This window comes from Priestia sp. YIM B13491, assembly GCF_042787605.1.
In the GTDB taxonomy this organism is placed as follows: domain Bacteria; phylum Bacillota; class Bacilli; order Bacillales; family Bacillaceae_H; genus Priestia; species Priestia megaterium_E.
Genome location: NZ_JBHZOR010000017.1, coordinates 1 through 49,222, shown reverse-complemented (window position 1 = coordinate 49,222; position 49,222 = coordinate 1). Strand labels below are relative to the sequence as shown.

Genomic DNA, 49,222 nt, shown 5'->3' with positions numbered 1-49,222 from the left:
AAAAATAAAAATTAACGTTGACGTTTGTCGCTTTGTTCAGTTTTCAAAGTTCAACCGCCGCTCTTAAGCGACTTTACTATCTTATCAAGTTATTAACGTAATGTCAACAACTTTTTTTATTTCTTTTTGTTGTTTTCGCTTGTCCGCGTTAGCAACAGATATAAATATACCAAATCAATTTCATAAAAACAAGAGGTAAATTAAAAGTTTAAATTTTCTAATATTATCAACTAAAAAAAGATGGCCGTAGCCATCTCTTTTTTAGCGTTGACGCATATGTGGGAATAATAGTACATCACGGATTGACGGTGCATTTGTTAGTAACATAACAAGGCGGTCAATACCGATTCCTAGACCACCTGTAGGTGGCATACCATATTCTAATGCCTCAATGAAGTCATCATCCATCTCATGTGCTTCATCGTTTCCTTGTTCTTTCTCTTTCAACTGAGCTTCAAAGCGCTCACGTTGGTCAATTGGATCATTTAGCTCTGTAAATGCGTTCGCGTGTTCACGCGCAACGATAAACAGCTCAAAACGGTCAGTAAAACGCGGATCTTCCGCATTTTTCTTAGCCAATGGAGAGATTTCTACAGGATGTCCGTAAATGAACGTTGGTTGAATTAACTGCTCTTCTACTTTTTGTTCAAAGAATTCATTTACAATATGTCCATATTGCATATGTTCAGTGATTTCTACCCCGTGTTCTTTCGCTAAAGCACGAGCTTCTTCAACAGATGTTTCTCCCCAGAAGTCTACGCCCGTATATTGTTTAATAGCATCGACCATATGAAGTCTTGTCCACTCTGGAGTTAAATCTACCTCTTGATCGCCATACTGAATCTTTGTTGTGCCAAGTACTTCTTGCGCGATGTGTGCAATTAAGTTCTCTGTTAAAGCCATGATATCTTTGTAGTCTGCATACGCTTCGTACAATTCGATCATTGTAAATTCAGGATTGTGACGTGTAGATACACCTTCATTACGGAATACACGGCCAATTTCATATACTTTTTCTAATCCACCTACGATTAAACGTTTTAAATGAAGTTCAATCGCAATACGCATATAAAGTTCCATATCAAGCGCATTGTGGTGTGTCACAAACGGACGAGCTGCTGCTCCACCTGCGATTGAATGCATCATCGGTGTTTCAACTTCTAAATATCCATGATTATCTAAGTAACGGCGCATCGATTGAATAATACGGCTTCTTGAGATAAATGTTTGTTTACTTTCTGGGTTTGTAATTAAATCTAAGTAACGTTGACGGTAGCGCTGTTCAATATCTTTTAAACCATGATATTTATCTGGAAGTGGACGAAGCGCTTTTGTTAGTAACGTAAAATCTTTTACTTTAATAGAAAGTTCGCCAACTTTTGTTTTGAATAAAACACCTTCAACCCCTACCAAGTCACCGATATCTACGCTGCTGAAGATTTCGTACTGTTCTTCGCCAATTGCATCTTTACGTACATAAAGCTGAATTTGTCCTGTTAAATCTTGAACGTGAGCGAAACCTGCTTTTCCTTTTCCACGCTTTGTCATAATACGACCAGCTAATGACACAGGCACTTCATTTTCTTCTAACTGTTCTTTTGTTAACTCGTCATACTCACTAATTAATTGCTGTGATGTATGTGTACGTTCAAAACGTTGACCAAACGGATCAATACCTTGATCTCGTAGGTTGCTCATTTTTTCGCGACGAACGAGAAATTGATCATTTAATTCTTCATGACTCATCGTTTACTCATCTCCATCGTATAATTAAGTTTTCCGAAACAGAAAAAAGGCCAGCATGTTTACTGGCAACTACTACGTTTCTTTAAAATTATTATAGGTTCAGTCGTTTCTCTATGTCAAATCGCTTTATTCTTGCTGTGCTTCTCTTTTTCTTCGATTTCTCTAACAAGCTACCGAATAAACCAAAAACCTGCGAACCCAAATCTCAAAGTTTTCACTATGAACTCTACTTTACGCCAATATAAAAATGAATCAACTAATAAGATTCATTTTCACTTATGTAAATCATTACTATTATTTTCGAACATATCTAGTATACCAGTTGTTTGCTCTCGAAATAATTTTACATCTTTTAAATCCGATAAACGTGTTGTGATGATTTCAACTTTTTCTTCTGCTACAGGGAGAATAAGAGATGGAGCTAGTTCGTTTAGAGGAACCATCACAAACGCTCGTTCAAACATTCGGGGATGAGGGACGCTCAGTCTATCCGTATGAATGATTTCATTACTATAAAGTAAGATATCTAAATCAAGGGTTCTAGGTCCCCATACAATCTCTCTTTTTCGACCTGCCGCTTGTTCAAGGGCTTGCAAACAATCTAAAAGGTGCTCTGACGAATACGTTGTTTGTATTTTTACTACCATGTTTAAAAAGCTTGCTTGATTCGTATACCCGACCGGGGCCGTTTCATAAACAGATGAAACAGCCACTACCTTAATCTCAGAGTGTTCCATCAAGCCAGTAACTCCTGACTTCAAATGTTCCATTCGATTTTCAATATTTGATCCTAATGCAATATATGCTTCTGTTGTCATTCAACGGCTCCTTTTAATTTCAATAGCTACCGATTGATAATAACCGGGAATTGGCGGATCGGGCTTATATACCTTTACTGTACACGCCTGCACGAGTTCATAATTAGCAAGCAATTCAGATGCAATCGTTTCAGCCACCGTTTCAACTAACTTGAACGTGCGCTTCTCTACAACTTCCTGGCATGTTTGGTATAAATCTGCATAGCTCACCGAGTATTCTAAATTGTCCGTAGTACCCGCTTGCTTTAAATTCAGTTCCACAGCTAAATCCACGTGAAAACGCTGCCCTAATTTATTTTCTTCTGGAAATACGCCATGATAGCCATAGAAACGCATATCATTCACATAAATTTTATCCATCTTTAGTCTCTCCTTTCGCTTTTATACATGTAGCTCGTGTCGACTCATTAGCGACATCGTGTAAGAGCGATACTCTTTTTGCAACTGAGCTGTCAGCGTATGGTCTCCTACTGAAAACTGCTTATCCTTTATACTTCGAAGAGGTACGATTTCTTGAATGGAATTTGTAACGAAAGCTTCATCACCCTCCAAGAGCTGCTCCACCGTAAATAAGCCTTCTACAACCTCTATGTTTTTCTTTTGTAAAAGCGTAAAGATAAACTGTCTCGTAATTCCATTTAAGATACCTGTTTCAAGAGACGGCGTATATACACAATCATCTTTTACAAAAAATAAATTGGACACAATACCTTCGGCTAAGAACCCTTCTTTTGTTAAAAAGATACCCTCTTTATTTAAGTCTGAACCAACTTCTCGCTTAGCTAGTACATTATTTAAATAATGATGAGACTTTAACCTCATGGTTCCTTCAGGCGTATTTCGTTTCGTCTCAAGAATAAGCCCCTCTTTTACAAGGGGGCTCGATGGATGAGGCATTGATTTCATATATACGATTGTAGATGGCTTGTCGTATTCTTCCACCTGCAAGCCAATTCCGCCATTTCCCGCTGAGATATTTAATCGAACATACGCATTCCTCTCATTGTTTTTCATTAACAGACTATTAATGATTTCCAACACGTCCTGTGTAGAGTAGTCCCATACAATGTTTAATTCACGTAAGCTGCTACGCAGTCGATCCAGATGGTCTTCCACTAAAAATGGATGACCTTCGTAAACTCGTAGCGTTTCAAACAGCCCTAGGCCATACATATATCCGTGATCAAACGGAGAAATAGTGGCTTCAGATGCAGGCTTTACTTCGCCATTTACGTATATATACATATCATTACACTCGCTTTTTTTCGTAAGTTTCAATAAAATTTTTCAGCATTTCTTTACCGTAAGAAGTCATGATAGATTCAGGATGGAACTGTACTCCTTCAATAGGTAATGATTTATGGCGAATCGCCATAATTTCATCTTCTGCTGTCCACGCTGAAATCTCAAAGCAATCCGGCAGTGAACTTTTTTCTACAATCAAAGAATGATATCGCGTTGCCGTGAACGGATTATCAAGACCTTTAAAGATAGTACGGCCATCATGATGCATTTCAGATGTTTTACCGTGCATTAATTTATCCGCACGAATCACATTCCCTCCAAAAGCTTGCCCAATCGACTGATGCCCTAAGCATACGCCGAATATTGGAATCTTACCTGCAAAATACTCGATGGCTTCTAGACTGATTCCCGCTTCGTTAGGACTACAAGGTCCCGGGGAGATCATCAAGAAATCTGGATTTAGCACTTCAATTTCAGAAAGTGTAATTTCATCATTTCTTTTTACAAGAAGCTCATGCCCTAGCTCACCTAAATACTGTACTAAATTAAACGTAAAAGAATCATAATTATCAATCATTAATATCATCTTTACTCACCCTCACTCAGCTCATTTTCGCTCTGCTCTTTTGCTTTCCATAGTGCAATTGCTTTTTTCAGTGATTCTTTGTATTCGTGTTTCGGATTTGAATCAATCACAACACCCGCACCAGCCTGCACATAAGCTTGGCCGTCTTGAATAATCATAGTGCGAATCGCAATATTTAATTCCATATCTCCATTAAACCCAATCCAACCAATCGATCCTGTATAAATTCCTCGTCGAACTGGTTCAAGTTCTTCAATGATTTCCATTGTACGAACTTTAGGTGCTCCAGTAATCGTTCCTCCAGGAAAAACCGCATCTACGATATCTACAAAATCTTTGTTGCGCGCGAGCTTGCCTTTTACATTAGACACAATATGCATGACATGTGAATATTTTTCAATAACCATAAACTCGTCAACATGCACGGTACCATATTCGCTTACTCTACCAAGATCATTACGCTCCAAGTCAACAAGCATCACGTGCTCCGCACGCTCTTTTTCGTTATGAATAAGCTCATCCGCTAACTGTTGGTCTTCTTGATCATCCTTACCTCGAGAGCGCGTTCCCGCAATCGGTCTCGTACTGATTTCATCACCGGCTTTTTTCACTAATAGTTCTGGTGAACAGCTCACAATGTGAAATTCTTCTGTCTGCATATAAGACATGTAAGGAGACGGGTTGATTTTTCGTACCTGTTCGTAGATATGCATAGGATGAGTTTGAAGCTGTTGAGACTGTCGAACAGATAAGTTCACTTGAAACACATCGCCTTGCCCGATGTACTCATGTACGCGAGTTGTAGCATCTGAAAAAGCAGCTTCAGACATCGAAACCTCACTCTTTTCGGCAACACGATGAATCCACTCATATGAGAGTCCTTCAGTACTTGCCTCCATCCAGTCCTTTTTGTATTGATCAATACGCTTATGTGCCTTCTCTTTACAATCTGCTTCGTCATTAACGATAATCCAGAGCTTTTCCTTTTCTTGATCGTATACAAATACGTCATCGAAAATAAGGAAATGAACGTCCGGCGTTTTCAATGAATCTTCAGCAAGATCAGGTATGGTTTCTACATAGCGGATATAATCATAGCTAATAAAGCCAATTGCTCCACCTTGAAAAGGAGGAAGATCTGGATTCACCTCTGCTTCAAACTTCTTCACCCAGTCTCGCATAAGATGAAGCGGATTACCTTTTTGAACAGTAGCTTGGCCATCCGTTTTGATATGAAGCTCGTTTTGTTCGCCTCGCAAAATGGCTACAGGTTTTAATCCCATCATTTGAAACTTTCCGCCTCGACCGCTTTCAAGCAGGATATGATTCGGTTCCTCTTTTGACAACTCTTGATATTTTTTGAACCATTGGTTTTTAGAGATAGAAATAGATTCGCCCCAAGTCATTCTTTGCTGCATTTGTTCACTCTCCTAAAAATAAATCACCTGCTTTCATTTTACATGATTCTCAGATGAAAAAAAACAGCTTCATATAGAAGCTGTTTTTTTATCGTTTTTATGCTTGTGTTTGTTCCTCGAATTGGAACAACGGAGTACTTAAGTAACGCTCACCGTTACTTGGAATAATCGCTAACACTTTTTTACCTTTTCCAAGCTGTTTTGCAGCCTTTAACGCAGCATAAATCGCAGCCCCAGAAGAGATACCTACTAGTACACCTTCTGTTTTTGCTACTTTACGGGCATATTCAAAAGCTTGGTCGTTTTGGACAGCGACAACTTCGTCATATACTTCCGTGTTAAGCGTATCCGGAACAAAGTTTGCACCAATTCCTTGAATTTTATGAGGTCCTGGTTGACCACCGCTTAAAATCGGAGAATCAGCTGGCTCTACCGCATAAATTTTGATATTTGGGTACTTTTCTTTTAACACTTCACCAGCACCTGTAATAGTACCGCCAGTACCGATACCTGCTACAAATCCATCTAGCTGATCGCCAAACTGCTCGATAATTTCTTTAGCCGTTGTTTGACGGTGCACTTCTGGGTTCGCCTCGTTTTGGAACTGCTGAGGAATAAAGTAGCCGTGCTCTTTTGCAAGCTCAGTTGCTTTATTAACCGCCCCTTTCATTCCTTCTGGACCTGGTGTTAACACTAACTCTGCACCGTACGCACGAAGCAGATTACGACGCTCAATACTCATCGTTTCAGGCATTGTTAAAATAGCACGGTATCCTTTTGCTGCAGCTACCATTGCTAAGCCAATTCCTGTGTTACCACTTGTTGGTTCAATGATTGTGTCGCCAGGTTTTAACACACCTTTTGCTTCCGCATCTTCAATCATTGCTAATGCGATACGATCTTTTACGCTGCTTCCTGGGTTCATAAATTCTAATTTTAAATATACATCCGCCATATCTTCTTCAACTAGACGGTTTAGTTTTACGATTGGTGTTTGACCAATTAACTCTGTAATTGAATTTGCAATACGTGCCATATGACCACTCCTAATACCAACTAATTTTATTGATTTTGTATACAATTTATCAGATGTTTTCTAAATTGTCAATCATTTTGTCTTTCCATTTACCTAATTTTGTTATATTTTTAGATCAATATATACAGGAATAGAACTTAATATCTATAAAAAAAGGCGCTCATTTATAAAATGACGCCTTTTAAGAATCTTTTATTTCATTTAGATTGCTTGTTCTTTCATTTCTTCAAGCTGCTTTTTATCAAAACGATAGGTCTCATTACAGAAATGACACTGGGCTTCAGCTTGGCCGTCTTCCTCAATCATCGATTGAATCTCTTCTTGTCCTAAGCTGATAATAGCATTGGCAATTCTTTCTTCTGAGCACTGACATTTGAACTCTACAGGCATTGTCTCCAGAAACTTCACATTTTCTTTTCCAAGAACTTCTTCTAAGATTTCCTCAGGAGAAAGACCTTTTTGAATCAGTTTTGAAATTGGCTCAATCGTCTGTAAGCGTTGTTCAATAGCTGTAATCGTTTTATCATCTGTTCCTGGCAGAAGTTGAATGATAAATCCGCCCGCAGCTAAGATCGTGTTATCAGGGTTAACAAGTACACCTACACCTACTGAAGATGGGACTTGTTCAGATGTCACAAAATAATACGTGAAATCCTCTCCTAATTCTCCCGATACAATAGGTACTTGTCCGTTAAATTGATCACGCATTCCGATATCTTTTACGACACTTAGCGTGCCATCTGTACCTACAGCACGTGCTACATCTAATTTCCCATGCTGATTTAAATCGAAGTGCGTTTGTGGATTCGTTACATATCCACGCACTTCCCCTTTAGCATTGCTGTCTACTAAAATAACGCCAATTGGGCCGCGGCCTTCAATTTTAATTGTTAGCTTTTGCTCACCCTTTAGCATAGCCCCCATCATGACTCCCGCAGTCATTGAACGTCCCAATGCTGCAGAGGCTGTAGGCCATGTATAGTGACGGCGCTGCGCTTCTCCAACTGTATCCGTTGTTTTTACTGCATAAGCGCGAACTTGACTATTGTAAGCTAGTGCTTTTACTAAATAGTCACCCATAATATACACCTCTTACTCCATATTTTTTGTATAAATTATTTGTAATCCTTTTAAAGTCAAAAATGGATCCACAATATCAATAATATCCGACTCTTTAGCAATCAATGTTGCGAGTCCTCCAGTAGCAATAACTTTAGGATTTACTGTTGCTTGCTCTTTCATTCTTGCTACAATTCCTTCTACTTGTCCAACGTATCCATATAAAATACCTGCTTGCATCGCAGATACTGTATTTTTTCCCACAATGCTATTTGGTCGCGCAATTTCAATTCGCGGAAGCTTAGATGCTCTTGAATAAAGAGCTTCTGTTGAAATATTAATACCAGGGGCAATCGCACCACCCATATATTGCTTATTTTCATCAATATAGCAATACGTGGTTGCGGTACCAAAATCAACGATAATTAAAGGGCTTCCGTATAGCTGAATTCCAGCAACAGCATTTACAATACGGTCTGCTCCCACTTCACGCGGATTTTCATATTTAATATTTAAACCCGTCTTAATTCCAGGACCAACAACAAGCGGCTTTAAATGAAAATACTTTTGACACATTCTCTCCAATGCAAACATAATAGGAGGAACAACAGAGGAAATAATAATACCATGAATATCTTTAAAAGATAAACTAACGTGCTCAAGCAAGGCTTTGATTGTCATGCCATACTCGTCTTCTGTTTTATTACGGCTTGTTTCTACACGCCAGTGATACTTTAATTCATCTCCATCGTATACACCTAATACCGTATTCGTATTTCCAACATCTAATACAAAAATCATTTCAATCACCACTTTATATAAATTCAGTATTCACACTGAAACCATCATACCATAACTGGTAAATAGACGTGTATATTCTAGATAAAATAGGAATATAATGACACGATTCTCTAGTGGATATCCTACTTATCCACCATATATATGAAAACCTTTTACCCAACCTAACTTTTGCCCATTAAAAAAATCAGTGGAGAATATCTCCACTGATTTTTATTGTCTTATGCTTTTGGCTCTTCATCGTCTGTCTTTGTTTGGATGTTTACTTTAACATCTTCATCTGTTACGTGACTAGAACGGTCTGGAAGAGTTCCATGATCTACTAAGTGGTTGATTTGCTCAGCGTCTAACGTTTCTACTTCTAACAATGTTTGAGCTACAAGCTCTAACTTGTCACGGTTTTCCGTTAAGATCTGCTTCGCACGCTCATAGCTTTCTTTAATGAAACGTTGGATTTCATTATCAATTTCATGAGCAATCGCATCACTGTAGTTTTGTTCACTGTGTAAATCACGACCTAAGAATACTTGGCCTTGTTGTGATTGACCGAATTGCATTGGTCCTAACTTTTCACTCATACCGTATTCTGTTACCATTTTACGAGCGATGCTTGTTGCACGCTGGAAGTCATTGTGAGCACCTGTACTCACTTCGCCGAAAATAATTTCCTCAGCTACGCGACCACCAAGCAATCCAACAATTTTATCCAGCAGCTCTGGCTTCGTCATAAAGTAGCGATCTTCTTTTGGTAACATAACAGCATATCCACCAGCTTGCCCACGTGGAACAATGGTTACTTTATGTACCATATCAGCTTCGTCTAATACGACACCGATAATTGTATGTCCTGCTTCATGATAAGCAACAATATTGCGTTCTTTTTTAGAAATAACTCGACTTTTCTTAGCTGGACCTGCAATTACGCGGTCTGTTGCTTCGTCAATGTCAACCATTTCAATTTTCTTTTTGTCCTGTCTAGCAGCTACTAAGGCAGCTTCGTTTAACAAGTTTTCGAGATCTGCACCTGAGAAACCTGGCGTACGCATAGCAATTGCTTTTAAGTTTACTGATTCATCTAAAGGCTTATTGCGAGCATGTACTTTAAGCACTGCTTCACGGCCATTTACATCTGGACGATCTACCGTAATTTGACGGTCGAAGCGGCCTGGACGTAATAACGCTGGATCTAAGATATCCGGGCGGTTTGTTGCTGCAATGATAATGATACCTTCGTTAGCACCAAAACCATCCATCTCAACAAGCAATTGGTTCAATGTTTGTTCACGTTCATCGTGTCCGCCACCAAGACCTGCGCCACGTTGACGACCTACAGCATCGATTTCATCAATAAAGATAATACATGGAGCATTCTTCTTCGCATTTTCGAATAAATCACGAACACGAGAAGCACCGACCCCAACAAACATTTCAACAAAGTCTGAACCACTGATAGAGAAGAAAGGAACGCCTGCTTCACCAGCAACAGCTCTTGCTAATAATGTTTTACCAGTACCAGGAGGTCCCACAAGTAAGACACCCTTCGGAATTCTTGCACCTAGCTCTGCGAATTTACGAGGATCTTTTAAGAACTCAACAACTTCCACAAGTTCTTGCTTTTCTTCGTCTGCACCAGCTACGTCTTTAAATTTAACCTTTTTCTTTTCTTCACTGTAAAGCTTAGCCTTACTTTTACCGAAGTTCATAACGCGGCTTCCGCCACCTTGAGCTTGGTTTAGTAAGAAGAAGAATAGGATGAAAATAATAACAAACGGAATGATTGACGTAAAGAACGTTACCCAGCCGCTTGTTTCATCAGCAGGTTTAAAATCAACTTCTACTTGATTATTTTCGGAAGCAGCGTCAATACGATCAAGTGCTTTGTCACCATCTACGATGTAAGTTTGGAACGTTTGATCCTTTTTATAAGAATCTAACTTCCCTTGCACAACATACACGCCTCTTTCAGGCTTCATAGAGAGTGATTTCACATCACCTTTGTCTAAGTGTTGAACAAATGTATCGTATCTCATTGGTTCTGCTTTTTGATTAGAGCCACTAAAGAAGCTTACCACGCCAATAATGACTAAAAATATAAGTAAATAAAAGATGGTATTACGGAAGATCCGATTCATTTCTTACCTCCTCCCACGATAAACAAATACTGTATTCAATACTAACATAGAACATTTATCCTATCCAATAAATTGCACTTGGATATGTGCTTATTAATTGCTGTATACTTGCGGTTTAAGAACCCCAATATACGGCAGGTTACGATATTTCTCTTGATAATCTAATCCATACCCTACTACGAATGCATCAGGTACTTCAAATCCAACGTAATCTGCTTTAATAGATGCTTTACGACCTGTTGGTTTGTCTAAGAGTGTGACAATCTTAATTGACTTAGCTTTACGGTACTTGAATAACTCTACAAGGTAGCTAAGCGTTAAGCCGCTGTCGATAATATCCTCTAAGATAAGAATGTCTCGACCTTCAACTGATGTATCTAAATCTTTTAGGATTTTTACTTCACCAGAAGAAACCATCGCATTGCCATAACTTGATACATCCATAAAATCCATTTCTAAATATGTATCAACACGCTTAATTAGATCAGACATAAAAGGCATAGCGCCTTTCAATACACCGATTACCAAAGGAAAACGGTCAGCGTATTCCTCAGATAATAGCTTACCCAATTCTTTTACTTTCTGTTGTATTTCTTCTTCTGAAATCAAAATTTCTTGAATATCCTGCTTCATTCCTTACTTGCCTCCTAGAAGTTTTCGCTACTTATAGTATAAAATAACATATCTGGACTTATGTGTATGCAGTTCATAAGCAGATTTTTTCAAACCAGGTAGCCACAAAATAGTTCCTTGGCTATCTTCCACTACCGGCCAATGATCTCTGAATTGTAAAGGGATTTTTTCATCGATAAAAATATCCTTTACTTTTTTATGTCCCTTCATGCCCTTTACTCGCATTTTATCGCCATTTTTTCGTGTCCTTACCTTTAATGATTGTAAATCGTGAGCTTCATCTAAAAGAAAAACATCGTTTCCTTTTATATCTTCGACTTTATTATGTATTTCACAAATAAGCTGGTGACCATTTGGAAGCTCGACGACCCCTGGAATCGGAACAATAAATTCATATGGCTCGATGTTCCCCTCATTAAAGGTGAAAAGACAGTCGTTGTAAGATCGGATAATGCGCAAACCATTTGGAAAATCAAGCGTACCAGACGGTTTTTCACTTTCACAAAATCCTACTAACATGTCAACATGCGCTGAGGAAAGGGTTGGAGGAATTTCTTTATAGAGATAGTTTAATATTAGTTGAATACCACGCCTTTGTAAAGGCTTGCGTATCCTTAGAAAACAATCTCTATCAATGAGAATTTCATTTTGCAATTTCTTTCTCATTACTTTATTCATCACATCGGTCGTTAATTCCTCTAAGTATGCTTGATCTTCATGCAAGTTCTCGCTAAATTGTTGAAATTTTTCATGTACAGCGGCGTTTTCTTGCTTTAAAAATGGCAAAACGTAATGACGAAACCGATTTCTCGTGTACGAATCTTTCTCATTACTCGGGTCAACCCGAGGGGTAAGCCCATGTAGCTTACAGTAGCGATTGATTTCTTCTTTCGTTACGGCTAGGAACGGCCTAATAATAAATCCATCCCCATATGGCCGCTTGGGCTGCATCCCTGCGTATCCATTCATCGTACTGCCTCGAACCATTCGCATTAACATCGTTTCAATCTGATCATCTCCGTGATGTCCTAATGCAAGAAGATTTGCTTTGTGCTTCTTCATAACATGAGTAAAAAATGTATAGCGGCATTCTCTGGCTGCTACTTGAGAAGATAACTTTCTTTCCTTCTGATAGGCAGTAACATCAATCTGCTTCGCCTCACATTTAATATTCAATTGTTTGCAGTAGTTCTGCACATATTCCATATCCTGCTGTGACTCGTTGCCCCGGAACATATGATCAACATGAGCAGCAATAATCGTGAGAGATTTTTGCTCTTTCAGACTCCATAAGAAATGCAGCAGTGCTAAAGAATCAGGACCACCAGAGATACCTACAACCACCGTAGAGCCTGCGGATAATAACTGATGTTTTGTCATAAAATTGTTCACTTGCTTTTCCATAGGAATGACTCATCCTTATAATGTACACGCAATAATGTATCATTAATTTACTTTATACGAATGACTATAAGGAAAGTTTCACAATTTCTCCAAACTTTATAGCACTTGAATAAATAGATACAAAATATAAATCAACATTACAGACGTACAAAGTAGTAGCGTCTCTAACACGTGAGAACGCTTCTTCTTTACTTTAACACGAGGGGCAGACGGTTGACGAACGTTTTGAGGCTTTGTTCCTTTACTTTTTGCCCCTCTTCTTTTTTCGACCGATAACACCTCTGTTTTCATTTCTTTAGCTGACTTATACTTTCCCGTAACCGCTTGATACAAAACGTCCCCGAAAGGTTCCAACTGCTTTGTTGTTAATATAAATTGTTTTAATTGTTCAGCCGGTTTGTCCGTTTTATTAATTCGCTTTCCATAAGCTGCGTGAATCAAAACCATAGATACAGCAAACAAATCATAGGTTGGTTCTGCTTTTCGGGAGCCAAGCCCCCAGTGCGCTCGATCATAAAAGTCGGTAAACTCTTTTATTGACCGCCCTTGCAGAGTTGTTCCTCCGACGTCAATCCATCGAACTTTTACGGGGTTAGATGTTACGACCAGGTTTTCTGGTTTTAAATCACCAAATACCCACCCTTCTTCATGAAGGTTTTCTAAGTCTGTTAAGAGCTGACTTGCAAATACTTGTAGCCATTCCGTCCCTCTTGTGGAGATAAAGGAAAGGAGAGGCTGCCCTTTCACATACTCCATTACATAAAAAGAAAGAGCGTGAGAACCATAGCTCCAATCATCTACATCAAGTAAGCGCGGTCCTAGCACTTTGTCTTTGACTTGAGAGAGCTTTTTTAATACATTCACTTCTGCTGTAACGGACATGTTGGAAAAGCTTATTTTTAACGCCGCTAGCGTTCCGTTTACTAATTGAACTAAATAGACAACTCCAGTTGCCCCCACGCCTAATTTCTCAAGAATTTTATAATGGACGTGATGCCATTTTCCTTGAATTTCTGTTCCCGGAGATAGGTTACATACCTGATTCTTCAATGTATTGTTCATTATTTTTTAACAACCCTCTCAATGAGCGCTTTTTGGTGAAATAATGAGTAGCCTCTTTGATAGCCGGTCCAGTAGGCGTAATACCTCCTGCTGTTAGTTTCGGAAAAATCGTTGAAAGCGACTCTAATCTTGGATTCCAGTCCATTAGCTTCTCTACATCTTTCTTTTTCCCAGGAAATAAAAAGATTGAAAATTGATTATGCCCCATGCGAGCATTCAAGCTTAACGATAAATCTAACAGCGACTCCTTTACAGTAGGAAGCTTATTTTTCATACTTCCGCTCATGTCAACTAAAATAAGAATCTCTAAGTCAACCGTTTCCCCAAGTTCATCAACAACTTCCATGATTTCTCCTCGCTTCTCAGGAGATAACTCTTCTAATCTTGAATTAGATGAACCTAGAATTTGCTGAAGTTCTTTATTTACAACGCCTTGAAGTGTTTGCGTCATTGCCTGCCTTGTAACCATTTGAACAGTTTGAGACAGCTGTTTTACGTAAACAATTTGACTCACGCCACCGCCTGACATAGCAATGCCTTCTATTTCATTCGTGCTTTGCTCATCAATTGTGTCCTCTTCCATCACACCGATAACGTTTACACTAATTCCTTGTTCTTTAGCTAGTGCTGCCATTGCTACCGGATCTTCACCTGTATTCGAACCACCGTCCGTAATGACCAACATCTGTTTCAATGTACCTTTTTTCATAAAAAAATCCCCTCCTCATTATCAGTATTAACATGATAGACGAGGAGGAGATAAAATATACTTCTATCTAACTATTGTGCTTTTTTACGATAAGCGTAAGAAGGAATCGATGACCATTTCGGAGTATTGTGCTGAAGTTTTGCCACAACTACCGTCATATCATCTTCAATTAAACCTGATTTTGTTCGAATAACTTCTTCCATAATTAAGTCTGCGATTTCTTGTGGATCGTTTGTTTGAAGCTCTCCAATTTTTCGCTTCATCCACATTTCGTAGTTCTCAACGTGTTTTGGTCCTTCAAATACGCCGTCACTCATCATAATTAATAAGTCTTCCGCCTTCATTTGTTCATTCACAACATCCACTTCAAATTCTTCAATAATGCCCATTGGCAAATTGCTTGCCTGTATTTTAATCACCTTATCTCCACGTTTGATGAAGCTTGGCGTAGAACCGATTTTCAAGAAGTTTACATTGGCATCTTGTAAGTCGATCATCGCTAAATCTAACGTAGAAAAGATCTCATCGTTTGTACGCAGCGATAAAATAGAATTAATCGATTTAATTGCAATTGTCTCTTCTATTCCTGTTTGTAAAATTTGTTTTAACAGCTGAAGCGTTTCGCTGCTTTCATAGTGGGCACGCTCTCCATTCCCCATACCATCGCTAATAGCTAGTGCATACTTACCGGCATTTAGCTCAATCATGGAGTAGCTGTCACCGGATACAAACCCTCCGCCCTTAGCAGCATGTGCTACGCCTGTATCAACAACGTACGCTTTTGTACACCCAAACGAAACGTGGCAATAGCCTTGAGGGTATTTAGCACATTCTTCGTTCTTTACTACAATACTTTCACCTAAAATATCTGTAAGCATTGGCGCAATAATCTTCTCGCATTCTCCTCTTCCGTGACAATATGGCACCCACATTTCAATATCTACATTTCCAGGTTCTAAGCTATAAATTTCAATTTGATTGATTTCCATCCCAAAGTTACGAAGAGCTTCTAAAATCTGTTCTTCTTGTACATTTAAATTTTCGCGCTCTCGCTTAATTTCTTTTGCAAAATTCCCCATGACTTCAGAAACACCGTGAAGCTGTTCTGCTACAATCCTTCTACTTTCTTGAATTTGGGCTTTTAAGTGCTGATTGGCTTTAAAATACGTCAGTTCATGCTCAATCACATCGATGACTTTTTTCGATTTCACACAATGTTTGTCCATTTCTCGAATTAGTCTTGGGTTTTGTTCAAGAGTGCCATTATCAACTTCAAGCATAATTTCCTTCATATATTCATAGGTTGTATCAAACTGCTGTGCCCAACATTGTTCTTTTTTAAAACAAAATTGGCACGTCCTTTCGGTAACGCTGCTTAAGAAATAATCAACTTCTTTATCTGCGCTTGGCTTTTCATCATAAAACCCATTTTGCGTAAAGCTTTTGGAAAGTGCTTGAAAAACATTTGAGAACTGCTCTACACGATTCGCTGTTACATCTCGGATTTTACGTACGTACTGCTGTTGTTCAAGCATATTTTCAGATGTCCCTGGTACTAATTTACTTAAGTTTTTCAAAACAAAAGATGGGGTTAATAAAAATAGAACAACGGCCGTCAGTGATTCATACAAATTAGTCGTCAATCCTTGATCTGCCTGAGCATATAGGCCAATTAGCAATGAACCAACAACTAGCCCAAGAGCTGCCCCTAGCTTTTTACCATCTTTTAAAAGTCCTCCAAGCAAGCCGGAAAAGGCGAGTAAACTCATTTCGTACAAACTAGAAACATTCGCGAAACTTAAAATTAAACCGGTTACGACCCCTACCGTAGCTCCTATCGTGGGGCCAGATACAAACGCAAAAACTAATACTAAGTAACGAGATAATATATGCTCAGCCGAAAGCCCGTAAATCATCCACCCTATTGTCCCCGTCATAACAGATGCCAACAAAATAATTAGAGAAATCACTTCTTCTGTTTTTAATGATTGTTTTCGCTTTCGGTATGAAATTAAAGGCACGCTTTGTAAGAAAATCATGGTTAAGATAAAGCTCAACCCCGCTTCTACTGCCACAAATGTAAAATCATACATGGTGAATTCCTTGGTAAACACATAAAAAATAGTTAGTTTTGTAAGTAACATCGCGCTAAATACAGTGAACGGCAGCTTCTTTAACGGATCCATTGTCAGTATGCCGCTAAATCGATGCATTAGTAAGAAAACAAATAGTGTAGCAAATACGGTACCTCCATTTTGAATGGAAACACTAAATGCCCCTGCCAATACGGCTAAACTTGCTAGCGGTGCTTTTTCTTTCTTTATAGCCATTACAGCCGCAAAGAATGGCAAAGCAAATGGCATGATTTTCATTAAAATTAACGCTCGTCCTAATAAAAAACCTACGACTAGCAGCAACAAGCCCCATTGAAATAACACCTTTTCCGTTTTCATACCCGCCTTTGTAAACACACGGGACATTTCTAATCTAGTTCGGTTAAATACCGCCTCTGTTGTTGGACTTGCAAAATCTCTTTCCGTCTTTTGCATTCTCCCACCACCCGCTAATTATACTTATTCGTTATTATATCGCGGCGAAAGGTGAAATTTTGTCAAACGAACTAGCAAAATACCTATAATCGTTCGACTATTTTCTAGTATTATATTGAAAACTATACAAAAAGATGTACAATCTTACATGGCAATTTAAAAAATATCAGAGATAGTGTTTGCCTCAGAGAAAGCCTATGCTCATCATTCTTTTTTAAAAGCAAATAATAGTCTATAAAAATAACAAAAAAGTTATTGACAATAACCCTGCTTTTTTATATTATTATAAATGTCTTTTAGAGAACGTATAATGGCGGTGTAGCTCAGCTGGCTAGAGCGTACGGTTCATACCCGTGAGGTCGGGGGTTCGATCCCCTCCGCCGCTACTCGAATAACGGCCCGTTGGTCAAGCGGTTAAGACACCGCCCTTTCACGGCGGTAACACGGGTTCGAATCCCGTACGGGTCATCAAAAAGCATGTACAACAGTACATGCTTTTTTTCTACTCTTTTTTACATATAAAAAAGCACCTTTTAGATAAAAGGTACTTTCCAAAAACTCGCTATCTATTTGATATAAGCAGCAAGTTAACCGCGTTTTGCACCGCGTCCACCGCGTTTTGATTCGGTATGGCGTTTTAGGGAAGATAAACGTTCTTCACTGTCTTTTAAGAAACGATTCATTTTTTGTTCGAATGTTTCTTTTGTACGGAAATCATTACCGCCACCACGATTGTTATTACGTTGTGGGCGTGAATCACGTGGACGGTCTGAGCGTGGCGCTCTTGCAGGACGCTCCGGTCTTTCCGGACGTTCTGGTTTGTCTACCGCTTTCTTAATTGAAAGACCAATTTTACCATCTTTCTCAACGTTAATTACTTTGACTTCAACTTCGTCGCCCACTTTTAAATGGTCGTTAATGTCCTTTACGTAATTATCAGCTACTTCACTGATATGAACCAAGCCTGTTGAACCTCCTGGTAACTCAACAAAAGCTCCAAAGTTCGTAATACCTGTTACCTTTCCCTGTAACTTGCTGCCTACTTCGATTGACATAAAAAAAATGCTCCTCCTTAAATGATAAAAGAAATCAATTTATTATATTATACAAAAAGCAAAAATACACTGTCAACGAACCATATGTTTAGTCTTTTTTTACATTAAAGATAATTTCCCCGTCTTCTGATAAAAAATAATCTCTGCGGGCAATTTTTTTAATATAATCATCGTCATTTAACTTGACGATTTCACCTTTTAACTGCTTTTGCTTGCTTTGTAATTTTGTCAGCTGCTGTTCTAATTTCACCTTCTCAGCTTTTTTGTTCTCAATAGCTGAGGTTTGCGTAATTAAAGCTGATACCATCAATCCACCAATGATTAAGGCCAACACTCCAAAAACAGTCAAACGCCTAATTAAACCGATACGCTTTCGATCTGTATTTTGTTTAATTTGCTCTTGTTTATGGCTATAATCAGTATTTAACTTCGCGACCTTTTTTTTTCGTACCGCACTCATTGAATTAGTCGTCCCCCTTGTTTTTTAAAGTGTTCACCCATGCAACGATTCTCATTATCATATTCTTTGCACGATTGTAAATTCCTTCTATATACCGAAAACCCATATGTAAAAATCGTTTTACAGGTTTAGGCATCATTCTCCAAAATACGAAAAGAACCCACCTGGTCGGTACGTAAATAAGCTTTAGACAGAATACGAGCAGCTTATGAACGGCTCGGTAGATTCCTAAAGCGACTACAAGTAGAATATGAATAAAGAAGCGGATAGGCTTGACCAAAAAAATATTACTAAGCGTTAAAACACCTCGATATAAACTTAATACGCTCGAGACAGTAAATGTTAATACTTTTAAATACAGTGATTGAAATAAGCTTTGATACGCGGCAAAACCGCAAAACAAAGCAAGAAACGCATACAAACGCAGTTCTCCTTCATTCACTAAAAACAACACATAAAAAATGAGAAGAGCTTGCACCATCCAAAACAATACGTCATTCACAAATACAAACCATGGGCGTGATTTAGAGCGATTAACAAAGTAACGATAAGTATCGAGAGAAGCACCTAAACCGCTTCCCATCGATACCATCGCAAGCATTGTATAGAGCTGAATGTTTAAACTCATCGAAACAACTTACTAAAGAATCCTTTAGCCTTCTCCGATTGGTTCTCATCTAAGTAAACTATATCAAAGATTTTTCCTTTTATCGATACAATTCCTTGATCAACGTCTAAATTTTTCATTTGCAGATTTTGCCCTCTAACTGACAAGAAACCCATCACTGTTTCAAGTAAAAATTCCTCATTGTCAAAGCTCTCTACCTGCTTCACACCCGTGATATCTAAGAGACGCCGACCCTTCATCACTAAATCATGATTTGGAGTATGGTCTTTGTTTGAATTGCTTGTTTCGTAAAATTGGCTCATATCTTCATCCCCACCTCATTCATTAAGAGCATTCGCTCTTGTTATCTGTTGTTTAAAACATATGAATGAGAAAGGTGATTTAGAACAAGCCTTCATCAGTTATACTTCAGATGAAATACGCTCTTCTTTGACAATTGAGTACAAATTAGCTGCTTCTTCTTTTTTAGCTGCTTCTTGAAGAGCCTCTATTTTAACGGTAATTTTCTTCGTGCCGAATGTGATCGCTAATTCATCTCCTACTTTCACATTTGTGCTTGCTTTTGCAACGATACCATTAATGGTAATACGGCCCTTGTCTGATACTTCTTTTGCTAATGTACGGCGCTTAATTAAACGTGATACTTTTAAAAATTTATCTAACCTCATAATTCCCTCACCTTTCTGTTTTACAAACCTGTTTTTTTGGCTTCTTCCCAAAATTCATCTAACTCTTCTAACGAAAAAGATTCAAATGGTTTTTCAGAAGCTTTCACTTTTTCTTCAATATATTGAAATCGATTTAAAAATTTTGTATTCGTTTTAGCTAATGCAGCTTCAGAGTCAATTTTATAAAATCTTGCAATATTCACTAAAGCAAATAAAATATCTCCAAATTCATCGCTCATTTTTTCTTTATCAGCATGCTGCACTTCCTCTTGGAATTCAGCAAGTTCTTCCTGTACTTTTTCCCACATAGGTTCAACTTCTGACCAATCGAAACCAACTTTTGCAGCTTGCTTTTGGTATCCATGCGCTTTCATTAAAGAAGGCATAGCCTCAGGTACAGAAGCTAACAGAGAAGAAGGTTCCTCTCCTTTTTCTCCTTTTTTGATTTCATCCCAATTTTTCAAGACCTCATCTGCATCATTCACGCTCTCTTCCCCAAATACATGCGGATGGCGTCTTACCATTTTCTCTGAAACACTGCGAATGACATCATCAATTGAAAACATTCCTTCATCTTCACCGATTTGTGCATGAAGCAGTACTTGCAGCAATACATCACCAAGCTCTTCAATCATATTATCGTCATCTTGACGGTCAATTGCATCTAATAACTCATAAGACTCTTCTAGCAAATAGCGCTTGAGCGATTCATGCGTTTGTTTTTGATCCCAAGGACATCCGTTTGGCCCTCTGAGCGTGGCAATAATCTTTCTGAATGCGTCAAATTGATGGTATAAAATTGTTTCGTCTTCTACTGGAGGGACATAAATAGTCGTTAAGTTATTAAGCGACATTTCTCTATCCAATTCATACAGCTTGACCGGCTGGATTTTTTCTTCACTGCTTCCCGCTGCTGTTACAATGTAAACGAGGTAATCATCAGGAACATGTTCCATCAGCGTGAGCTTTACCTCTGAGGCAACGAACTGATCGTACACTTGAGCAATTAGAACATGACCGGTTAACTCTATTTCGCTTCGCTTTAAATCTGTTCCGTCTAGCAGCTGAAACCCTTCGATAGGATCGATCTTTAGCGCACCAAAAATTGGGTCTAAGAAGCTTTGTCCTCCTTTAATTTCAACAGGAATGCCTCGTTCTTTTCCTTTTTGTAAAAGTAATTGAACCGTACGTTCTGCCACTAAAGGGTGCCCAGGAACGGCATACACCACTTCTTCTATTGAAGCTTTATCGATTAAATCATTTGATATATGTTCATACACCTCTTCAAATGCATCATACGATTCGTATACGTCATCATAGGATACATACGTCAAGCCTTCACTTTCTAATTCTTTGATTACAGGATGTTCTTTTGTACGCATATAAATATGCTTTTCCTGCTGTAGCAAGCGATAAATGCCTACAGGTAGCTGTTCTAAATCGCCTGCTCCTAAACCAATAACTGTTACTTTCCCTGTCATTGCTTCACCTTCTTATTTATTTTTTAATACGTATTTAGCTAAAACACTTCCCATTGGAAGTAAACGTAATTCCTCTTCGGTAAAAATATGTTGTTTCATAATGATAAACAAATAAAACAAACCGCCTATTAAAACACCAGCTCCGGTTTCAACCACTTGTTTGCTTGTATCTAAACCATTAGACCATACAAAGTGATGTAAACAAAATAAATAGCTTTGCAAAAGAACGACCATTGCTATGCCCGTTATAAAAATACCTCCACTTGCCTTTTTCGGAACAAGAGGTACAGCAAGCTTTTTATATAGACAAAATAGATTGATTGCTGCAACGATAGCGAATCCAGCTGAGGAAGCAATGGCTGCTCCTATAGTTTGAAAATCTGGTATTAGCCACAGATTCAATATTAGTTTGACTGCCATGCCAGCGATAACGGCTATTACAGGCGCGAAAACAGCTCCCATCCCCTGCAGTACAGCTCCAGCAGTTGCTGCTACTGTTGTAAATATAACCAACAAGCTCAAAATTTGTAAAACGTCCGTTCCGTGGGAGTCACTGTATAAAAGCATATTAATGGGTTTCATCAGCGCAATCAAGCCAAAAGCTGCTCCAACTCCGACTACAAGCGATAGACGGAGAGACAGCTGAACTTTTTCAACTACAAATGACAGATTTTTTTTCGCAATAGCTGAAGAAATAACAGGTACAAGCGAAAGCGAAAAAGCTGTACCTACTACTGTACCTAATTGAATCAACGGAAGCCCGCGGTCATAAATCCCTTTTGAAATTTGTGCTGCTTCTTCAGCCATGCCGTGCGTCGTTAGACTAGAATATAAAGTAAAGGAGTCAATAAGCTGGATAAACAACAGACCCATACCGCTAATACAAATTAATAAGCCTTGAATAATAAGGATTTTAAATATTCTCTTGATGTCTGCTTTTTTTATGCGTTGAAATACTCCCTTAGAATTTGTCTTTGTTCTAAAAACAAATAAAAATAAAATAATAAGGGATGTGATACCGCCTGTTATAGAACCAAAAATAGCTCCCGCCCCTGCAGTATATAGATCATAACCATGTTGGATCAAGAAAATAGACAGATACAAAATAGTCCCTACCCGTACAACTTGTTCTGCAATTTGAGACAGCGCTGTAGGAAACATATTATGTAATCCTTGATAATAACCACGAATAACAGCAATAAACGGAATAAGTAAAAAGGAAAATGAAATAATTTGAATGAGAACCGTTAATTTACGATCTCCCATCCACTCGGCAATCGTTTCTGCGAAAATATATTCAAACGCAAATATCGTGCAGCCTACTACAAACAAAAAAGCAAACGAAACTTGAAGTATTCCCCGTATTTCCTTTCTCCGATTTGTTACCGCATACTCAGCTACTAACTTTGAAATAATTACGGGGAAACCATATGTACCTAGCTGTAGCGCAATTCCATATAGCGGATAAACTTGCTGATAGATATAAAACCCTATATCTCCCGCGATATGGTGATATGGAATACGATAAGTGGCACTTAAGATTTTCGTAAATAAACCTGCGAGCGTTAAAATAACGGCGCCGTTAAAAATAGAATAGAGCTTTGATTGTTTCTGCATTCCTACACCTTTCACCTGCAGCTTGTAATGATATGAACAACTCTTTTTATTAGCCGCTAACCACACTAGAATAGAGCCTTGTTCTTATAAAACATCCTGCACTTTCCAATAAATAAAATACCGTACCATTATATCATGTTCTCTTTATTTCTAAGGTAAGACAGCATGAAAAAAGGCAGCAGAAACTGCTACCTTTTCAGTAAATAATGTAAAATAAAGATAATTACGCTTACTGCTCCATTTGACGAGATAAGAAGCTAGCTGCTGTTTCGGCTGCTTTATGCTCTACTTCACCAAGAGACTTATCTTTTGAGAAAATGACAACAGCTCCAATCGGATCTCCATTTGCAATAATCGGACCGATTGTGTAAGAAGAAATATTTTCTTCGTATCCATCGACAAATTCAAGGTTTTTCCCATCAGTTACTAAAGAAGAACTGCGGCTTTCCATAACAGATTCCACTAACGAACTAATGTTTTTATTTAAGTATTCTTTTTTAGAACTTCCTGCTACCGCAATAAATACATCGCGGTCACAAATAAGTACAGGATGACCTAAGCTGTCGTATAGCGCTTCGCCATACTCTTTTGCAAAGTCTCCCAATTCACTAATTGGCGAATATTTCTTTAAAATAACTTCTCCATCGCGATCGACGAAAATCTCTAGCGGATCTCCCTCTCGGATGCGAAGCGTTCTTCTAATTTCTTTTGGAATCACAACGCGACCCAAATCATCAATACGACGAACAATACCTGTTGCTTTCATTCATTGAAGCCTCTCTTTCATATGATGATTAAAATAGTTGGTGAATATCACTGATGGCTATATGATAAAAGGTTCACCTTTGTTGAGGTTAGTATTCTTCACTCTACAACTTCTATTCACCAACCATCTCTTTTTTTGTTAAAAAGTGTGCTTTTATTAAAAAAATGTCCAAAAAACCGCCAAAACATGGGGATTTGGCGGTTTTTATTTCGACTATATAAAAAGAAGGCTCAAAAATGAGCCTTCTTTTTAATTCGTAACTTGTTCTTTTTTAACAGTGGCTACTCCTTTTACTAACTGATACACAATATTGAGCCATTCTTTTTGAGCAAGTCCTTTTACATTAACCACTAATTTTACTTTCTTGCCTTCCATACCTAAGCTGACCATTCTGCCAAATTGATCACCTAGCATGAATAATTTTTGGCCGTCTACCGTTGAGCTCGCTTCTTCAGACAGCAGAATAGAAATTTCTTGTTTTGACTGAAGAATAGATTCTACTAAGTTCTGCGTTGCATATACTTTTGTTTCCGCTACTTTAAACAAATACTCAACCTCAGCCGGATACTCTCCAAAACGATCAATCATTTCATCCTGCAATTCTTGAATATCTTCTAGTGCTTCAATTCCTCTAAAGCGCTTATACATCTCAATTTTCAAGCGGCCGTCTGTAATGTACTGATCAGGAATATACGCGTCTAAGTCCAGATTCATTTCTACATTAAATTTCACATTTTCTCCATCAGACCCGCGTCTTTCCTCTATCGCTTCTTTAAGCATTTGAGAGTAGAGATCGAAGCCGACAGAATCGATAAATCCATGCTGCTGAGCGCCCAGTAAGTTTCCGGCGCCACGTATTGAAAGATCACGCATAGCAATTTTAAAACCAGAACCTAATTCGGTGAATTCTTTAATAGCTTGCAGACGCTTTTCAGCTACTTCTGTCAGTACTTTGTCTTTGTGATACGTAAAGTACGCATATGCCACGCGATTTGAACGACCTACACGCCCTCTTAATTGGTACAGTTGTGATAATCCCATCTTATCAGCGTTGTTGACAATAAGCGTATTTACATTTGGAATATCTACTCCCGTTTCGATAATGGTTGTACTCACAATCACGTCATATTCGCCTTCTAAAAAGCTTAAAATAACCGCTTCGAGTTCGGTTTCATTCATTTTTCCGTGGGCATACGTTACCCTAGCATCAGGCACGAGCATCGAAATTTCTTCTGCTTTTCGTTCAATATCTTCTACGCGATTATATAAAAAGTAAACTTGGCCATCACGCGCTAACTCACGCTCAATCGCTTCACGAACTAGAACCGGATTATACTCCACTACATATGTTTGAACCGGAAAACGATTTTCAGGCGGCGTTTCAATAACAGACAAATCCCTTACGCCCAACATAGACATATGTAATGTTCGTGGAATAGGCGTTGCTGTAAGTGTAAGGACATCAACGTTTGCTTTCATTTGCTTGATTTTTTCCTTGTGCGTTACACCAAAACGCTGCTCTTCATCGATAACTAACAATCCTAAATCTTTATAAATCACGTCTTTAGATAGTAAACGATGTGTACCAATCACTACATCTACGGTCCCGTTTTTTAGCCCTTTAATTGTTTCTTGCTGCTGTTTACGGCTGCGAAAGCGGCTCAATAGCCCAATGTTGATTGGATAGTCTTGAAAACGCTCACGGATGGTTTCATAATGCTGCTGAGCTAAAATAGTGGTTGGCACTAAAATAGCCACTTGTTTTCCATCTGTCACAGCTTTAAACGCAGCACGAATGGCTACTTCCGTTTTTCCATATCCAACGTCTCCGCAAAGCAGACGATCCATTGGTCTTTCATGTTCCATATCCTTTTTAATTTCTTGTACAGAACGAAGCTGATCTTCGGTTTCTTGATAAGGGAAAGCTGTTTCAAATTCTCTCTGTAAATCGCCATCCGGAGAAAATGCATAACCTTTACTTGCTTCACGCTCTGCATACAGTTTAATTAAGTCATCAGCGATGTCTTGAACAGAAGACTCAACTTTTCGTTTCACTTTCTTCCAGTCATTTCCGCCAAGTTTATATACTTTTGGCTCTTTCCCTTCAGAGCCTACATATTTTTGTACTTGATCAATCTGTTCAACAGGAACGTACAGCTTGTCAGAGCCTTCATATTTGATATGGATATAATCCTTATGATTACCGTTAATCTCTAACGTTTCCATTCCTAAGTAACGGCCAATACCGTGGTTCACGTGTACGACATAGTCACCTACGTTTAACTCTGAATAGCTTTTAATACGCTCTGCATTGGAAAGCTTTTGACGACGCTTTGATTTCTTTACCCGTTTTTTAAACAATTCTTCCTCGGTTAAAACAGCTAATTTTTGCATTGGCAGTTCAAAGCCCATTTGTAAATCGCCTTCAATGATTTGAACAAGACCTGGCACAAGCTGACCATTTCCATCTAAAATAGATGAATCAATATCATAATCTGCCAGCACACCTTCAAGTTTTTTCACGCGCTCTTTATCTGCGCCTAAGAGGACTACCGTATAATTAGCATTTTTCCAACGTTCAATTTCACTTTTTAATAAGTTCATTTGGCCGTAAAACTGCTGCATCTGCTTACATGAAATATTAATAATATTTTGCGGACTCGTATACGATACGTGCTTCAAAAATAACGATAAGTATAAAAACTGATGTTTTGCTCGCTGAATAAGAGATGGGAGCTTATGAGATAATTGAACGTCTCGAACAATTTGCCCCTGTCCTAATAATTCGGTTATCCATTCAGCTTCCTCTGTTTCAAGCTGATCAGACGTTTCTTGAATTCGAGTTGTCTCATCAAAGATGACAAGGCCGCCTTCTGGTAAATAATCTAGTAAACTAGCAGGCGATTCGTAGAAGAATGATAAATACTTGAACATATTTTCAAGAAGTTGACCTTGACGCAGCTGTTCGATTTCACCTTTAATATTTTCTGTTAAGGTAGCTTTTAGTGCTGCGTTTTTCACTTGTTGCAGCGTCGAAGCCAGCTGTGCTTCTAGTTCTTCAATTCCTTGGGCTACTTCATTTTGATTCACAATGATTTCCGTAGCAGGGCCGATTGAAATTTCTTTTAACTGCTCTTGAGAACGTTGATCCTCGATTGTAAAAGTACGAATGGAATCAATCTCCGTATCAAATAGTTCAATTCGGACAGGTAGCTCTTCTGTTAACGGATAAATGTCAATGATTCCTCCGCGCACACTAAACTCACCCGGAGCTGAAACCATCGATGCCCGCTCATAGCCCAACTCAACTAACCTTTTTAAATAATGATCAACATCGATGTCAATTCCCATTTGAAACGGCAGCTGTGTTTGCTCCCATCTTGCTTTAGGAGGCAGCAGCTTTCGAATTCCTGCAAGCGGTGTTACAACTACTCCGCCTGTATGTTGACTCCAATAATTGAGTACTTCAATTCGCTGAGCCTTTAATTCTGGACTTGCAATCCCCACTTCTGTAGCAACTAAATCGTTAACAGGGTATAAGAAAACGTCTTTTTCCGGTAAAAGATGCAAAAGGTCTTCATACACTTTTTGAGCTTGATATAAATTATGAGTCACTACTAATAAGGGGTATTTTTTATCCTCATTTAAGAGTGCCATTAATACAGATCGAGCTGAACCGGAAATTCCCGTTACTAACTGTTCTTTCAAACCTTCTTCTAAACTGCTGACAACAGCTCCAATTTCTTTATTTTCTTCAAATTGCTGTCTAATCCCTCGCAAAGGAATTCCCTCCTCCCATGATATGTCTAAACTAAACAGAAAAACGCTTTGGTTTGAGACCAAAGCTTTTTATTGTATAAATGTTTCGTACTGATGATAGTCTGGATTTCGTTCTAGCGCTTCTTGACAGTCTTCACAAATAATTTTAACCACGATATCTCCACTATTATGGTAGTGAATAAAGTCTTTTCGTTCATCTGCGGTCAGGTGATTAAAACCGAGTGCTTCCGTATTGTGAGCTGTCTTTTCTATCATACCGACTTTTGCGCCACAATGTCTACAGAAATAATGAATAGACATACAAATCCTCCCAAATCTTTTAGTGTTAGTATGGACGATTGAGAGAAATTTTATTCTACTTAATTATAGCGATTCATTACTTCTAAGAACGGTTTACCTAAAAAATCTTCACTCGCGTGTACAGACGTTTTCATCGCTTCTTCCATATGAACCATTTCATCTGCTGTAAAGCGCCCTAGTACGTAATCAACTACTTTCATACCGTTTTGCGGACGATCAATTCCAATACGAATTCGGTTAAATTCTTGGGTTTTTAAATGCTGAATAATTGATTTTATTCCGTTATGGCCGCCTGGACTTCCTTTTGTACGCAATCTTACTTTTCCGCACGGTAAATCTAAGTCATCGTAAATAACAAGCAAGTCTTCGACGTCTATATCAAAATAGTCCATTAACGGGCGAATACTTTCTCCTGATAAATTCATATATGTTAGAGGCTTTAATAATATGACTTTTTCTCCTTTTATTATACCTGTTCCATATATTCCGTTAAACTTTGTTTTATCTAATGAAATCATAAACTGTTCAGCAATTTTATCAATTGCCATAAATCCTATGTTATGACGAGTTCGGTCATATTCTTTTCCAGGATTCCCTAAACCAACGATTAATTTCAAAATAGATACTCCTTTCCACTCTATGTAAGTTGTACATAATAGGTAAATGTCTTTAATGTTTTACATTACTATATAGTATCACTTTTATTATAATCAATTCACACAAAAAGACGTAACCTTTTGGTTACGTCTTTTTATATTATTCTTCGTTATCTTTTTCTTTTATTGCTTCAACATCGCCTTCAGCATCCTGAACTTCGCCGCTGTCCGGCTCTTCTTCCTGTTGAGGAGGTAGTACAGAAGCAACTGTATCTTCTGCATCATGCGTAATTTCCAGCTTTTTATCTACCTTAATATCCGCTACTGTAATTGTATCATTAATTCCTAAATCTGATACATCTACATCAATAGATGATGGGATATCTTGCGGCAAGCCTTTTAATGAAATTTCATATAGAGACTGCTGTAATACGCCGCCTTCTTTTGTTCCTTTTGCTTCTCCTACTAGAGATAAAGAAACTTCAGTATCAATTTCTTTCTTCATGTCGACCACTTGGAAATCGGCGTGGACAATTTCGTTTTTTAATGGATCAGTTTGAATATCATGTAACATTACGGAATATTTTTGCTTATCCACTTGTAATGTTAACACTCCATTGCGCCCTGCTTCACGAATAGTCTTAATAAAATCAGCACTGTTTAAGTAAATAGGTGTGGATTCTGTTTTATTTCCGTAAACAACCGCTGGGAAGTTTCCTTCGTCGCGAATCTTTCTATTTGTAGAATTTTTGAAATCCGTTCTTTTATTTGCTTGAATTGAAATACTCATTTTATTCACCTTCCAGTATGTTTTCTACTTAAAATGTACCCTTTTTAGAAGGTTGCTAAACATGAAACGCAGTTCGAACAGTAATATATCTTTGTTCATCCTGTCCAAATCCCTTTAAAACAAAGGATTAGCCCATTTAATTTTTTTCAAAAAAACCTCTTTCCATTTGGAAAGAGGTTCTGTTTATCAATCAAATAACGTACTAACTGATTGCTCTTCGTGAACACGAATAATCGCTTCACCGATTAACGGAGCTACTGAAAGTTCTGTTACTTTACCAATTTTCTTATCTTCTGTTAAAGCAATAGAGTTTGTTACAGCTAGCTCTTTGATTGTAGAATTTTGAATACGCTCAATTGCAGGGCCTGAAAGCACTGGATGTGTACAACAAGCATATACTTCTTTTGCACCTGCTTCAATTAATGCACTTGCACCAATTGTAATTGTACCGGCTGTATCAATCATGTCATCAATCAAGATTGCTGTTTTTCCTTCCACTTGTCCAACAATGTTCATAACTTCTGCTACGTTTGGACGAGGACGACGTTTGTCAATGATAGCGATCGGCGCTTTTAGACGTTCCGCTAAACGGCGAGCACGCGTTACACCACCGTGGTCCGGAGATACAACAACAACGTCATCAAGATTTTTACTCTTGAAGTATTCACCTAAAATTGGAACACCTACTAAATGGTCAATTGGAATATCGAAGAAACCTTGAATTTGAGGAGCATGTAAATCTAATGTGATAATACGAGTAGCTCCCGCTTTTTCAATGATATTTGCTGCTAATTTGGCAGTGATTGGTTCACGTGCACGAGCTTTACGATCCTGACGAGCATAGCCATAGTAAGGCATAACAATGTTAATTGTTTTAGCTGATGCACGTTTTAATGCATCAATCATAATTAATAATTCCATTAAGTGTTCATTAACTGGAGCACTTGTTGATTGAATGATAAATACATCACAACCACGGATACTTTCTTCAATGTTAATTTGAATTTCACCGTCACTGAAACGATCAACCGAACATTTACCTAATTCCACACCAATTACTTTTGCGATCTCTTCAGCTAAAGCCTTGTTTGAATTTAGCGTAAATAACTTTAAATTTTCATCAGCATATACATTTGACATTTTATTGTGAAACCTCCGTCAGGATTTTTTATTAATATCAAGCTTTTCAGCATAGTTTTCTTTATTTACTTGTTTCGCACGAGCAATTGATAATGCTTTTCCTGGCACATCATCCGTTACAGTTGAACCAGCTGCAACATAGGCGCCTTCACCAATTGTTACAGGTGCAATTAAGTTTGAGTTACATCCTACGAATGCCCCATCTTCAATCTTTGTTAAAAATTTATTTTTCCCATCGTAGTTAACTGTAATAGATCCGCACCCTAAGTTTACACCTTTTCCGACCTCTGCGTCTCCAATATAACTTAAATGAGAAGCTTTGCTACCTTTGCCAAAAGATGCTTTTTTAATTTCTACAAAGTTTCCTACGCGCACTTCATCTCCAATTAATGATTGAGGACGAATATGTGCAAATGGGCCAATTGTGACTTCGTGACCAATTTCACTATCGTGAGCAACAGAATGGCGAATAGAAGTATTATTACCTATTTTGCAGTCTTTAATTTCACTGTTAGGGCCTACTTCACAATTCTCTCCAATTACAACTGTTCCTTGAATAACCGTACCAGGATAAATAACCGTATCTCTGCCAATAACAGCATCTGCTGAAATGTACGTGTTAGAAGGATCCACAATCGTCACTCCATTTAACATATGATGCTTGTTGATGCGCTTCTTCATTGTTTCTTCTGCTTGAGACAGAGCAAATCGATCATTAACGCCCAATGTTTCAGCAAAATCGGATGTTTGATATGCAGAAATAATTTGACCTTCATTTTTTAGAATTTCGATAACATCAGGTAAATAATACTCTCCCTGTACATTATCATTTGAAACTTTTGAAAGTGTCTCAAATAATTTCTCATTATCAAAACAATACGTACCAGTATTAATTTCCTGTACAAGACGCTCTTGTTCTGTGGCATCTTTATGCTCCACAATCTTTTCAACAGACCCTTGTTCATTTCGAATGATGCGTCCATATCCTGTTGGATCTTCTGCATGAGCTGTTAAAATAGTTGCCATTGCATTTGTTGCTTCATGATGCTTTAATAAAGATTCAATTGTTTCAGCTGTAATAAGCGGAGTATCTCCACATACAACAATTGTCGTACCTTTTTCATGTGCAAGTAAAGATTCTGCTTGCATCACTGCATGAGCTGTTCCTAACTGCTCTTCTTGTAAAGCAAATAAGCTTTTATCTCCAACATGTGATTTCACTTTTTCGGCACCGTGACCTACAACTGTAATTAAATTTGTTAAATCTAAACGTGATAACTGATCAATTACGTGTTGCACCATCGGTTTGCCACACACAGGGTGTAACACTTTATATAAAGATGACTTCATACGTGTACCCTGACCAGCTGCCAATATGACTGCATATCTTTTTGACATAACAGGCCTCCAATTTTACCTTTTTATCCATTAAGAATATTATATCAAAAATGACAGCATTTCAAGGAATCATTTATAAGTCATGAATTTTATTTTTTGGTAATGCTAAAGTTTTACAAAGGTGTGAAATTATATAAGTGGTAATCAAAAAGAAAAGAGCCTACTTTTCAGTAGACTCTTAATGTATCATATGTTTACGAAGCACCCGCTTCTTCGAATTCAACTTCTACCTCACCTAAACGATGATATTCTGCTAAAACAGCATCTTGAATCTTTCCGCGAGTATTTGAATTGATTGGATGTGCAATATCACGGAACTCACCATCCGGTGTACGTTTACTTGGCATGGCTACAAATAAGCCATTATTACCATCAATCACACGAATATCATGAACAACAAATTCACCATCTAATGTGATTGAAGCAATCGCTCTCATACGTCCTTCAGTGTTCACGCGGCGTAATCTTACGTCAGTTACTTCCATCTTGTTCACCACCTTTTTCTATGCGAAGCTTTACATACTTAATTCCACAGAATTTTGTGTTTTCCTGCTATTCAGAAAAAATTTTTAGAAAATTTTCGCAAAAAAAGTGAACAATTGGAAGTTACTTGCTTTTTGTTAGAAATTTGTTAATTTAATTACCCTTTAACGAGCGCAATAACTTCAATTTCAACAAGTACATCTTTAGGTAGTCTCGCTACTTCTACACATGAACGTGCCGGCTTATGGTCCCCGAAGTAGTCGCCATAGACTTCATTTAACGCTGCGAAGTCGTTCATATCTTTAATGAACACGGTTGCCTTTACAACTGTATTTAGAGAAGCTCCAGCTTCTTCAAGAACTGCTTTTAGATTTTCAAATACCTGAGTAGCTTGTACTTGAACATCTCCTTCGACTAACGTACCATCTGGACGAAGTGGAATTTGACCTGAACTGTAAAACAAGTTATTCACAACAATTCCCTGTGAATATGGACCAATAGCTTGCGGTGCATTTTTTGTTTGAACCTGTAACATATGTTCCTCTCCCTTACTTGATCAAATATATTTTAAGTAATTGCCTTCTTGTACACGAATTTGTTTATCTTTGATATTTACATCTGTTAATTGTACAAGGGACACATACTCATCCACTAAACGTTCTTCAATATCTTCTGATTCTACTAAAACTCCAATACCAGCAACAGTTGCATCGAACTCTTCAAGCAAGCTAACCATTCCATTTACAGTACCGCCAGCTTTCATGAAATCATCAATGATGAGTACATTTGACCCCACCGCTAAACTTCTTTTAGCTAACAGCATCGTTTGAATGCGCTTAGATGAACCCGATACGTAGTTAATACTAACGGTCGATCCTTCAGTTACTTTACTGTCTCTGCGCACAATAACAACGGGCACATCTAAATACTGAGCAACCGCATACGCAATAGGAATACCTTTTGTTGCTACAGTCATCACCACATCGATTTTGCGGTTAGCAAAAAGCGACGCATACAAGCGACCGATTTTATTCACAACGCGGGGGTTCCCTAAAATATCAGTTAAATATAAATATCCACCTGGCAATAAACGCTCAGGTTTTTCAATCAACCCACATAATTCTTGAACAAGCTGACCGGCTTCTTCATTCGTCATCTTTGGAATGAATTTAACTCCGCCGGCAGCCCCTGGTAGCGTAACCAAAGTTCCGATACCCTGCTGTTCAAAAGTTTGTTTAATAATCGCCATATCTTCACTAATAGATGATTTTGCTGAATCATATTTATCTGCAAAATACGTAAGAGGGATAAGGCGCTGAGGGTTTTGAATGAAATAGTTGGTCATATCAATTAATCGTCCACTACGTCGAAACTTCATAACATCCTCCTGAAAATCCGAATATTGTAATGTAAATATAACATTAACATACGGATTTATTCAAGCGTTATTCGTTCACCTAGTAGCCTAACTGCATAAACTTTATCACAAAAGCCACGTAATCCATTATAAATGCGGTGCATACGTGAATCATGCTGTACAAGTCCGAATACAGTTGGCCCACTGCCGCTCATGAGCACAGCATCGGCGCCAAAACGCTTTATTTGTTCTTTAATGAGAGCTACTTCCGGATGCATTTTCAGCGTTACTGCTTCCAATACATTTCCGACAAGGCTACACATTTCATCATAATTTCCTGATTGTATGGCGTGAACCATCTCATCTACTTTCGGATGATCCATCTCTTCAATTTTTAAGTTTCGATATACATCTGCTGTAGAAACACCTATTTCAGGCTTAGCCAAAATCACCCAGCAGCTTGGAGGTGCCTCAATATGCTCTACAATCTCTCCGCGCCCTGTAGCAAGAGCTGTCCCTCCGTACACGCAAAAAGATACGTCAGAGCCAATCTCAGCCCCTATTTCTGCAAGTGTGTCTAATGATAACCCTAATTCCCATAACGTATTTAAACCGCGTAATGTAGCAGCCGCGTCACTGCTGCCTCCAGCTAATCCGGCAGCTACTGGAATATGTTTATCAATTAATATATTTACACCTTTTGAAATGTTATAACGTCGCTTCAAAATCTGCGCTGCCTGATAAGCGAGATTTCGCTGGTCATCTGGAACAAAGCGATTATGAGAATAAATAACAATTCGTCCATCTTCACGGTCAGAAAGTTCAATTCTGTCCGCTAAATCAATTGTTGTCATAATCATCTTAACTTCATGGTAACCATCTGGACGTTTATGTAACACATCAAGTGACAAATTTATTTTAGCCGGTGCTTTCACCATTAATTTCAACTTACTTCACCTACTTCATCTTATCGAGTTTAACGCTATTTTATCATAAAATGAACAAGATATAGCTGTTCATTTAAACATCTTTGTTTAATCCTCTTTTTTATCTTTCATTTTGGGACAAAAAAACCGAAGCGGTTATACACTTCGGTTTTCCTCATTTCACTTTAAATAATCGTATAAGCATTGATTTTCACTATGCTATTGCTTTAGCTGCTGCTGTGCAAGCTCTACAGCTCGCTTCACCATATTGCCTGCGTCTTTTGCCCGAATAGCGCCCCAGCCTTCTGCTTGTACAGTATCGTAAAAACCAAGTTCTTTAGCCAGTTCTTCTTTCAGCTTCGATGACATAATCCCTCTACGCCTTGACATTGCACATGGCTCCTTTACGTATAAAATGAAATTTCAACCTGAATCTCCTCGCTCTTTTACATAAGAAACGCGAGGACGATATGTATAGTATGTATAAAAAATATTGCATATATAATTTGAAAAAAAGACCAATAAAAAAGCAGTAAACCAATGTCCACTGCTCATCACCACTTGCTATATTGCCTATGTCATTCTTAGAAAAATTTTAGTTGCACTGTTTCCGTTAACACATCTGCGTAACTATACGAAACGCGCTCCAAAGAGTTTTCCTCTTGATCTAATTCAACGATAAAAACAGATGGGTACGTTTCTGTTAATACACCTGAACGTTCTACTGTTTTTCTACGACCACCGTTTGCTTTTAAAGTTAATCGTTGGCCTAGGTGCAAATCCAGCGCTTGCTTAATATCAGACAAAGTTTTCGCCATATTGGTCCACCTCACTATGTATAGTGTAACACATGTTAGAAAAATAGTCAAAAACATAAAATTATAACAATCTATCTCTAATTGTGTCAATAAATAATTTTCAACATGAATCTACATTTCGCTGTTAGTATGCTCGTTTTTCAACGAAATATGTATATCTTTAGCAAATATTGAAAATGATTTTGTGTAATTAAGCGTATACTTTGGCTTCATACGAAAAAACAACTGGTTGCACATCATGCGTGTACATGCTGTAACCAGTTGTTTTTATTTCTACTCATCGCTTTCATAAGGCATGCCCGTGCGAAGCAGCCCTTTTGTTTCTACTCCTCCTAAACCTTTAGCACCCGTTAATGTATTACGTAAGACGTCCCATACATTAATACGATCCGTGAAAGGAGTAAAACTTAGTTTTGCTACTACATACACAGGGTCAAGAGCATGAATATTTACACGTGAAGGTGAACTAGCAAAGTTTGCTCCAGCTTGAATCAATAATTCAAAATGCGATTGACAGGCACCTGCAAAGATCACCAGCTGATCTAAATTACCAACTCTTTTTCTTGCTTCTTGGACTGTTTGAATATAGTGCTTGGAATGTCTATAAGCAAGGAGATCATCTTTATTTCCTTTTCCTTTGGAATAGGCATCATGACCTGTCAGCACTAGAATATCAGGTCTTACATCCTCAATTAGCTTTCCAACCTTCTCCGGCATTTCTGACTCAACGCAATGAACACCATAAACAGGAACACCAATTTTTTCGTAAACCAACAAACATTTACGTAAATAATTAGGGTCTCCGTCTACGTGCAGGACCTTTCCTGGAATTTGAAATAAGCGATGTGAATGGCTGTATCCATTTGTCATGCTATATTCAGTTTTCTCTCGAACGAGCCGATAATCCTGTTGAATAAGCTCCAAGGATCTTTCTAAAAGTTCTTCTTCTTGTTTTTTTCTTTGATCCTGTTCTTTAGCATCCACAACCTCTAGATCTGTACAAGGAGCGTCGGCAATCAACCGAACGTCTTCTCCTATTAAAGTCGCATATTTCCCCGCTTCGCTGTCATTAATAGCTATAACACGAAAAAGCAAATCTCTTTGATAAGAAGGTCGTGTAACTATATCACCAATTTTGATGTTCATATGCTTCACTCCGTCTTTGCTACTTCAAAAATAAATTCTCTTCATAGCCTATGACTTCATGATAAAAATGTGATAATTTAGCGAAATGATTTTAAAAGTTGATCACTTAACTTTCCAAATTCTTGAATAGATAACGTTTCGCCTCTTCGTTTCGGATCAATTTCAGCAGTTGAAAGTGCTTGCTCAATGTCCGCTTTTTTCTGCTTCCCATTTGGCAAGTTGTTCACTAGATTGTTTAAAATTGTTTTTCGACGCTGTCCGAAACTTGCTCGTACAACTTGAAAGAAGAATGCTTCATCTTGTACTTCTACCGCTGGCTTCGGTCTTCTTAACAATCGAATAACAGCTGAGTCTACATTAGGCTGCGGATTAAACACTGTTTTAGGCACAATCATAACCGTCTCAGCCTCTGTATAGTATTGAATCGCAATAGAAAGTGAACCGTACTCTTTTGTTCCCGGTTTAGCTGCTATACGGTCAGCAACTTCTTTTTGAAGCATAACGACGATTCCACGTACCGGAATTTGCTCTTCTAATAATTTCATCAAAATGGGTGTCGTCACATAATAGGGTAAATTCGCAACGACCATTAAATCTTCTATGTTTTCGAATTCTTGTTCGAGCGTCCCTTTTAAATCCGCTTTTAACACATCTTGATGAATAACTTTTGCATTTGGGTAAGGAGAAAGCGTATCAGCTAAAATCGGAAGCAGACGCTGATCGATTTCAAATGCTAGTACTTTTTTTGCGCGCTTTGCTAGCTGTTCAGTTAAGGCCCCGATACCAGGTCCAATTTCAATAGCTCCCGTTTCTTCTGTTATTTCCGCATGATCAACAATACGATGTAAAATGTTCGTATCAATTAAAAAATTTTGTCCCAAACTCTTTTTAAATGTAAAACCGTATTTCTTTAAAATTTCCTTGGTTCGATTAGGCGTTGCAATATCTTTTAACACGATCCCTTTTCCTCCTTATTTATCTGCTCAACAGCTCTGATAAAGTCCTCTTTTGAAATTTGGAACATCTGTAAGCGTTTATGGAGCTGCTTTCCGTTGGCATAGCCAATTTTTAATAACTTTCCTATTCTTTCACGTCGAGATTTGGCTTTACTATCTCCTATCAAACGAGCTACGATTAAATCCTCTTGAGAAATCTCCATAGCTGCCCCCATCCACTCTTGCTTCACATCTTTTAGTGCTTTTTGAATAGACGCAATAGAAGCATGTTCAACTCCAATGCCTTTGCCATTTTTAGGGCGAGCCTCTTCTTTATCTAAGAATGCATGTTTACATCCGGGAACACGTTCTGAAACAATATTTCGAATTCGCTGTCCCGGATAATCTGGATCTGTAAAAATAATCACGCCTCTTGTTTTTTGAGCTAATTTTACTTTCTCAATGGTTTCTTCATTTACAGCTGATCCATTTGTCTCGATGGTATCCGCATCCACTGCACGTTTAATCGCTACAGTGTCATCTCGGCCTTCTACTACAATAATTTCTTTAATCTTCATTGCTTCCTCCAAAACATTCAGTTTTGTTCATTTGCTTTTCAGTAAAAACGAAATGCTCGTTACGCACATCATTTTTCTTCTATGAAATCAACGTTTTATCTTATTATCAACTAAATTAAAAAGCATTTACCTGTTATTTTAACTGAAAAAGGCAGAGGATAACATTCTCCTCTGCGCCTATCTTTACTTTAACACGAAAATGATTGTTATATGAGAAAAAGTTTTAATCATTAATGCCAAATAGCTTTTTGGCGTTAGCTGTTGTAATATCAGCTAATTCTTCATACGTTATCCCTTTTAACTCTGCAATTTGCTCTGCTACGTATGAAACATAACCAGGTTCATTGCGCTTGCCGCGGAATGGATGAGGAGTTAGATAAGGACAGTCTGTTTCAATTAATAGTTTGTCTAAAGGAAGCTCTGTAGCAACTTCTTTTGGTTTTTTCGCATTTTTAAAAGTAACAGGTCCACCAAAAGAAATATACATATTCATATCCATACACTGCTTCGCTACTTCAATACTGCCCGTGAAGCAATGCATAATCCCGCCTACTTCTTCTACGTGCTCTTCTTTTAAAATGGTTACCACGTCTTCCGTTGCATCACGATTATGAATAATGATAGGTAAATTCACTTTGCGAGCTAAGCGAATTTGACGGCGAAATACGTCCTTTTGAACCTCTTTAGGTGATTTATCCCAATGGTAGTCTAATCCCATTTCCCCTAAAGCCACAACTTTCGGATGCTGAGCTAATTCTTCAATCCAAGCTAAGTGCTCATCTGTCATATCAATTGCATCTACTGGATGCCATCCTACACTAGCATAGATAAAGTCATACGTTTCAGCTATTTGAATAGCCTTTTTGATGGTAGGTTCATCGAATCCCACAACTACCATGTTTTGAACACCTTTTTCTAACGCACGATTAATTACTTCTTGCAAATCATCTTCATACTGTTCTGCGTTTAAATGAACATGTGTATCAAATAACATCTAATCGATCCTTTCCATGAATAAAAGGGGGTCCTCGCATGTTACACGTGAAACACCCCTTTTGCCTATACTTATTTTATCTTCGTGCCATTTGCTAAGTTTTGATCTACGCTTGCTAGTGAAAGACCATTCTCATCTTCACCCGCTAAAATCATTCCTTGTGATAGTTCACCGCGCAGTTTCACAGGTTTTAAGTTGGTTACACAAATTACTTTTCGACCTACTAATTCTTCAGGCTTATAAAACTTGGCAATACCTGATACAACCTGGCGTTTTTCATAGCCAAGATCAAGCTGAAGCTTTAATAGTTTATCTGCCTTTTTAACTGGTTCTACTTGCGTAACTTGCGCTACACGAAGCTCTACTTTCATGAAATCATCAATTGTAATCTCTTCAGAAGACTCTTCCTTCACAACAGGTTTTTCTTCTTTTGGAGCACTTCCTTGCATCTGCTCTTTAATAAACGCTACCTCTTCTTCTCGATCTAGACGAGGGAACATTGGCTCACCTTTTTCTACTTTTGTGCCTTCTTTAAGCATATTAAAACGCGTCGTACTTTCCCACGTTTTTAATACATCTTCTTTTACACCAATCTGAGCAAAAATTTTCTCAGGTGTACGTGTTAAGAATGGCTGCAGTAATACCGCAATGTGACGAATTGATTCAGCTAGATGTGTCATAACAGAAGCAAGTTCTGCACGCTTATTCTCATCTTTTGCTAACGCCCAAGGCTGCGTTTCATCAATGTATTTATTCGTGCGGCTTACATATTGCCAGATAGAAGCAAGAGCCACTGAAAACTCCATATCTTCCATCGCTTCTTCATATTTATTCACTGTATCTTTTTGAGCTTGGACGATAAGTGCATCAAACTCTGTTACATTGCCTTCATAAGTCGGAATAACACCATCAAAATATTTATTAATCATCGCCACTGTACGATTAACTAGGTTGCCAAGGTCATTTGCTAAGTCAAAGTTAATACGTTCAACAAACGCTTCTGGTGTGAATACACCGTCTGAACCGAATGGAACTTCACGAAGTAAGTAGTAACGAAGGGCATCTAGTCCATAGCGGTCAATCAATGTCACTGGGTCTACTACATTCCCTTTTGACTTCGACATCTTTCCATCTTTCATTAATAACCAGCCGTGAGCAAATACTTTCTTAGGAAGTGGCAAATCAAGTGCCATCAACATGATTGGCCAATAAATAGTATGGAAACGTACGATTTCTTTTCCTACTAAATGTACGTTGGCCGGCCAATATTTTCGATAGTTTTCATCGTTCTCTGTATCATACCCAAGAGAGGTGATATAGTTAGAAAGCGCATCAATCCATACGTAAATAACGTGTTTTGGGTTACCTGGAACTTTTATCCCCCAATCAAACGTCGTACGAGAAACAGCTAAGTCTTCAAGGCCAGGCTTAATAAAATTATTGATCATTTCGTTTTTACGGGACTCTGGTTGAATAAATGAAGGGTTTTCTTCATAAAAAGCTAGTAAACGATCTACGTATTTCCCCATTTTAAAGAAATAGGACTCTTCTCGAACGAGCTCTACAGGGTGTCCGCTATCCGGGCTTTTTCCGCCTACAACTTTTCCATTTTCAACGATTGGATCTACTAGTTGATGCTCTGTATAGTACGTCTCATCGGGAACTGAATACCAACCTTCATACTCATCAAGATAAATATCACCTTGTTCTAAAAGGCGCGCGAAAATCTTTTCCACGATTTCTTTATGTCTGGATTCTGTTGTACGGATAAAATCATCATACGAAATATCCATCTTATCCCACAGTTCTTTGATTCCAGATACAATATCATCTACGTATTGCTGAGGTGTCACGTTTTTCTCTTCTGCTTTTCGCTGAATTTTTTGACCATGTTCATCCGTACCTGTTAAATAACGTACGTCAAACCCTCTCAAACGTTTATAACGAGCCATTGCATCTCCCGCTACCGTCGTGTATGCATGCCCTATATGTAATTTACCACTCGGATAATAAATCGGCGTAGTAATATAAAATGTATTATTTCCATCTGCCATGTTCATAACCTCCAACATTCCATTTCAACATTTTGATTTATATGTATGTAATCATATAAACCCTGTCTTCTTATTCTACTATCTATCATACTATTTTACATGATAATTTCAAAACATTCTCTTCCTATATACACCGGAATATGACGGATTCACTTCATTTTTAAATAATCGTTATTTTCCCAAAAAATAATCCTGTTAATTGTATCAGCTTCGCCCTATTTTTATATAAAATATACCCTCATTCAAAAAGTCACTTTGATGAAAACGACAAATAGGTCTAATTTTGTCGTTTTATGTCGAATTATATTTACCCTATCTTCAAAATAGTTAATATCAAGCTATTTAGACGATTAATCTTTTTTCCAATGAAACCCCTTGTCATTCCTTGACTGACGGTCACAATTAGCTTGTAAACAAGTCGAGAAAAAAATTTTTTACCAGCTACATTTTTTTACATATAAAATGATTGACTAGTTTTGGAAACGCTGGTATTATGAAAGTACGTTGAAATTGTCGAATAATGACGAAAGTAATAACATAGAAAAATGATTACTGAGAGGAGAACGATTAACATGAAATCTACAGGTATTGTTCGTAAAGTTGATGAATTAGGACGCGTAGTAATTCCAATTGAATTACGTCGTACATTAGGAATTGCAGAGAAAGATGCTCTAGAAATCTATGTAGATGAAGAGCGCATCATCTTAAAAAAATACAAACCAAACATGACTTGCCAAGTAACAGGTGAAGTATCTGATGATAACATTCAACTTGCTAGCGGCAAATTAATTCTAAGCCGTGAAGGTGCAGAACAAATCATGAAAGAACTTCAAGATTCTTTACAAGCTTCTAAATAAAACGAAAAGCTGTCTATGATAGACAGCTTTTTTTAATGTACGTGATATTCACTATAAATGTCTCGCTTTGACACATCTCGGTCTTTTGCCACTTGCTTAATAGCTTCTTTGTTTGAAAGCCCTTCTTCTACATAGTGATCAACATGCTCGATAATGGTGAGCTGTTCCCACCATAGATTACTTTCATCTGGTGCTTCTTCATTTGTCCCTTCAAGAATTAAGCAGAATTCGCCTCTAATATCTGTGGCATTTGTCCATTCAATTGCTTCTAATACGCTTCCTCTTAAAAATTCTTCATAGCGTTTTGTTAACTCTCTACATAACACAATAGATCGGTTCCCTAAAATTTCTTCTATACTCTTTAGCGTTTCTTTTAATCGATGAGGGGCTTCATAAAATATCATGCTTTCCTTAATATACTGAAGCTCTTGAAGCTGTTCTTTACGCTGTTTTTTATTTCTGTTTAAAAATCCATAAAAATAAAACTGCCCCGTAGGTAGTCCCGAAGCAATTAAAGCTGTTAATGCTGCGTTAGGCCCCGGCAGCGGAACAACCGTATATCCTTCTTTAACGGCAGCTACCACTAACTCATAACCAGGATCTGAAATACAAGGCATGCCCGCGTCGCTTACTAAAGCAATATTTTTTTCACCATCTAAGTCGCTTAACAGCTGTTCACTTTTTGTATGTTTATTATGTTCATGATAACTTGTAATAGGCGTATCAATCTCAAAGTGGTTACATAGTTTTTTCGTTTGTCTCGTATCTTCTGCGGCAATATAATCAACTTCTTTTAAAATTCGAATCGCACGAAACGTCATATCCTCTAAGTTTCCAATAGGAGTGGGAACTAAATATAAAACGCCTCGTTCATTCGATACATCATAACTTTTTTGTGATTTCATTCTGCTTTTCTTGCTCCCTTCGAATGTAAGCCTGTTTTTGCACTCTGCTTAACTGTTTGAACCAATATTCTTTTTGCATAGCTTCTGTTTTAGAAGTAAATACCTCATGCCAAATTAATGAAACAGGCCTTCTTGCTCTCGTATATTTTGCCCCTTTTCCTTCATTATGGACAGAAATACGTTTTTGCAAATTATTCGTGTAACCAGCATAATACGTACAGTCCTTGCATTCCACTACGTAAAAATAATGATTATTTTGTTCCATATAAAATCCTTTTTAATTCGTCCGTGTATTCATCATTATCTTGGTAGACCACCAGCGGAGGAAGAATCTTTAAGTCTGGACTTCCATCCTTCGTACCTTCAATTAAAAGTGTATTTGCTTCTTTCCCATCTTTAGGATACACAAACTGAAGTCTCTTTGGCTCTAAACGGTACTGCCTCATTAACGTAACGATATCTAACAGTCTTCCTGGACGGTGAACTAATGCCACTTTTCCGCCTTGCTTCACTAGTTGACTGCTGGCTCTAATCACATCTTCCAACGAACAATGAATTTCGTGGCGAGCGATTGCAAAGTGTTCGTTTTCATTTATCTCTTCTTTATTGGATGTGGTGAAATAAGGAGGATTACATGTTACAACATCATATTTTCCATAACCCAGTTCTTGAGGCGCATTTTTTAAATCATCATGTATCATTTTAATCTGCCCATCGAGCTGATTATACGCAATACTTCTTTGCGCCATACTATGTAGCCGCTCTTGAATTTCTACACCAATAATTTTTCCCTTTGTTCGTTTAGATAAAAACAGTGGGATTACACCGTTTCCTGAACATAAATCAACCAAGTTACCTTTACGAATTGGGACATAAGCAAAGTGAGATAAAAGCACAGCATCCAATGAAAAGGAAAAGACAGACGGACTTTGAATAATGCGCATCTCCTCATCGGCTAATAGATAATCTAAACGTTCATCTCCATATAACTCAACCATAGTCGTTCTTCTCCTTGTACATCTATTATTTACATCTTTTACTCATAAAAAGAACCTCTCCAAAAGGGAGAGGTGTTGTTACTTTTTATTTAAAAATGACAAGCAAAACAAACAGTCTCCATCTTTACGCACACTTCCATAATGAATGTTACAAATATGAAAACCCTCTTGGTAAAGGCGAGCCAAATTGTCATATCCTTCTCCGATATCAATTTGTTTTTGCTCTTTTGTTTGAGCGCTTGCTTTTGAATGTCTATTTTTCAGCTTCGTTTCGAAGTTTGTCTGGTCAAGGCGACGGCGCAAATGATCATTTTCTATTTGCAGGTGATGATTTTCTTCAATTAGCTCAGCAAGATGCTCTTTCAACTCACCTAACTGCTTATATAAATGACCAATTTGTTCCTCCATGTTTGTCACCGAATCAAAAATCTCTTTTTTATCCACCTTTGCCCACCTCGTTAATCTGTGGCTTGAAACGAAACAGCACCTTCATTATTGATCTCATCCAGAGTATACTCTAAAATTTGTTCGTGATCTGACAGTTCCACTTGAATAATTCTTTCCAAAATATTCAAACCCACTACACGTCCTGAACCATCTGAAGTTTTAATTGTTGAGCCTATATCAGGAAGCTGTTCTTTTGCCGTTTCATACTCATCATTTTCATATTTTAAACAACACATCAAACGTCCGCATAAACCAGAAATTTTCGTTGGATTAAGCGATAGGTTTTGGTCTTTGGCCATCTTAATAGAAACCGGCTCAAAATCACCTAAAAACGTTGAGCAACATAGCATACGGCCACAAGGACCTATCCCGCCCAACAGTTTTGCCTCGTCTCGTACACCGATTTGACGAAGCTCAATTCGCGTACGGAAAATAGCAGCTAAATCTTTAACTAACTCTCTAAAATCAATACGGCCGTCTGCTGTAAAATAAAAAATGACTTTATTACGATCAAACGTATATTCTACATCTACTAACTTCATATCTAAATCGTGTGATTGAATTTTTTGCACGCATACGTCATACGCTTCTCTAGCAGCTTGTTTATTTTCATCCACAATCAGCCTGTCTTTTTGTTCGGCAATGCGGATTACTTTTTTCAAAGGAAGTACGACATCGTTTTCACTTACTTGCTTTTTATTAATAACCACTCTGCCAAATTCAACACCACGAACTGTTTCTACAATAACAAACTCACCATCTGGAATTGTAAGTTCTCCAGGGTCAAAATAATATATTTTTCCCGCTTTTTTAAAGCGAACGCCTACTACATCATACAAGCTTTTATCCCTCCTGCAAATCCAACACCAGCTGTTCCATTAATAACTGTAGATTCATATTTGAATTTAATTTATTTTTGGCCTTCAAGATAACCTCTAAGCGGTAAATCGCTTTTTCCTGCGTTGTCTGAAGAGCTTGCTGTTTTAATTCTTCTATTTTATGACGATAGACGATTTTAGACTCTTGTCCAACTTGCAGCGTCAACAAATCACGATAAAGAAGCATCAATAAAGTTAAACCAATATGTGCTTGTTCTTTTTCTTTAAAATGTGTTACCCACTTTTCATGAATAAAAAGAAGAGCTTGTTGAGGTCTCGTTGTTAACACTTCATATAATTGTATCACTAACTTTATTGCAAGTCCAAACCATTCATCTTTACTTAATTCAATTGCTTCATCAATGCTGTTTGTTAAATTAGACAAGATGGACGCATCTACTGCGGAAAGGCCATTTTCTACTAGTTTTTCAGCTAACTGTTCTGGTGTAAGAGATCGAAATGATATTACTTGGCAACGTGAGATAATCGTATCTAATAAGCGCTGTATATTTTCTGTCAATAAAACTGCATAAGTTCCGTTGCCAGGCTCTTCTAAAAATTTCAGTAAACTATTTGCTGCGCTTACTGTCATTTTATCAACATGATTCACAATATATAACTTTTTATTAGATTCAACACCGGTTTTTGTGAATTCTGATTGCAAAAATTGAATTTGCTCTTTTTTAATCGATAAACCAGCTGGCTCAATCAAGTGAATATCTGGATGATTACCTGAATCAATTCGCCGGCAGTTACTGCACTCATGGCATGGCCTATGATTAACTGGATTTTGGCAAAACAGCGCTTTAGCAAACAAAAAACTAATTTGTTTTTTACCTGTTCCTTTGCTTCCTTCAAATAAATAAGCATGAGCAACTCGCTCTTTAAGTAAGCTGTTTTGTAAAATCTTTAATACGTTCGGCTGAAGAGCTTCAAGCTGTTCCCATGTATTTCCCATTCAATCATCACTTTCTATTTAAAATCTTCTCTCTTAAAATTGATGAAATTGATCTACTGGTAGTACGAATACTGTAGCTCCGCCCACTTCAACTTCAACAGGATATGGAATGTATGAATCTGCATTACCGCCCATCGGTGCCACAGGAGAAATCATCTGTCTGCGGTTTTCACATTGGCCCTTAATAATATCAAGTACTTCATCTACTTTATGATCATCTGTACCAATCATAATTGTTGTATTCCCTGATTTTAAAAATCCGCCCGTACTTGATAATTTGGTTGAACGAAACCCTCTTTCTACAAGTGCATTTAAAAGCTTTGAGCTATCTGAATCTTGAATAACGGCCATTACTAATTTCATGAATAACACCTCATTTTACTTTTTTGTTAAGAATAGTATAGCAAGAATAACGATCATCTGTATTTATTTTAAAATCAATTTTATTTGTTTATAAGCTTCTTCACAGACTTTTTCAACGGATTGATTTGCATCAATTCGTCGAATACGCTCTGGAAATTCACTCAAAAGAGATAAATATCCATCTCGTACTTTGTAATGAAAGTCTAAGGATTCTAAATCTAATCGATTAATCTCATCTTTTCGACCTTTATTAATTCTTTCTAACCCGACCTCAGGCTCAATATCAAAATATAAAGTGGCCTGTGGCATCGTTTGCTCAATAGCAAATTGATTGATAGCAAAAATATCTTCTACGCCTATACCCCGCGCATTTCCTTGATAAGCAAGTGAGCTATCAATAAAACGGTCGCATAATACTATATTCCCTTTATTTAGCTCAGGAATCACTTTTTCTACAAGATGTTGTCTTCTAGCCGCAGCATAAAGAAGTGCTTCGGTTCTGGCATCCATTTCCGTATTAGATGGATTTAAGATGATTTCACGAATTTGTTCAGCAATTCGTATGCCTCCAGGCTCTCTTGTTAATACAATATTATAGCCCTCTTGTATTAATTTTTGTTGAACCATATGGATGATCGTCGTCTTACCAGCACCTTCTGGCCCTTCGAATGTAATAAACGTTCCTGACATGTATAAATTCCTTTCTCTATTTAAATACTTCTATCTTTCCTTCTTCCATACAAGAGCCGCCCTGAATATGACCATTTAACCTTTGAATATGCAAAATATAGTCAATATGATTGCTCGTAATCGTTTCTCCCTCCATTAAAATAGGAATTCCAGGAGGATATGGAATAACAGATTGTGCACTTACACGCCCAATCGCTTCTTCAAACGAACACATATGCTTTGATCTTAGTTTTCTTTCTTCCATAGGCAGGAGAACCGTTGCTCTTGAAAAACGAAATGGTTTGATTAGTGGTTTTTCATATGACTTACGCTGTATATTCTCTACTGCTTGTCTAACCCGCTTAATTGTATCATTAAAATCCCATCTGCTGCTTAAAGGTAGAACAAACAATACATAGTTAACGTCAGCTAGTTCTGTATAAATATCTTGCTTTTCCAGTTCCTTTTGCAAATGATATCCTGTTGCAGCCGAACAAGTCAACGTCATTTTCAAAAGGTCGGTAACAGTTTGATCTGTTTCCACATCAATAGTTGAAAGTGTATCAATCTCATTAATCTTTTCAACAAACGAATGAATATTGTCAGTCATTCTATCAATATCATGCTGAGTAAACTGCTGCAGATAATACCTTGCTAAATCGAGAGAAGCCATAATAGGGTATGAGGGACTGCTTGACTGCAGTACTTGTAGGTAATGCCGAACGCTTTGCTTATTTATCAACGTCCCCTGCATATGTAAATAAGAACCCATAGTCATAGCTGGCAGCGTTTTATGTGCTGACTGAACAACAAGATCCGCTCCATACGTAACAGCTGACGACGGAAAAGGATTACCTAAAATAAAGTGGGCTCCATGAGCTTCATCAATAATTATAGGAATATTGTAGCCATGAATAAAATCAATGATCTCCTTTAAATCTCGCGCTACCCCGTAGTAAGTAGGATTTGTTAATACAAATGCTTTTATATCCTGAGAACCCTCTAAAGCTGCTTTAATTGTTTTAATGGATACACCTGTACTAAGATGTGTTTTTGAATCTATTTCAGGAGCTAAAAAAATAGGTGATGCCTTTGATAAAGCAATAGCATTAAAAATAGATTTATGAGAATCTCTTTGAACAGCAATTTTATCTCCTTCTTGACAAAGAGAGAAAATCGCGGCGAGATTGCCTACAGTAGAACCATTAACTAAAAAAAAGCTTTCATCTACTCCATACAACTTTGCCGTTAACTCTTGTGCTTCTTTAATAACAGATTCTGCTTCATGTAAATCATCTAATCCGCTAATTTCTGTTAGATCGTATTGCAAAAAGTCTGCGTAAGAAGACTGAATATGTGAAGGTAGAATTTGACCATTTTTGTGGCCGGGTACGTGATAAGAGAGTGACCTCTTTTCGCTGTGCCTTACTAAACGGTTATATAAAGGTAAATATGTGTCCATACATCCATTCCTTACTTTTTGTAAATATAACATTGTTAACTTGATAAAAGAATATGTAAGTATTTTTCCTATCAAAATTGATTTTTCTTTCATTATAACAAACTTAGTTGATTTTTTTGAGCCATATAAAGAAGCCCTTATAAAAAAGGGCTTTTAGTAAGAAAACGCTCCTGATATTCTCTTTAATTGATCTACTAACAATTGATAACGAAAATGAGATGAATCCACCTCTACAATCTCTATCTCGCAGTGTTGGCATATAAAGCTGGAAAACACCTCAATACCCTTTGTATTCTGTTCATGACAAACGGAACATGTTTTAATTTGTTTTTCCATTACTCTCCACCTCCACTAATTAAGTATCGACAAGATGTAACGTCTTTATGCAGTTCATTTACCCCATTTTATGTAGATAGCTTATACTCTGTGAATAATAAAAAAAAGACTAGCTAAAATAGCTAGTCCTTTTTCAGGTGCCTGGCAACGTCCTACTCTCACAGGGACAAAGTCCCAACTACCA

Annotated in this window: 51 protein-coding genes and 2 tRNA genes; 3 read left to right on the top strand and 50 right to left on the bottom strand. The window is 37.7% G+C overall.

What is annotated here, in order from left to right; translation table 11 throughout:
• Nucleotides 1-261 precede the first annotated feature (261 nt).
• The 15 genes from lysS to spoIIE form a co-directional block, all read right to left on the bottom strand.
• Nucleotides 262-1,746, bottom strand: coding sequence for a lysine--tRNA ligase (gene lysS, locus ACFX4E_RS26660; RefSeq protein ID WP_013054894.1), 1,485 nt, complete (start codon nucleotides 1,744-1,746; stop codon nucleotides 262-264).
• 272 nt (nucleotides 1,747-2,018) lie between these two features.
• Entirely contained in the window at nucleotides 2,019-2,564 is a 546-nt protein-coding gene (gene folK, locus ACFX4E_RS26655) for a 2-amino-4-hydroxy-6-hydroxymethyldihydropteridine diphosphokinase (protein WP_098250022.1), read from the bottom strand.
• Nucleotides 2,565-2,924 (bottom strand): dihydroneopterin aldolase, encoded by a 360-nt coding sequence (folB, locus tag ACFX4E_RS26650; RefSeq protein ID WP_060744933.1) that lies wholly within the window; start codon nucleotides 2,922-2,924, stop codon nucleotides 2,565-2,567.
• Nucleotides 2,925-2,945: 21 nt separating this feature from the next.
• Complete coding sequence (gene pabC, locus ACFX4E_RS26645; RefSeq protein ID WP_060744944.1) at nucleotides 2,946-3,809, bottom strand: aminodeoxychorismate lyase; 864 nt, start codon at nucleotides 3,807-3,809, stop codon at nucleotides 2,946-2,948.
• Between the two features lie 4 nt (nucleotides 3,810-3,813).
• Nucleotides 3,814-4,395, bottom strand: a complete 582-nt coding sequence (gene pabA / locus ACFX4E_RS26640; RefSeq protein WP_013054890.1) for an aminodeoxychorismate/anthranilate synthase component II — start codon at nucleotides 4,393-4,395, stop codon at nucleotides 3,814-3,816.
• A 2-nt stretch (nucleotides 4,396-4,397) separates the two neighbouring features.
• The gene (gene pabB, locus ACFX4E_RS26635) at nucleotides 4,398-5,813 is read right to left on the bottom strand and encodes an aminodeoxychorismate synthase component I (protein ID WP_028410341.1); all 1,416 of its coding nucleotides are present in this window, start codon (nucleotides 5,811-5,813) and stop codon (nucleotides 4,398-4,400) included.
• A gap of 97 nt (nucleotides 5,814-5,910) precedes the next feature.
• Nucleotides 5,911-6,849, bottom strand: coding sequence for a cysteine synthase A (gene cysK, locus ACFX4E_RS26630; protein ID WP_013054888.1), 939 nt, complete (start codon nucleotides 6,847-6,849; stop codon nucleotides 5,911-5,913).
• 201 nt (nucleotides 6,850-7,050) lie between these two features.
• Entirely contained in the window at nucleotides 7,051-7,929 is an 879-nt protein-coding gene (gene hslO / locus ACFX4E_RS26625; protein WP_013054887.1) for an Hsp33 family molecular chaperone HslO, read from the bottom strand.
• A gap of 12 nt (nucleotides 7,930-7,941) precedes the next feature.
• The gene (locus ACFX4E_RS26620) at nucleotides 7,942-8,709 is read right to left on the bottom strand and encodes a type III pantothenate kinase (protein ID WP_013054886.1); all 768 of its coding nucleotides are present in this window, start codon (nucleotides 8,707-8,709) and stop codon (nucleotides 7,942-7,944) included.
• Between the two features lie 218 nt (nucleotides 8,710-8,927).
• Nucleotides 8,928-10,838 (bottom strand): ATP-dependent zinc metalloprotease FtsH, encoded by a 1,911-nt coding sequence (ftsH, locus tag ACFX4E_RS26615; RefSeq protein WP_013054885.1) that lies wholly within the window; start codon nucleotides 10,836-10,838, stop codon nucleotides 8,928-8,930.
• A gap of 93 nt (nucleotides 10,839-10,931) precedes the next feature.
• On the bottom strand, nucleotides 10,932-11,471 hold the full coding sequence (gene hpt / locus ACFX4E_RS26610) for a hypoxanthine phosphoribosyltransferase (RefSeq protein WP_013054884.1): 540 nt from the start codon (nucleotides 11,469-11,471) through the stop codon (nucleotides 10,932-10,934).
• 27 nt (nucleotides 11,472-11,498) lie between these two features.
• Entirely contained in the window at nucleotides 11,499-12,875 is a 1,377-nt protein-coding gene (tilS, locus tag ACFX4E_RS26605) for a tRNA lysidine(34) synthetase TilS (protein WP_098334878.1), read from the bottom strand.
• Between the two features lie 96 nt (nucleotides 12,876-12,971).
• The gene (locus ACFX4E_RS26600) at nucleotides 12,972-13,937 is read right to left on the bottom strand and encodes a protein kinase domain-containing protein (RefSeq protein WP_034654932.1); all 966 of its coding nucleotides are present in this window, start codon (nucleotides 13,935-13,937) and stop codon (nucleotides 12,972-12,974) included.
• Nucleotides 13,906-14,646, bottom strand: a complete 741-nt coding sequence (locus ACFX4E_RS26595) for a VWA domain-containing protein (RefSeq protein WP_013054881.1) — start codon at nucleotides 14,644-14,646, stop codon at nucleotides 13,906-13,908. Before ACFX4E_RS26595 ends, ACFX4E_RS26600 begins: the two co-directional genes overlap by 32 nt.
• A gap of 71 nt (nucleotides 14,647-14,717) precedes the next feature.
• Complete coding sequence (gene spoIIE / locus ACFX4E_RS26590; RefSeq protein ID WP_050691226.1) at nucleotides 14,718-17,195, bottom strand: stage II sporulation protein E; 2,478 nt, start codon at nucleotides 17,193-17,195, stop codon at nucleotides 14,718-14,720.
• Nucleotides 17,196-17,507: 312 nt separating this feature from the next.
• On the opposite strand from spoIIE, the gene ACFX4E_RS26585 reads away from it, so the two are divergent.
• A tRNA-Met gene (locus tag ACFX4E_RS26585) sits at nucleotides 17,508-17,581 on the top strand.
• A 10-nt stretch (nucleotides 17,582-17,591) separates the two neighbouring features.
• Nucleotides 17,592-17,663 (top strand) — tRNA-Glu (locus ACFX4E_RS26580).
• Between the two features lie 119 nt (nucleotides 17,664-17,782).
• Here ACFX4E_RS26580 and ACFX4E_RS26575 read toward each other — a convergent pair.
• The 25 genes from ACFX4E_RS26575 to metG form a co-directional block, all read right to left on the bottom strand.
• Entirely contained in the window at nucleotides 17,783-18,250 is a 468-nt protein-coding gene (locus ACFX4E_RS26575) for a S1 domain-containing RNA-binding protein (RefSeq protein WP_013054879.1), read from the bottom strand.
• A gap of 88 nt (nucleotides 18,251-18,338) precedes the next feature.
• Entirely contained in the window at nucleotides 18,339-18,710 is a 372-nt protein-coding gene (locus tag ACFX4E_RS26570) for an FtsB family cell division protein (RefSeq protein WP_013054878.1), read from the bottom strand.
• Nucleotides 18,711-18,714: 4 nt separating this feature from the next.
• On the bottom strand, nucleotides 18,715-19,338 hold the full coding sequence (gene yabQ, locus ACFX4E_RS26565; protein ID WP_050691224.1) for a spore cortex biosynthesis protein YabQ: 624 nt from the start codon (nucleotides 19,336-19,338) through the stop codon (nucleotides 18,715-18,717).
• Nucleotides 19,335-19,640: a sporulation protein YabP gene (yabP, locus tag ACFX4E_RS26560; RefSeq protein WP_013054876.1), complete on the bottom strand. Its 306-nt coding sequence runs from the start codon at nucleotides 19,638-19,640 to the stop codon at nucleotides 19,335-19,337. Before yabP ends, yabQ begins: the two co-directional genes overlap by 4 nt.
• 99 nt (nucleotides 19,641-19,739) lie before the next feature.
• A complete protein-coding gene (locus ACFX4E_RS26555) occupies nucleotides 19,740-20,006 on the bottom strand; it encodes an RNA-binding S4 domain-containing protein (protein WP_013054875.1) in 267 nt (88 codons plus the stop codon).
• Nucleotides 20,007-20,026: 20 nt separating this feature from the next.
• Nucleotides 20,027-21,487 carry a bifunctional methyltransferase/pyrophosphohydrolase YabN gene (yabN, locus tag ACFX4E_RS26550; protein WP_060744939.1) on the bottom strand — a complete coding sequence of 487 codons (1,461 nt, stop codon included), beginning with the start codon at nucleotides 21,485-21,487 and terminating at the stop codon, nucleotides 20,027-20,029.
• Between the two features lie 12 nt (nucleotides 21,488-21,499).
• Nucleotides 21,500-23,104, bottom strand: coding sequence for a putative polysaccharide biosynthesis protein (locus ACFX4E_RS26545; protein ID WP_114324566.1), 1,605 nt, complete (start codon nucleotides 23,102-23,104; stop codon nucleotides 21,500-21,502).
• Between the two features lie 229 nt (nucleotides 23,105-23,333).
• On the bottom strand, nucleotides 23,334-23,870 hold the full coding sequence (gene spoVT, locus ACFX4E_RS26540) for a stage V sporulation protein T (protein ID WP_013054872.1): 537 nt from the start codon (nucleotides 23,868-23,870) through the stop codon (nucleotides 23,334-23,336).
• A 249-nt stretch (nucleotides 23,871-24,119) separates the two neighbouring features.
• Nucleotides 24,120-27,650, bottom strand: a complete 3,531-nt coding sequence (mfd, locus tag ACFX4E_RS26535; protein ID WP_043979015.1) for a transcription-repair coupling factor — start codon at nucleotides 27,648-27,650, stop codon at nucleotides 24,120-24,122.
• A gap of 69 nt (nucleotides 27,651-27,719) precedes the next feature.
• Complete coding sequence (gene fin / locus ACFX4E_RS26530) at nucleotides 27,720-27,950, bottom strand: anti-sigma-F factor Fin (protein WP_013054869.1); 231 nt, start codon at nucleotides 27,948-27,950, stop codon at nucleotides 27,720-27,722.
• A 59-nt stretch (nucleotides 27,951-28,009) separates the two neighbouring features.
• Nucleotides 28,010-28,567, bottom strand: coding sequence for an aminoacyl-tRNA hydrolase (gene pth / locus ACFX4E_RS26525; protein ID WP_028410349.1), 558 nt, complete (start codon nucleotides 28,565-28,567; stop codon nucleotides 28,010-28,012).
• A 139-nt stretch (nucleotides 28,568-28,706) separates the two neighbouring features.
• Complete coding sequence (locus tag ACFX4E_RS26520) at nucleotides 28,707-29,336, bottom strand: 50S ribosomal protein L25/general stress protein Ctc (RefSeq protein ID WP_377238960.1); 630 nt, start codon at nucleotides 29,334-29,336, stop codon at nucleotides 28,707-28,709.
• A 186-nt stretch (nucleotides 29,337-29,522) separates the two neighbouring features.
• Nucleotides 29,523-30,476 carry a ribose-phosphate diphosphokinase gene (locus ACFX4E_RS26515; protein WP_014462059.1) on the bottom strand — a complete coding sequence of 318 codons (954 nt, stop codon included), beginning with the start codon at nucleotides 30,474-30,476 and terminating at the stop codon, nucleotides 29,523-29,525.
• A gap of 18 nt (nucleotides 30,477-30,494) precedes the next feature.
• Complete coding sequence (gene glmU, locus ACFX4E_RS26510) at nucleotides 30,495-31,874, bottom strand: bifunctional UDP-N-acetylglucosamine diphosphorylase/glucosamine-1-phosphate N-acetyltransferase GlmU (protein WP_028410351.1); 1,380 nt, start codon at nucleotides 31,872-31,874, stop codon at nucleotides 30,495-30,497.
• Nucleotides 31,875-32,068: 194 nt separating this feature from the next.
• The gene (gene spoVG / locus ACFX4E_RS26505) at nucleotides 32,069-32,359 is read right to left on the bottom strand and encodes a septation regulator SpoVG (RefSeq protein ID WP_013054864.1); all 291 of its coding nucleotides are present in this window, start codon (nucleotides 32,357-32,359) and stop codon (nucleotides 32,069-32,071) included.
• 155 nt (nucleotides 32,360-32,514) lie between these two features.
• The gene (locus ACFX4E_RS26500; RefSeq protein ID WP_013054863.1) at nucleotides 32,515-32,892 is read right to left on the bottom strand and encodes a RidA family protein; all 378 of its coding nucleotides are present in this window, start codon (nucleotides 32,890-32,892) and stop codon (nucleotides 32,515-32,517) included.
• A 21-nt stretch (nucleotides 32,893-32,913) separates the two neighbouring features.
• A complete protein-coding gene (gene purR, locus ACFX4E_RS26495) occupies nucleotides 32,914-33,735 on the bottom strand; it encodes a pur operon repressor (RefSeq protein ID WP_013054862.1) in 822 nt (273 codons plus the stop codon).
• A gap of 56 nt (nucleotides 33,736-33,791) precedes the next feature.
• A complete protein-coding gene (ispE, locus tag ACFX4E_RS26490; protein WP_025753156.1) occupies nucleotides 33,792-34,661 on the bottom strand; it encodes a 4-(cytidine 5'-diphospho)-2-C-methyl-D-erythritol kinase in 870 nt (289 codons plus the stop codon).
• Nucleotides 34,662-34,859: 198 nt separating this feature from the next.
• Nucleotides 34,860-35,030 (bottom strand): small, acid-soluble spore protein, alpha/beta type, encoded by a 171-nt coding sequence (locus ACFX4E_RS26485; RefSeq protein ID WP_013054860.1) that lies wholly within the window; start codon nucleotides 35,028-35,030, stop codon nucleotides 34,860-34,862.
• A gap of 194 nt (nucleotides 35,031-35,224) precedes the next feature.
• Nucleotides 35,225-35,458 (bottom strand): biofilm formation stimulator Veg, encoded by a 234-nt coding sequence (gene veg / locus ACFX4E_RS26480; RefSeq protein WP_013054859.1) that lies wholly within the window; start codon nucleotides 35,456-35,458, stop codon nucleotides 35,225-35,227.
• A 273-nt stretch (nucleotides 35,459-35,731) separates the two neighbouring features.
• Entirely contained in the window at nucleotides 35,732-36,604 is an 873-nt protein-coding gene (yabG, locus tag ACFX4E_RS26475; protein ID WP_025601509.1) for a sporulation peptidase YabG, read from the bottom strand.
• 77 nt (nucleotides 36,605-36,681) lie between these two features.
• Nucleotides 36,682-37,560: a 16S rRNA (adenine(1518)-N(6)/adenine(1519)-N(6))-dimethyltransferase RsmA gene (gene rsmA / locus ACFX4E_RS26470; RefSeq protein ID WP_028410352.1), complete on the bottom strand. Its 879-nt coding sequence runs from the start codon at nucleotides 37,558-37,560 to the stop codon at nucleotides 36,682-36,684.
• Entirely contained in the window at nucleotides 37,554-38,117 is a 564-nt protein-coding gene (gene rnmV / locus ACFX4E_RS26465; RefSeq protein WP_013081337.1) for a ribonuclease M5, read from the bottom strand. The genes rsmA and rnmV overlap by 7 nt, the downstream gene beginning before the upstream one ends.
• A gap of 223 nt (nucleotides 38,118-38,340) precedes the next feature.
• Nucleotides 38,341-39,111 carry a TatD family hydrolase gene (locus ACFX4E_RS26460; RefSeq protein WP_025753152.1) on the bottom strand — a complete coding sequence of 257 codons (771 nt, stop codon included), beginning with the start codon at nucleotides 39,109-39,111 and terminating at the stop codon, nucleotides 38,341-38,343.
• Nucleotides 39,112-39,182: 71 nt separating this feature from the next.
• Nucleotides 39,183-41,165, bottom strand: coding sequence for a methionine--tRNA ligase (gene metG / locus ACFX4E_RS26455; protein ID WP_098334883.1), 1,983 nt, complete (start codon nucleotides 41,163-41,165; stop codon nucleotides 39,183-39,185).
• Between the two features lie 566 nt (nucleotides 41,166-41,731).
• On the opposite strand from metG, the gene ACFX4E_RS26450 reads away from it, so the two are divergent.
• The gene (locus ACFX4E_RS26450) at nucleotides 41,732-42,022 is read left to right on the top strand and encodes a transition state genes transcriptional regulator AbrB (protein ID WP_170836841.1); all 291 of its coding nucleotides are present in this window, start codon (nucleotides 41,732-41,734) and stop codon (nucleotides 42,020-42,022) included.
• Between the two features lie 32 nt (nucleotides 42,023-42,054).
• On the opposite strand, the gene rsmI is transcribed toward ACFX4E_RS26450, so the two are convergent.
• The 10 genes from rsmI to ACFX4E_RS26400 all read right to left on the bottom strand — a co-directional run bounded on the left by rsmI (nucleotide 42,055) and on the right by ACFX4E_RS26400 (nucleotide 49,038).
• Complete coding sequence (gene rsmI / locus ACFX4E_RS26445; RefSeq protein ID WP_028410355.1) at nucleotides 42,055-42,927, bottom strand: 16S rRNA (cytidine(1402)-2'-O)-methyltransferase; 873 nt, start codon at nucleotides 42,925-42,927, stop codon at nucleotides 42,055-42,057.
• Nucleotides 42,905-43,192, bottom strand: coding sequence for a GIY-YIG nuclease family protein (locus tag ACFX4E_RS26440; protein ID WP_013054850.1), 288 nt, complete (start codon nucleotides 43,190-43,192; stop codon nucleotides 42,905-42,907). Before ACFX4E_RS26440 ends, rsmI begins: the two co-directional genes overlap by 23 nt.
• Nucleotides 43,179-43,925: a tRNA1(Val) (adenine(37)-N6)-methyltransferase gene (locus tag ACFX4E_RS26435; RefSeq protein WP_028410356.1), complete on the bottom strand. Its 747-nt coding sequence runs from the start codon at nucleotides 43,923-43,925 to the stop codon at nucleotides 43,179-43,181. The genes ACFX4E_RS26440 and ACFX4E_RS26435 overlap by 14 nt, the downstream gene beginning before the upstream one ends.
• Before the next feature lie 78 nt (nucleotides 43,926-44,003).
• Complete coding sequence (gene yabA / locus ACFX4E_RS26430; RefSeq protein WP_013054848.1) at nucleotides 44,004-44,369, bottom strand: DNA replication initiation control protein YabA; 366 nt, start codon at nucleotides 44,367-44,369, stop codon at nucleotides 44,004-44,006.
• A 14-nt stretch (nucleotides 44,370-44,383) separates the two neighbouring features.
• Nucleotides 44,384-45,211, bottom strand: coding sequence for a PSP1 domain-containing protein (locus tag ACFX4E_RS26425; RefSeq protein ID WP_028410357.1), 828 nt, complete (start codon nucleotides 45,209-45,211; stop codon nucleotides 44,384-44,386).
• Nucleotides 45,212-45,215: 4 nt separating this feature from the next.
• Nucleotides 45,216-46,208: a DNA polymerase III subunit delta' gene (holB, locus tag ACFX4E_RS26420; protein ID WP_025753146.1), complete on the bottom strand. Its 993-nt coding sequence runs from the start codon at nucleotides 46,206-46,208 to the stop codon at nucleotides 45,216-45,218.
• Nucleotides 46,209-46,241: 33 nt separating this feature from the next.
• Nucleotides 46,242-46,571, bottom strand: a complete 330-nt coding sequence (locus ACFX4E_RS26415) for a cyclic-di-AMP receptor (RefSeq protein WP_013054845.1) — start codon at nucleotides 46,569-46,571, stop codon at nucleotides 46,242-46,244.
• Nucleotides 46,572-46,634: 63 nt separating this feature from the next.
• Nucleotides 46,635-47,261: a dTMP kinase gene (gene tmk / locus ACFX4E_RS26410; protein WP_013081331.1), complete on the bottom strand. Its 627-nt coding sequence runs from the start codon at nucleotides 47,259-47,261 to the stop codon at nucleotides 46,635-46,637.
• Between the two features lie 16 nt (nucleotides 47,262-47,277).
• The gene (locus ACFX4E_RS26405) at nucleotides 47,278-48,702 is read right to left on the bottom strand and encodes an aminotransferase class I/II-fold pyridoxal phosphate-dependent enzyme (protein ID WP_060744943.1); all 1,425 of its coding nucleotides are present in this window, start codon (nucleotides 48,700-48,702) and stop codon (nucleotides 47,278-47,280) included.
• Nucleotides 48,703-48,855: 153 nt separating this feature from the next.
• On the bottom strand, nucleotides 48,856-49,038 hold the full coding sequence (locus ACFX4E_RS26400) for a sigma factor G inhibitor Gin (protein WP_028410359.1): 183 nt from the start codon (nucleotides 49,036-49,038) through the stop codon (nucleotides 48,856-48,858).
• Between the last annotated feature and the right edge of the window lie 184 nt (nucleotides 49,039-49,222).

Excerpts from the sequence above, each read along its gene's own strand:
- lysS (WP_013054894.1), bottom strand. The coding sequence starts at position 1,746 with ATGAGTCATGAAGAATTAAATGATCAATTTCTCGTTCGTCGCGAAAAA.
- folK (WP_098250022.1), bottom strand. The coding sequence starts at position 2,564 with ATGACAACAGAAGCATATATTGCATTAGGATCAAATATTGAAAATCGA.
- folB (WP_060744933.1), bottom strand. The coding sequence starts at position 2,924 with ATGGATAAAATTTATGTGAATGATATGCGTTTCTATGGCTATCATGGC.
- pabC (WP_060744944.1), bottom strand. The coding sequence starts at position 3,809 with ATGTATATATACGTAAATGGCGAAGTAAAGCCTGCATCTGAAGCCACT.
- pabA (WP_013054890.1), bottom strand. The coding sequence starts at position 4,395 with ATGATATTAATGATTGATAATTATGATTCTTTTACGTTTAATTTAGTA.
- pabB (WP_028410341.1), bottom strand. The coding sequence starts at position 5,813 with ATGCAGCAAAGAATGACTTGGGGCGAATCTATTTCTATCTCTAAAAAC.
- cysK (WP_013054888.1), bottom strand. The coding sequence starts at position 6,849 with ATGGCACGTATTGCAAATTCAATTACAGAGTTAATTGGTCAAACACCA.
- hslO (WP_013054887.1), bottom strand. The coding sequence starts at position 7,929 with ATGGGTGACTATTTAGTAAAAGCACTAGCTTACAATAGTCAAGTTCGC.
- ACFX4E_RS26620 (WP_013054886.1), bottom strand. The coding sequence starts at position 8,709 with ATGATTTTTGTATTAGATGTTGGAAATACGAATACGGTATTAGGTGTA.
- ftsH (WP_013054885.1), bottom strand. The coding sequence starts at position 10,838 with ATGAATCGGATCTTCCGTAATACCATCTTTTATTTACTTATATTTTTA.
- hpt (WP_013054884.1), bottom strand. The coding sequence starts at position 11,471 with ATGAAGCAGGATATTCAAGAAATTTTGATTTCAGAAGAAGAAATACAA.
- tilS (WP_098334878.1), bottom strand. The coding sequence starts at position 12,875 with ATGGAAAAGCAAGTGAACAATTTTATGACAAAACATCAGTTATTATCC.
- ACFX4E_RS26600 (WP_034654932.1), bottom strand. The coding sequence starts at position 13,937 with ATGAACAATACATTGAAGAATCAGGTATGTAACCTATCTCCGGGAACA.
- ACFX4E_RS26595 (WP_013054881.1), bottom strand. The coding sequence starts at position 14,646 with ATGAAAAAAGGTACATTGAAACAGATGTTGGTCATTACGGACGGTGGT.
- spoIIE (WP_050691226.1), bottom strand. The coding sequence starts at position 17,195 with ATGCAAAAGACGGAAAGAGATTTTGCAAGTCCAACAACAGAGGCGGTA.
- ACFX4E_RS26575 (WP_013054879.1), bottom strand. The coding sequence starts at position 18,250 with ATGTCAATCGAAGTAGGCAGCAAGTTACAGGGAAAGGTAACAGGTATT.
- ACFX4E_RS26570 (WP_013054878.1), bottom strand. The coding sequence starts at position 18,710 with ATGAGTGCGGTACGAAAAAAAAAGGTCGCGAAGTTAAATACTGATTAT.
- yabQ (WP_050691224.1), bottom strand. The coding sequence starts at position 19,338 with ATGAGTTTAAACATTCAGCTCTATACAATGCTTGCGATGGTATCGATG.
- yabP (WP_013054876.1), bottom strand. The coding sequence starts at position 19,640 with ATGAGCCAATTTTACGAAACAAGCAATTCAAACAAAGACCATACTCCA.
- ACFX4E_RS26555 (WP_013054875.1), bottom strand. The coding sequence starts at position 20,006 with ATGAGGTTAGATAAATTTTTAAAAGTATCACGTTTAATTAAGCGCCGT.
- yabN (WP_060744939.1), bottom strand. The coding sequence starts at position 21,487 with ATGACAGGGAAAGTAACAGTTATTGGTTTAGGAGCAGGCGATTTAGAA.
- ACFX4E_RS26545 (WP_114324566.1), bottom strand. The coding sequence starts at position 23,104 with ATGCAGAAACAATCAAAGCTCTATTCTATTTTTAACGGCGCCGTTATT.
- spoVT (WP_013054872.1), bottom strand. The coding sequence starts at position 23,870 with ATGAAAGCAACAGGTATTGTTCGTCGTATTGATGATTTGGGTCGCGTT.
- fin (WP_013054869.1), bottom strand. The coding sequence starts at position 27,950 with ATGTCTATTCATTATTTCTGTAGACATTGTGGCGCAAAAGTCGGTATG.
- ACFX4E_RS26520 (WP_377238960.1), bottom strand. The coding sequence starts at position 29,336 with ATGAGTATTTCAATTCAAGCAAATAAAAGAACGGATTTCAAAAATTCT.
- ACFX4E_RS26515 (WP_014462059.1), bottom strand. The coding sequence starts at position 30,476 with ATGTCAAATGTATATGCTGATGAAAATTTAAAGTTATTTACGCTAAAT.
- glmU (WP_028410351.1), bottom strand. The coding sequence starts at position 31,874 with ATGTCAAAAAGATATGCAGTCATATTGGCAGCTGGTCAGGGTACACGT.
- spoVG (WP_013054864.1), bottom strand. The coding sequence starts at position 32,359 with ATGGAAGTAACTGACGTAAGATTACGCCGCGTGAACACTGAAGGACGT.
- ACFX4E_RS26500 (WP_013054863.1), bottom strand. The coding sequence starts at position 32,892 with ATGTTACAGGTTCAAACAAAAAATGCACCGCAAGCTATTGGTCCATAT.
- purR (WP_013054862.1), bottom strand. The coding sequence starts at position 33,735 with ATGAAGTTTCGACGTAGTGGACGATTAATTGATATGACCAACTATTTC.
- ACFX4E_RS26485 (WP_013054860.1), bottom strand. The coding sequence starts at position 35,030 with ATGTCAAGGCGTAGAGGGATTATGTCATCGAAGCTGAAAGAAGAACTG.
- veg (WP_013054859.1), bottom strand. The coding sequence starts at position 35,458 with ATGGCGAAAACTTTGTCTGATATTAAGCAAGCGCTGGATTTGCACCTA.
- yabG (WP_025601509.1), bottom strand. The coding sequence starts at position 36,604 with ATGAACATCAAAATTGGTGATATAGTTACACGACCTTCTTATCAAAGA.
- rnmV (WP_013081337.1), bottom strand. The coding sequence starts at position 38,117 with ATGAAGATTAAAGAAATTATTGTAGTAGAAGGCCGAGATGACACTGTA.
- ACFX4E_RS26460 (WP_025753152.1), bottom strand. The coding sequence starts at position 39,111 with ATGTTATTTGATACACATGTTCATTTAAACGCAGAACAGTATGAAGAT.
- metG (WP_098334883.1), bottom strand. The coding sequence starts at position 41,165 with ATGGCAGATGGAAATAATACATTTTATATTACTACGCCGATTTATTAT.
- rsmI (WP_028410355.1), bottom strand. The coding sequence starts at position 42,927 with ATGAAATCACAAAAAAGTTATGATGTATCGAATGAACGAGGCGTTTTA.
- ACFX4E_RS26440 (WP_013054850.1), bottom strand. The coding sequence starts at position 43,192 with ATGGAACAAAATAATCATTATTTTTACGTAGTGGAATGCAAGGACTGT.
- ACFX4E_RS26435 (WP_028410356.1), bottom strand. The coding sequence starts at position 43,925 with ATGGTTGAGTTATATGGAGATGAACGTTTAGATTATCTATTAGCCGAT.
- holB (WP_025753146.1), bottom strand. The coding sequence starts at position 46,208 with ATGGGAAATACATGGGAACAGCTTGAAGCTCTTCAGCCGAACGTATTA.
- ACFX4E_RS26415 (WP_013054845.1), bottom strand. The coding sequence starts at position 46,571 with ATGAAATTAGTAATGGCCGTTATTCAAGATTCAGATAGCTCAAAGCTT.
- tmk (WP_013081331.1), bottom strand. The coding sequence starts at position 47,261 with ATGTCAGGAACGTTTATTACATTCGAAGGGCCAGAAGGTGCTGGTAAG.
- ACFX4E_RS26405 (WP_060744943.1), bottom strand. The coding sequence starts at position 48,702 with ATGGACACATATTTACCTTTATATAACCGTTTAGTAAGGCACAGCGAA.
- ACFX4E_RS26400 (WP_028410359.1), bottom strand. The coding sequence starts at position 49,038 with ATGGAAAAACAAATTAAAACATGTTCCGTTTGTCATGAACAGAATACA.